General features: G+C 45.2%; 47 protein-coding genes and 2 pseudogenes. 11 read left to right on the top strand and 38 right to left on the bottom strand.

Annotation, left to right across the window (positions count from 1 at the left end):
- Positions 1-5 precede the first annotated feature (5 nt).
- On the top strand, positions 6-737 hold the full coding sequence (tatC, locus tag FHS16_RS16530; RefSeq protein WP_183564641.1) for a twin-arginine translocase subunit TatC: 732 nt from the start codon (positions 6-8) through the stop codon (positions 735-737).
- Positions 738-757: 20 nt separating this feature from the next.
- The gene (locus FHS16_RS16525; RefSeq protein ID WP_183564638.1) at positions 758-961 is read left to right on the top strand and encodes a twin-arginine translocase TatA/TatE family subunit; all 204 of its coding nucleotides are present in this window, start codon (positions 758-760) and stop codon (positions 959-961) included.
- 80 nt (positions 962-1,041) lie between these two features.
- On the opposite strand, the gene FHS16_RS16520 is transcribed toward FHS16_RS16525, so the two are convergent.
- Positions 1,042-2,757 carry a GMC family oxidoreductase gene (locus tag FHS16_RS16520; RefSeq protein ID WP_183564635.1) on the bottom strand — a complete coding sequence of 572 codons (1,716 nt, stop codon included), beginning with the start codon at positions 2,755-2,757 and terminating at the stop codon, positions 1,042-1,044.
- 17 nt (positions 2,758-2,774) lie between these two features.
- A complete protein-coding gene (locus FHS16_RS16515) occupies positions 2,775-3,554 on the bottom strand; it encodes a gluconate 2-dehydrogenase subunit 3 family protein (RefSeq protein ID WP_183564631.1) in 780 nt (259 codons plus the stop codon).
- A gap of 122 nt (positions 3,555-3,676) precedes the next feature.
- Between FHS16_RS16515 and FHS16_RS16510 the strand changes: the two genes are divergently transcribed.
- Entirely contained in the window at positions 3,677-4,369 is a 693-nt protein-coding gene (locus tag FHS16_RS16510) for a hypothetical protein (protein ID WP_183564628.1), read from the top strand.
- A 116-nt stretch (positions 4,370-4,485) separates the two neighbouring features.
- Here FHS16_RS16510 and FHS16_RS16505 read toward each other — a convergent pair whose 3' ends face one another.
- The 5 genes from FHS16_RS16505 to FHS16_RS16485 all read right to left on the bottom strand — a co-directional run bounded on the left by FHS16_RS16505 (position 4,486) and on the right by FHS16_RS16485 (position 11,689).
- Entirely contained in the window at positions 4,486-6,204 is a 1,719-nt protein-coding gene (locus FHS16_RS16505) for an ABC transporter ATP-binding protein (protein ID WP_183564864.1), read from the bottom strand.
- Between the two features lie 58 nt (positions 6,205-6,262).
- A complete protein-coding gene (gene fdhD / locus FHS16_RS16500) occupies positions 6,263-7,072 on the bottom strand; it encodes a formate dehydrogenase accessory sulfurtransferase FdhD (protein ID WP_183564625.1) in 810 nt (269 codons plus the stop codon).
- An 84-nt stretch (positions 7,073-7,156) separates the two neighbouring features.
- A complete protein-coding gene (locus FHS16_RS16495) occupies positions 7,157-9,511 on the bottom strand; it encodes an FdhF/YdeP family oxidoreductase (RefSeq protein ID WP_183564622.1) in 2,355 nt (784 codons plus the stop codon).
- A gap of 206 nt (positions 9,512-9,717) precedes the next feature.
- Positions 9,718-10,206, bottom strand: a complete 489-nt coding sequence (gene infC, locus FHS16_RS16490; protein WP_183564861.1) for a translation initiation factor IF-3 — start codon at positions 10,204-10,206, stop codon at positions 9,718-9,720.
- Positions 10,207-10,306: 100 nt separating this feature from the next.
- Positions 10,307-11,689, bottom strand: coding sequence for an MATE family efflux transporter (locus FHS16_RS16485; RefSeq protein ID WP_183564619.1), 1,383 nt, complete (start codon positions 11,687-11,689; stop codon positions 10,307-10,309).
- 160 nt (positions 11,690-11,849) lie between these two features.
- Here FHS16_RS16485 and FHS16_RS16480 point away from each other — a divergent pair, with 160 nt between their 5' ends.
- Positions 11,850-12,755, top strand: a complete 906-nt coding sequence (locus FHS16_RS16480) for an AraC family transcriptional regulator (protein WP_312890940.1) — start codon at positions 11,850-11,852, stop codon at positions 12,753-12,755.
- 231 nt (positions 12,756-12,986) lie between these two features.
- Here the strand turns inward: FHS16_RS16480 and FHS16_RS16475 are convergent, their stop codons facing one another.
- From FHS16_RS16475 to FHS16_RS16325, 31 genes are all read right to left on the bottom strand, one after another.
- Entirely contained in the window at positions 12,987-14,171 is a 1,185-nt protein-coding gene (locus tag FHS16_RS16475) for an acyltransferase family protein (RefSeq protein ID WP_183564616.1), read from the bottom strand.
- 278 nt (positions 14,172-14,449) lie between these two features.
- The gene (locus FHS16_RS16470) at positions 14,450-14,980 is read right to left on the bottom strand and encodes a VanZ family protein (RefSeq protein WP_183564613.1); all 531 of its coding nucleotides are present in this window, start codon (positions 14,978-14,980) and stop codon (positions 14,450-14,452) included.
- A 537-nt stretch (positions 14,981-15,517) separates the two neighbouring features.
- Complete coding sequence (locus FHS16_RS32635; protein WP_376769675.1) at positions 15,518-15,805, bottom strand: aspartyl-phosphate phosphatase Spo0E family protein; 288 nt, start codon at positions 15,803-15,805, stop codon at positions 15,518-15,520.
- A 313-nt stretch (positions 15,806-16,118) separates the two neighbouring features.
- Positions 16,119-17,057, bottom strand: coding sequence for a copper amine oxidase N-terminal domain-containing protein (locus FHS16_RS16460; RefSeq protein WP_183564607.1), 939 nt, complete (start codon positions 17,055-17,057; stop codon positions 16,119-16,121).
- Between the two features lie 27 nt (positions 17,058-17,084).
- Complete coding sequence (locus FHS16_RS16455) at positions 17,085-17,726, bottom strand: hypothetical protein (protein WP_183564604.1); 642 nt, start codon at positions 17,724-17,726, stop codon at positions 17,085-17,087.
- Between the two features lie 551 nt (positions 17,727-18,277).
- On the bottom strand, positions 18,278-19,285 hold the full coding sequence (locus tag FHS16_RS32455; RefSeq protein ID WP_183564601.1) for a nitroreductase family protein: 1,008 nt from the start codon (positions 19,283-19,285) through the stop codon (positions 18,278-18,280).
- Between the two features lie 28 nt (positions 19,286-19,313).
- Positions 19,314-20,825, bottom strand: a complete 1,512-nt coding sequence (locus FHS16_RS16445; protein WP_183564598.1) for a lipopolysaccharide biosynthesis protein — start codon at positions 20,823-20,825, stop codon at positions 19,314-19,316.
- A gap of 110 nt (positions 20,826-20,935) precedes the next feature.
- Positions 20,936-22,036, bottom strand: coding sequence for a polysaccharide pyruvyl transferase family protein (locus FHS16_RS16440; protein WP_183564595.1), 1,101 nt, complete (start codon positions 22,034-22,036; stop codon positions 20,936-20,938).
- A gap of 61 nt (positions 22,037-22,097) precedes the next feature.
- On the bottom strand, positions 22,098-23,018 hold the full coding sequence (locus tag FHS16_RS16435; RefSeq protein WP_183564592.1) for a hypothetical protein: 921 nt from the start codon (positions 23,016-23,018) through the stop codon (positions 22,098-22,100).
- A 6-nt stretch (positions 23,019-23,024) separates the two neighbouring features.
- Positions 23,025-24,209, bottom strand: a complete 1,185-nt coding sequence (locus FHS16_RS16430) for an O-antigen ligase family protein (RefSeq protein WP_183564589.1) — start codon at positions 24,207-24,209, stop codon at positions 23,025-23,027.
- A 63-nt stretch (positions 24,210-24,272) separates the two neighbouring features.
- Complete coding sequence (locus FHS16_RS16425; protein WP_183564586.1) at positions 24,273-25,385, bottom strand: glycosyltransferase family 4 protein; 1,113 nt, start codon at positions 25,383-25,385, stop codon at positions 24,273-24,275.
- A 48-nt stretch (positions 25,386-25,433) separates the two neighbouring features.
- Positions 25,434-26,753 (bottom strand): nucleotide sugar dehydrogenase, encoded by a 1,320-nt coding sequence (locus tag FHS16_RS16420; protein WP_183564584.1) that lies wholly within the window; start codon positions 26,751-26,753, stop codon positions 25,434-25,436.
- Positions 26,754-27,101: 348 nt separating this feature from the next.
- Positions 27,102-28,211: a glycosyltransferase family 4 protein gene (locus FHS16_RS16415; RefSeq protein WP_183564580.1), complete on the bottom strand. Its 1,110-nt coding sequence runs from the start codon at positions 28,209-28,211 to the stop codon at positions 27,102-27,104.
- Positions 28,208-29,110, bottom strand: coding sequence for an NAD(P)H-binding protein (locus FHS16_RS16410; protein WP_183564577.1), 903 nt, complete (start codon positions 29,108-29,110; stop codon positions 28,208-28,210). Before FHS16_RS16410 ends, FHS16_RS16415 begins: the two co-directional genes overlap by 4 nt.
- 50 nt (positions 29,111-29,160) lie before the next feature.
- Complete coding sequence (locus FHS16_RS16405; RefSeq protein ID WP_183564575.1) at positions 29,161-29,766, bottom strand: sugar transferase; 606 nt, start codon at positions 29,764-29,766, stop codon at positions 29,161-29,163.
- A 100-nt stretch (positions 29,767-29,866) separates the two neighbouring features.
- A complete protein-coding gene (gene galU, locus FHS16_RS16400; protein WP_183564571.1) occupies positions 29,867-30,751 on the bottom strand; it encodes a UTP--glucose-1-phosphate uridylyltransferase GalU in 885 nt (294 codons plus the stop codon).
- A gap of 38 nt (positions 30,752-30,789) precedes the next feature.
- Positions 30,790-31,401: a hypothetical protein gene (locus FHS16_RS16395; protein ID WP_183564568.1), complete on the bottom strand. Its 612-nt coding sequence runs from the start codon at positions 31,399-31,401 to the stop codon at positions 30,790-30,792.
- Positions 31,402-31,433: 32 nt separating this feature from the next.
- The gene (locus tag FHS16_RS16390) at positions 31,434-33,266 is read right to left on the bottom strand and encodes a polysaccharide biosynthesis protein (protein ID WP_246431784.1); all 1,833 of its coding nucleotides are present in this window, start codon (positions 33,264-33,266) and stop codon (positions 31,434-31,436) included.
- Positions 33,267-33,312: 46 nt separating this feature from the next.
- Positions 33,313-34,005: a CpsD/CapB family tyrosine-protein kinase gene (locus tag FHS16_RS16385; RefSeq protein ID WP_183564565.1), complete on the bottom strand. Its 693-nt coding sequence runs from the start codon at positions 34,003-34,005 to the stop codon at positions 33,313-33,315.
- A complete protein-coding gene (locus FHS16_RS16380) occupies positions 33,986-34,753 on the bottom strand; it encodes a YveK family protein (RefSeq protein ID WP_183564562.1) in 768 nt (255 codons plus the stop codon). Before FHS16_RS16380 ends, FHS16_RS16385 begins: the two co-directional genes overlap by 20 nt.
- 158 nt (positions 34,754-34,911) lie before the next feature.
- On the bottom strand, positions 34,912-37,002 hold the full coding sequence (locus FHS16_RS16375) for an S-layer homology domain-containing protein (RefSeq protein WP_183564559.1): 2,091 nt from the start codon (positions 37,000-37,002) through the stop codon (positions 34,912-34,914).
- A gap of 120 nt (positions 37,003-37,122) precedes the next feature.
- Positions 37,123-37,908 carry a tyrosine-protein phosphatase gene (locus FHS16_RS16370; protein ID WP_183564556.1) on the bottom strand — a complete coding sequence of 262 codons (786 nt, stop codon included), beginning with the start codon at positions 37,906-37,908 and terminating at the stop codon, positions 37,123-37,125.
- A 219-nt stretch (positions 37,909-38,127) separates the two neighbouring features.
- The gene (locus FHS16_RS16365; protein WP_183564553.1) at positions 38,128-39,105 is read right to left on the bottom strand and encodes a diaminopimelate dehydrogenase; all 978 of its coding nucleotides are present in this window, start codon (positions 39,103-39,105) and stop codon (positions 38,128-38,130) included.
- 32 nt (positions 39,106-39,137) lie between these two features.
- Positions 39,138-40,397 (bottom strand): Glu/Leu/Phe/Val family dehydrogenase, encoded by a 1,260-nt coding sequence (locus FHS16_RS16360; protein ID WP_183564550.1) that lies wholly within the window; start codon positions 40,395-40,397, stop codon positions 39,138-39,140.
- 286 nt (positions 40,398-40,683) lie between these two features.
- Positions 40,684-41,850 (bottom strand): mannitol-1-phosphate 5-dehydrogenase, encoded by a 1,167-nt coding sequence (locus FHS16_RS16355; protein WP_183564547.1) that lies wholly within the window; start codon positions 41,848-41,850, stop codon positions 40,684-40,686.
- A gap of 88 nt (positions 41,851-41,938) precedes the next feature.
- Complete coding sequence (locus FHS16_RS16350) at positions 41,939-42,601, bottom strand: HAD family hydrolase (protein WP_183564543.1); 663 nt, start codon at positions 42,599-42,601, stop codon at positions 41,939-41,941.
- A gap of 440 nt (positions 42,602-43,041) precedes the next feature.
- A complete protein-coding gene (locus FHS16_RS16345) occupies positions 43,042-43,980 on the bottom strand; it encodes a DMT family transporter (protein ID WP_183564540.1) in 939 nt (312 codons plus the stop codon).
- A 93-nt stretch (positions 43,981-44,073) separates the two neighbouring features.
- Entirely contained in the window at positions 44,074-45,147 is a 1,074-nt protein-coding gene (locus tag FHS16_RS16340; protein ID WP_183564537.1) for an ABC transporter substrate-binding protein, read from the bottom strand.
- A complete protein-coding gene (locus FHS16_RS16335) occupies positions 45,144-45,947 on the bottom strand; it encodes an ABC transporter permease (protein ID WP_183564534.1) in 804 nt (267 codons plus the stop codon). The genes FHS16_RS16340 and FHS16_RS16335 overlap by 4 nt, the downstream gene beginning before the upstream one ends.
- On the bottom strand, positions 45,931-46,749 hold the full coding sequence (locus FHS16_RS16330; RefSeq protein WP_183564531.1) for an ABC transporter permease: 819 nt from the start codon (positions 46,747-46,749) through the stop codon (positions 45,931-45,933). The genes FHS16_RS16335 and FHS16_RS16330 overlap by 17 nt, the downstream gene beginning before the upstream one ends.
- On the bottom strand, positions 46,739-47,848 hold the full coding sequence (locus FHS16_RS16325) for an ABC transporter ATP-binding protein (protein WP_183564528.1): 1,110 nt from the start codon (positions 47,846-47,848) through the stop codon (positions 46,739-46,741). The genes FHS16_RS16330 and FHS16_RS16325 overlap by 11 nt, the downstream gene beginning before the upstream one ends.
- A gap of 199 nt (positions 47,849-48,047) precedes the next feature.
- Here FHS16_RS16325 and FHS16_RS16320 point away from each other — a divergent pair, with 199 nt between their 5' ends.
- From FHS16_RS16320 to FHS16_RS16290, 7 genes and pseudogenes are all read left to right on the top strand, one after another.
- Entirely contained in the window at positions 48,048-49,487 is a 1,440-nt protein-coding gene (locus FHS16_RS16320; RefSeq protein WP_183564525.1) for a PTS mannitol transporter subunit IIBC, read from the top strand.
- A gap of 88 nt (positions 49,488-49,575) precedes the next feature.
- A pseudogene (locus tag FHS16_RS32630) lies at positions 49,576-49,707 on the top strand (HTH domain-containing protein); the annotation flags it as partial.
- Positions 49,708-49,872: 165 nt separating this feature from the next.
- Positions 49,873-51,630 (top strand): BglG family transcription antiterminator, encoded by a 1,758-nt coding sequence (locus FHS16_RS16310; RefSeq protein WP_183564522.1) that lies wholly within the window; start codon positions 49,873-49,875, stop codon positions 51,628-51,630.
- 2 nt (positions 51,631-51,632) lie between these two features.
- Positions 51,633-52,070 carry a PTS mannitol transporter subunit IIA gene (locus FHS16_RS16305; RefSeq protein ID WP_183564519.1) on the top strand — a complete coding sequence of 146 codons (438 nt, stop codon included), beginning with the start codon at positions 51,633-51,635 and terminating at the stop codon, positions 52,068-52,070.
- Positions 52,067-53,488: a mannitol-1-phosphate 5-dehydrogenase gene (locus FHS16_RS16300; protein WP_246431783.1), complete on the top strand. Its 1,422-nt coding sequence runs from the start codon at positions 52,067-52,069 to the stop codon at positions 53,486-53,488. Before FHS16_RS16305 ends, FHS16_RS16300 begins: the two co-directional genes overlap by 4 nt.
- Positions 53,488-55,215 (top strand): phosphoenolpyruvate--protein phosphotransferase, encoded by a 1,728-nt coding sequence (gene ptsP, locus FHS16_RS16295; protein ID WP_183564516.1) that lies wholly within the window; start codon positions 53,488-53,490, stop codon positions 55,213-55,215. Before FHS16_RS16300 ends, ptsP begins: the two co-directional genes overlap by 1 nt.
- Positions 55,208-55,467, top strand: a pseudogene (locus FHS16_RS16290) (HPr family phosphocarrier protein). Before ptsP ends, FHS16_RS16290 begins: the two are co-directional and overlap by 8 nt.
- Positions 55,468-57,671 lie beyond the last annotated feature (2,204 nt).

The following is a 57,671-nucleotide window of genomic DNA, read 5'->3' as shown; positions in this document are numbered from 1 at the left end:
ATTTTGTGGATTTGCAAGGGGATTTGGTCAACCATCTGACTGAGCTGAGAAAGAGGCTGATCATCGTTATCGCTTGTTTCTTCGTCTCAATGAGCGGTGGACTATACGTTGCCCCCATGATATTGAGGTACATTAAATCAGGCTTGACCGCCAAATCCGTCGAGTGGAATGTTTTTTCGTTCACGGACGGCCTGTTCATCTATTTGCGGTGTGCCTTCCTGTTTGCCATTTTGTTCACGCTGCCCGTGCTGCTGTACCAAACCTGGGCATTCGTGAAGCCAGGTCTAACGGAGACAGAAGCCAAAGGAACGCTTGCTTACGTACCTGTGTCGTTCCTGCTGTTTCTAATTGGCGTTTCCTTTAGCTACTTTCTCGTGTTCCCGATGATGCTCGGATTCATGATTGAGATGAATCACAACGTCGGTGCAGTCGAGACCTATGGGATCGATCGATACTTTTCCTTTCTGTTTAGCGTCGTGTTCCCGCTGGGCGTTGCCTTCGAGATGCCGCTCGTCATCCTATTTCTAACCAAAATCGGAGTGCTCACACCCGAGCGCCTGAACGGATCTCGCAAATACGCATATGTCAGCTTGGCTGTCGTCGGAGCCTGCATCTCTCCGCCCGACTTTGTCTCTCATCTATCCGTGACCGTGCCGCTGCTCCTGCTCTTCGAAATCAGCGTACTCGTAACGCGGAGATATGCGAAACGAGCCGCTGCGGTACCAACCCTTACTTGAATCAAAAAGGAGACATCAACATGTTAAACAATATCGGAGTCTCAGGATTAGTTATTATTCTGCTTATCGCGCTCATCGTTTTCGGGCCCGCTAAGCTCCCGCTGCTCGGACGGGCATTCGGCGATACGCTTCGCGAATTCCGCAGCTCGACGCGCGGCATCGTAGACGATGAACAGCCTGCTTCTGCCACAGACAAAAAGGAAGACGTGCAGAAGCTGCTGTAGCTGAACAAAAAGAAGGCCGTTCCCGAGTTGCTTCGGGAATGGCCTTTTTTGTTTCTTGCCATTCGTGCATTCGACTCGCCTCATACGAGCAAGCCGCCTTTTTCACGATACTTTACAATCCCTTCAGCCGCGCGGTACGCAAGCGCGCCTACCGTGTTGGTTGGATTGTATCCGGCATTCTGGGGGAAAGAGCTTGCCCCAACTACGAATACATTATCCGCATCCCACATTTGACTATACGTATTTACCGCTGAGTTTCCCGGATTGCTTCCCATAATGACGCCGCCTGTGTTATGGGTCGACTGATACGTCATAATGTCATAGGGACCAAGCTCCTTTAAATAGTCAACCTTATCCGCGCCCATCTCTGTAACTATCTTCGAGCAGCGCTCAGCAAGAAACTTCGCCAGCTCCCTGTCTTGATCCTCAAAGTCGAACGTAATGCGGAGAAGCGGATCCCCATAAACATCCTTGTAAGCCGAATCCAAATCGAGAAAATGATGCTTGAACGACATCGATGACCCCTGCGCGCCAACTCCAATCGTTCGGTTCGAATAATGAACTGACTTCGATTTGAATTCAGAGCCCCAAGACGCCGTTCCTGAAGGAACGGGATTGTTCTGAATCGGCCTCGATCCTGGCTGGCCAATCGCAATCACGCCTCCATGGATGAAATTCAGGTCGGAGTGGTCAAAGTTGTCGCCGTTATAATCATCGATCGAAACGCCCAGCGCGCCTGCTCCTGCAAAGTTATTGAACTGTTGATTCTCGAAAAAACCGATCGCGCTGCCTTTGGCAACCTGATACGCATAATTACGTCCAATCACTCCCGTTCCCGTAGAGGAATCATAGGGCTTGCCAAGCTCGGACATCAGCAGCAGCCGGACATTGTTAAACACATAGCTTGTCACGACGACGATGTCTGCAGGCTGAATAATCTCTTCACCTGTCGTTACGTCAGTGTACATGACACCTGTTGCTTTGCCGCCCTTATGTAGTATGCGACGTACATTCGAATGGGTACGGATCTCGAATTTGCCGGTTTTATTCGCGACGGGGATGACGGTTACTACAGGATCTGCCTTAGCCCCATACTCACAGCCGAAGCGCTCGCAATAACCGCAATACTGGCATGCCGCTCGGGCAATGCCATCTGGATTCGTATAATTCTCGGAAAGATTGGCAGATGGCATCATATACGGATTCAGCTTCAGGCGTCCTGCCGCTTCTACGAACATCTGCATCGCAGGAGTCTTCTTCATCGGCGGTGTTGGGAATGGACTGCTCCGTTTCCCGCCTAGCGGGTTCACTTCTCCAGAAATGCCGGTAAGCTTCTCGAATTTGTCATAATACGGTTCGATCTCGTCGTAAGTAATACCCCAATCCTGAATCGTCATGCCTGCCGGAATTTTGTTTTTTCCATACTTCTCGATAGTCTTGCTGCGAATCTCGAAGTCATATGGCAGGAAACGATAGGTTTGCCCATTCCAATGCACCCCTGCTCCGCCTAATCCGTCACCGATGAGAAACGAGCCGTATTGCCGCATAGGCAAAGCGCGAGTTTTCTCCGTACTGCGGAATGTAATCGTTTCTTTGGATAAATCCTGCATCATTTCGTAACGCAAGCCGTAACGAAGCTCGTCATGCACCATGAAATAATCCTCCGTTTTACGCTCCTTGCCTCGTTCAAGCCCAACGACGTTTAATCCGCTTTTGGTTAGCTCGGCCGCAATAATGCCGCCAGCCCAGCCTACACCTACAATGACAACATCGGTTTTCGGTAATGTTTTGGCCATAATATCCTCCCGATTCGCTAATGAGCAACCAAATGATCTTGTAGGCTGTTCGGCTCGATTTTTGTGAAATCCTTCTCGATAATGGTGAGGTAGCTCATTTGACTCCCCGGATAGTTGCGCATCTTCCAGCCGTTCATATCCATGTTTCCGCCATACAAGGGATCGCTATATGCGCCCTCCAGCGTGCTGCTCCGCAATATTTTGAAAAAACCGCTCGCCGAGATCGTCGTTAGCTTCACCTCGTCCGACTCGAACGCTTTAAGCACCTCATCCTGCTGCTCGCCCGTTAATTCCACGAAGCTTTTATCAAATTTCGTCACACTGTAATTTTCAAGCTCGCGCAGCCCGATCTCGAACATTTCCTTTCGCTTGAGCCGGCCTTGATAGCCTTGCACGCTCTCTCCCATATAGAAAGGCGGCATCATATAGTCCCGACCATTGAATCCCCATTCCCCCGCCAGCTGATGATCGATGAAAAAGGCTACGCCCAGCGACTTGGCTCCCGGTCCGGCATCATCCTCTGGAAATATGCGTTCCGTCGCGCTCTCCACGATTCGAAACTGGTCCTGTGTCAAAAACATGAGCGCCCGATTGTAGTTTTTCGGCTCAGCCGCCTTGCCTTCATCCGTCTTAACAGGCGCGTTCTCGGCGGCTGGCTTTCGCTTGATCAGGGAGCCAAGCGCTCCTCCCACGACGATGCCGCCCAATGCATAGCCGCTATTGATTAGAAACTTTCGCCGCGAGTTGCCGTCTACCGCATCTTTGCTTGGCTCTTTCCCTTTATTGCTTCGATTCAATTGCTGCACCTCCTGGAAATTTCAATTTTCTCTTTTATTATTTTCCAAGATGCTATGAATATTCATAAGATGGTAAGGGTCATCCTAACAGCAAATTGCTACCTATGGAGGATGATCGTTTAATGACCGCTCTCAGCAAGCTGCTTGCCTTGTCCCTAGCTGCCGCAGCCCTATCCGGCTGCGCCAGTGACGCGCCTAACACCTCACATTCCAAAGCTTTATCGCAGCAAGAAGCCAAGATGCTTCATGATCCTTCCGTTATTCCAAGTGAAAACGGTCCTAAGCTGCATACGACAAACAAGCATGGCCAAACCACAAACGGCATGGGCACATCCGTATACAGCATGATTGGCAGCTCCAGCCTGCATGCGAGCGGCTTCTCCGCCCATCTCGAATCAAGGCTCAGCGGAATCGGCATTTCCGACGTGCGCGTATTCGTCTTCGACGATACCGTCGTGCTGGCAACAGAGAAGCTGACAGCCTCCGGCTCGAAGTACGATGACGTTCAGCAAAAAGTGCTCGATCCGACCGAAGGCCTGTCGGGTAAAGGCTATTCACCGAATGACGGACTTGGCGGCATAAACGGGACTGACAAGGAAGGCCATGATAATCTATCGATGGCTGCGAGCCAGATCAAAACCTTCATGGGCGGTGATGTTAAGGTACTGACCGTAACCGGAGCGAAAGCGGTGAAAGCGATTGAGAGGATTCGGGCAGATGCTCTTGCCGAGAACTTGTCGCCGGATAGACTGGCCAGCGATATGCGAGAGCTGCTTAGGCTTGTGAAGGCGGATCGAAGCAACGCGAAGAAGTAAGCGCTCGTTCTGAATAAAAACGGCTCCCGAAATGATTTCGGGAGCCGTTTGGTATATTTGCAGCAGCCTAATAAAGGGTACAGGAATCCGCATTGTTTTGTGAATGCCAGTGTTCCTTATCTCGCTCCGAACTGCGCATGGTGCAAGCGGCTGTAGATGCCGCCCGCCGATATAAGCTCCTCGTGCCGACCTTGCTCGCTAATCCCTTGCTCCGTAACGACGACGATTCTGTCGGCGTTCTTAATCGTGGCAAGCCGATGTGCGATTACTAGCGTCGTGCGTCCTACGGACAATTCTGCCAATGATTGCTGAATCGCAGCTTCCGTCTCCGTGTCGAGCGCCGACGTCGCTTCATCGAGAATAAGGATTGGCGGGTTTTTAAGGAACATTCTCGCAATGGCAAGGCGCTGCTTTTGCCCACCGGACAGCTTAACGCCACGCTCCCCAACTACCGTATCGAGGCCTTGCGGCTGGGCATGGATGAATTCCTCCAGCTTCGCCCTGCGTGCTGCCTGCCAGATATCCTCGTCCGACGCACCGAGCTTGCCATAGGCGATATTCTCTCGAATTGTGCCTGCGAACAGGAACACATCCTGCTGAACGATTCCGATCTGCTTCCGCAGCGAGTCCAGCTTCAAATCGCGAATATCATAACCGTCGACAGAGATGCTTCCGCCCTCAATCTCGTAGAATCGCGGCAGCAAGCTGCAGAGCGTAGTCTTGCCTGCCCCGGACGGCCCTACGAAAGCGATCGTCTCGCCTGCGCGAATCGTCAGGTCAATATTTTGGAGCACCTTCGCTTCGCCTTCATAGCCGAACGTGACTTGGCGGTACTCAATGTTGCCGGATAAGCGGTCAACCTCGGTCGCATTCGGCTTATCCGCTACGTCAGGAGCCGTTTCCAGCAATTGAACGTAGCGTTTGAATCCAGCGATCCCTTTCGGATAACTCTCGATAACGGCATTGATCTTCTCGATCGGCTTGAAGAAAATATTCGTCAGAAGCACGAAGCTGATGAACTCTCCGTATTTCAATTCCCCTTTAATAACAAACCATGTGCCTGCAATAAGCACGAACACGGATACGAGTCTCATCAGCATGTACGTGATGGATGAGTTCAACCCAATGATTTTGTACGAAATAAGCTTGGCTTCGCGGAAGCGCAGATTGTTCACCTTGAACAGCTTTCTCTCATGTCCTTCATTGGAGAACGCCTGAACGACGCGGATACCGCCAACCGTATCCTCCACGCGCGCGTTGAAATCAGCCATATCCGAGAACAGGCGATTCGCGGCTTTCGTCATTTTGCCATTGAACATAAGTACGAGCCAAATAATAATCGGCACGATCACGAAGGTGAGAATCGCCAGCTCCAGATTAATATACGCCATGATTCCGAAAGCACCTATGAGCGTCATCGCCGCAATGAACATATCCTCCGGCCCGTGATGGGCGACCTCGCCGATCTCGAAGAGGTCATTCGTAAGACGCGAGATCAGATGACCGGTCTTGGTGTTGTCGAAGAAACGGAAGGATAGCTTCTGCACATGGTCGAACAGCTTTTTGCGCATATCCGTCTCAATGTTAATGCCGAGCATATGCCCCCAATAGGTAACAACGTAGGAAAGCAGCGTATTAATGATGTAGACAATAAGCAGAATCGCGCAGGCCGTTACAATCAGCCCCCAATTCTCATCCGGCAGCAGTGTATCTATTACATAGCTGACCGCAAGCGGGAAGCATAGCTCAAGCACAGCCAGCAGTACCGCACAGCAGAAATCCAGCAGGAATAGCTTCTTGTAAGGCTTATAATAGGCAAAAAATCGTAAAAGCATCATATACTCCTTCTTCTCTCGTAGTGATAATCATTTTCAAGAAAATGATATACAATCACTACCATAGTGTCAATGCATCGCCGAAATCAATTCGCTCCGCATGCGTATACACGTTCATCTCTCCGCCCCTGATAAAACCTACGCAGGTAATGCCGAGATCCTCGGCAAGGCGCAGGGCGAGATCAGTCGGTGCCGATTTGCTCAGCATGATGCCGCAGCCAATCTTAGCCGCCTTTAGCACCGCTTCCGAAGATAATCTTCCGCTAAAGGCAATCACCTTATCAGAGGTGCGCAGGCGGTGCATCAAGCAGTAGCCGAACAGCTTGTCAAGCGCGTTGTGCCTGCCAATATCCGTTCTGACGGCAAGCAGTCCGGATGGCGTACCGATCGCCGCGTTATGGACGCCGCCCGTACTGCGGAATTCCGCGGAGCTCGCCTGCAGCTCCTCCATGAAACGGATGCACTGCTCAGCCGAGATGCGGGTGCGGGTCATGATCGTTTTGGCCGTAAGCATGTCATTGTGGAAATAAAACTGCCTGCTCTTCCCGCAGCAGGAGCCAATAAAACGCTTGGCATAATGATCACGGCTAATCGTTAGCCCATGCGCAAGCTCTACGTAAGCAAAGCCTTTATCCTCATGAATGGTGAGCGCCTTTAGCTGGCCCGCTTCGCGAATAACGCCTTCGGAGGCGAGAAAACCGACAACCAGCTCCTCCAGATTGGTAGGCGAGCATACCAGCGTCGCGAACTCTTCGCCGCCGAGCTTCAAGGTGAGCGGAAATTCCGCGGCAATGTCGTCATCCCTCTCCACAATCGCAGTGCCATCGTATCTCCGTATGCGCCATTTCGTCGTATTCGAAAGCTCCATAAGCATCCCCTCCCCGCACCCTACACGTCTTTGCCAAAAGGCTGTACGGCAAGAGATTCCTTGCCGCTGCATGCCTGCATCTCCCTAACTAGGCGGCTCCGTCTCCAGCTCTGCGATCCGCTTCTCCATATATCTCGTATCCTTAAAAGCATGGTAAGTGTCCGCGCGCTCCACAATAACGGACGCATTGTATTCCGGGATGCCGGCAAGCGGCTCATACACGCCTTTGGCAAATAAGCTGTTTCCCTCCGGCCAATAAAGCTCAATGTTGCCTGCCGCTATATCCGCACGCTTCGCTCGTCCATGAAAGCTGCCGCTCCGATTGTATACGACAATCGCTTCGCCTTCCGATATCGCAAGCCTCGTTAGGTCTTCTCCATTCATCAATACATCGTAGCGGCCCGCCGCATTGAAGGCGTCCTTCTCTCCGTAAATCATGGAATTGAATTGCTTCCCACGCCTGGTTGTCGCATAGAAATGCCCTTCCGGTATGCGTAGCTCCGGGAGTGCAATCGGCAGCAGCTGGCCTCGTCCGTCTGCGGTTTTGCAATAACCGCCCTCGCACAGCCATGCGCCTCCCCATTGAAACACATCGCCTTGCTTGCCCAGCTTCTGGACGCCATCATAGGCTGGCGCTGCCATGGCGATCTCCCTCCTAACGGCATGCGCATCACGAAACACCATTGCTTCTGCCCGCTCCGGGCGAATCCGCGCTGCCAGCTCCGCGTATATTTGCCATTCCGCGCGCGCCTCCTCGATCCGTGGTCCCTCGATCTCCGGCGAATAATAGACCATTCGTTCCGTCGATGTTGAAGTACCGCCTCCCGGCTGCTCATACCTTGTCATCGCAGGGAGAACGATGACCTCCTCCTCCGCATCCAGCAGCGTCGAGGTATTAAGCACAATATCCTGATGTACACGCATATCGACTGCTTCCAAGCAGCGTCTTACGAACTGCGGATCGGGCATCGTCTCGACAAAATTACCCCCTGACGTATAGAACAGCTTCAGCTTTCGTTCATGGCGCTCCGGCAGCATTGCGTTCTCCAGCGATACGCCTACGATATCGCCCTGCCATTCTGGAAGCTTAAAGGCCCAGAGCTTCTCAACCCGCTTAATATCGTCGCCATTGAATTCGCCGCCCGGCAGACTGAAGGGATCCGCACCCATTTCTCCCGAACCCTGCACGCCGCTATGGCCGCGAATCGGCATCAGCCCGCAATGCTCTCTGCCAAGGAAGCCTCGCAGCAGCGCAAGATTCGCCACCTGCGATATATTGTCCGTTCCGAAACGATGCTGCGTCAGCCCCATGCTCCAGACGAAGACTCCTGATTTCGCTTCTGCCAGCAGCAAAGCGAACTCCCACATCCTTGAGCGCGTCAGCCCAGAAGATCGCTCCAGCAGCTCCCAATCCTGGTTCCGAATATGTGACTGAAGCTCTTCATACCCATTCGTATGCGCGTTCACGAAAGCATGATCGATTGCCGCCCCCGGCTGCTCCTCCTCCATTTCGAACCAGCTCTTCATAACGCCATGCATAAACGCGATGTCTCCGCCGATGTTCACCTGATAGAAATCGTCAGCCAGCTTCGTACCGAACAGCGCCGACTCCGGTATCGATGGAATCCAGTAGCCCTCCATTGCCGGCTCGCGGTAGGGGTTAATGACGATAATTCTCGTCCCCTTGCGCTTCGCTGCGTACATGTACTTCGTCGACACCGGCTGATTATTCGCGGCGACGCTGCCCCAGAACACCAGGATGTCAGTACCAATCCAATCCTTGTAATTGCAGGTAGATGCCCCAACGCCTAGGGAGCGCTTCATAGCCGTCTTCGAAGGGGAATGACAGATTCGGGAAGCATTATCGATATTATTCGTACCGATGAGTCTAGCCGCCTTCCCCGCCACATAATAGGATTCATTCGTAATGCCTCTGGCGGTTAAATAGAAGGCCATCTGCTTCGGATCGATCGCCCGCGCTTTCGCCGCGATGCGTCCCAATGCCTCGTCCCATGATATTCTGCGAAAGCTGCGTTCTCCCTTGCTGCGAATGAGCGGGTACGGCAGCCTCCCAAGCTTGCGCAGCTGTGCGCTGTCCAGCTTCCGCAGCTCGTCGATGTCCGCGTGCAGCATGGCCGGCTTGATCGCTGGCATCGTGTTCAGGCGCAGCACGTTTAGCCTTGTCGTGCATACATGCGGTCCTTCCAGCGTCTGGTCATACAACCCGGATACGCCAAGCGCGCAGCCGTCGCAGACGCCCTGCGTTAGTATGCGGTAGGCATACGGCAAGCTGTCCCGATTATCCCAGGCCACCTTCAACGTATCCTTTATATGATGCGGCTTAATGCGGCCAAGCCCGAAGGGAGCCTTGCTTACCCATAGCTTCGGATCCGGCAGTCTTGGCAGCTTGATGGGTCCTGTATGTATCGTCTTCTTCAATCGACAACCTCCCCGATCAGCATCATCAAATACCTTAATGTATGGATACGATTCATTCGGTTATGCCAGTCTTGTAAAGAAAGCGCATACAAATATATCTGTTGCTAAAATCATACATGATATTTTGGCGTTCATGAACTGCCAGAATGAGATTGAGAGAATAGAGCTATGGATTCGCTCTATTCCCCCCTAGAGCGGCTAATCGGCTACAATGGCAATACTTGAACGGCTGCCTGCTTGCCGCTCACTTGGATGCCTGACTGTTTCTTGCCGTTCTCCGCCAAATCCTTCACCATTCGCTCGAGCAGCTCCTTCGCCTTCGGACCTTCCTTGCCCTGGATGCGCACCACTAGCTGGATGCCATTGCCGGAGCCGAGCAGCTTCGCCGCCTGACGAAGCTTCGTATCATAATCATGCTCTTCGATATGCGGGGTCAAACGCAGCTCTTTCACCTTGGCAGGCTGCTCCTTGGCCTTCGCGCTGCGTTTCTCTTGCCCCGCCTGCTGCTTGGCTTGTCCCTTCGCGACCAGCTTGCACGGAGGGGGGCTGCTCATGAGCGAGGTGCATACGAGATCCACCTTAAGCTCACGCGCCTTCGCGAGCGCCTCATCGCGCGTTACAATACCGAGATCCTCGCCGCGCAAGCCCGTAAGATGGACCTCGGAGGCACGTATTTTTTCATTCATCATGACCATGGATGCCATACCCGCTTCTCTCTCCCTTACTGTAAATATGAAAAACAGCAGCCTTCACTATCGAAGCCGCCGTTTTCTTTTTTTCTATTATACGCTTTTCTTACGCTTCCAGCGCGGTTTGTTTCCGCAGCGCCATAGCAGCAATCTCCTGTGACTCCGCTTTGCGAAGAAATTTCTTGCCTCGCCAGCGAAGCAGCGACAAGGTGCCGCGGATGTATTCATCCAGTATCATGCATGCATAAATGCCGATCAAGCCCCAGCCAAGCGCAATGCCTACATAATAAGCAAGTGCCGTCGCAACCAGCCACATCGAGAAAACGGATGTCCACATCGTATATCGCGTATCCCCGACCGCGTTCAACGCATTGCCGAGCGCCATATTAATCATTTTGCCCGGCTGCAGCAGCAGGTTCATACCAAGCAGCGAGACGCCGAGCGCCACGATCTCCTTATTGTCAGTGAACAAGCCGAGCAGCTGCTTCCCGAACAGGAAGATAAGGAAAGCATTGACCGTCACGACACCGAGACCGATCCACATCGCCCGGAAAGCGAGACCGTAAGCCTCCTTTACCCTTCCCGCACCGTACAAATGGGCAATCTGGATTTGCACCGCAAGCGCAATCGAATAGCCGAGCATAAAGCAGAACGATTCGAGTGTGTTCATATACGTTCTCGCTGCCAGCTCATTCGAGCCCAGCATCGCCAGAAACGTGAAGATCAGCAGCTGCGTGAACACCCAGCAGGACATATTGACGCCAAGAGGCCAGCCAATACGGATAATGTCACCGAACAGCTTGCGATTGAACAGCGAAAAGTCGCGCAGGCTGATCGTCCTCTCGAAGGAGCTGAGGAACATGATGAACAGTACGATGGTAGCCAGCAATCGGCAGAGCACGGTGGAGACGGCTACGCCCATCAGTCCCCATTTCGGGAAACCGAAAGCGCCGAAGATGAACGCATAGTTGAAAAATACATGAACCACATTCATCCCGATTGCCGTGTACATCGGTCCTTTCGTATTGCCCGTATTCCGAATCGACGTGCTGAGCGCCGACATGACGGCAATGAGAACCATACCGCCGCCAACGATAGAAATATAAGTCTCCGCAAGCGGGATCAAATGCTCCGGAAGCTGGAGTATTGCGGCGATTTCCCCTGGAATCAAATACAGCAGAACGCTGAGCCCAATACCTATAATCGCACTTACCGTTACGGCCATGATAGCGATCGTACGCGCATCCTCGCCATTGCGGGAGCCTATCTTCTGAGCGATAAGGATGCCTGCACCGCTTGCTACGGTAATAAACAAAGTCGTAAGCGCTTGGAACAGCTGGTTGGAGAAGCCGACTACAGCAACCGCATCGTCGCTGATACGGCTTACCATAAGCGTATCCGCGGCCCCTAATAAAAATTGCAAAAACAGCTCGATAAATATCGGCCATGCCAGCATCCAAAGCGAGAATTTTTTATCCGTCAAAGCCATTATGCTTTCCTCCTGCACGAGCTCCCTGCTGGGAGCCGAATCCGTTGTCAATTGATCATTCGTCATTTCAAATTATAGATGCTATACTGAGCCTGATGTATCACTTTTACAACCGAAACTATAACGATTCCAACTTCGAAATAGGGGAGCCAGCAAACCAGTGCCTATTATTCATATGACCATCCCGCCGCTTCCGCATTACATCATCGGCGGGTATACCCTTGCACCCGCAGGGCGCAAGCATCCCAGCAGACGCAATATAGAAGTGTTCGACCTGCTGGTTGTCACGCGAGGCTGCCTCTATATCGGAGAAGAAGAGCAGCACTACGAAGTAAGCGGCGGCCATGCTCTGATCCTCCGGCCTGACGCCTATCATTACGCTACGCGTGCCTGCCAAGAGCAAACCTCTTATTACTGGATACATTTCCAGACGACCGGACAATGGGGCTTGTCGGAGGAAGCCATAGCGGAGGAACGGGTTGTAGGAACCAAAGAGTTGATTGAAAAAGCGAAGGAGCGCGTGCTTTCCTCTAGTTTTTATACGACGCAAACCTTCACGAAGCAGCTGCCGCAATTCACTAAGCTGCTCCAGCCCTCCAAGATGGAGAGCCTTCTCAACCAGCTGGTGCTGCTTAATATGAATGACCATATCCCAAGCGTCAAGTGGAAGCAGCAGCTTGCGTTCCAGGAGGTCATCGAGCATTTGTCCGCATCCATGGAAACGCAAGGCCCTACGCCCTCTGCCTTATGCGCAGAGCAAGCAGCCTCCTACTTGCGGGAGCATTACCGCGATAACATAACCGCTCAGGAGCTTGGCGAGAGTATCAACTTCCATCCTGTCTATATCGCGAGATGCATGCAAAAAGAATTTGGCTGCGCCCCATTCGATTATTTGATGCGCTTTCGCATTGAGCGGGCGAAGCTGCTGCTGCTCCAAACCGACCTGGCCGTCGCCCGTATCGGCGAAGAGGTTGGCTTCAACCATGCAGCTTACTTTGCCTCTTGCTTCGCCAAGTACGAAGGCATTTCTCCACGCAAATACCGGCAGCGCTTCTCGCACGGATAAGCGTAAACGGCTGTCGCCGTCCTCTGTGGCAAAAGCAGTCGTTTCGCGTAGATAGATAAGCACATTTATAGGTGAAAACATACATTCTTATTTATTAACAAAAGGGATGCATCCACATATCGCATGCAGGCGCATCCCTTTATTGCACAAGATCCAACTTCTTATTCGAGTTCATGCAAGCCCCCGACTACTGCTGCTCGTTGTCAAAAGCCTGGGCATTCAATTGCTGTCTTACATGCTTGCTGCAGTACCTTCAACATGGCTCACCGTTCCAGCTGCCGGCTTCTTGCCCCAATTGGTCAGCCGCTTTCCTAACCGAATCGAAGGCAGCTCGACCAAATAATAGCTCATCGCCCCAGCTCCGAACGAAACCACAAAAGCAATGACGACGATAATCGGCGTGTCCAGCTTGCCTTCTAGCAGATGTACGAGCGAGAGCAGCACAATCATATGATACAGATATAGGCTGTACGAAATTTTGCCCAAAAACAGCAGCGGCCTTCGCTGCAGCTGCCGCGACAAGCGAACAGAAGAAATCGCGGCTACGATAAAGATCGATGCCCCAATCGCTGTCATCCAATCGCCGCCATGCGGCATGAACATATCGTGGAAGTCCTCGCCGTAGCCGATCCATTTGAAGGAATAGCAGCAAAGCCCTATCACGAGCAGCAGCGACATCCAGCAGCCATTCAGCCGCAAGAACAGCATCTTCAGCTCTCCCTGGTACTTTGCGAGCAAAGCTCCCACAATAAAAAAGGAAGCATAGTGCAGTGTGACTACAAAGTTTGTCATATAACGCGTCTCAAAGTTGGCTAGCAAAATTTCGGCCCCGTAAGATAAGAGCAGCGCCAGCGGAAGTCCAAGCTTCCAGCCGCCTTTGACGATAGCAAACATAATGAACGGAAATAAGAGCGAGATTCGCATTTCATGAACAAGTGTCCATAGAATCGGATCGTACCGCGTCGTATTATAGTTGCCTACGAAGAGCAAGTGATGAATAAAAGAGGACCAGTTCGGCGGGATGACCCAAAGGTTGTTGTAGTAGCTTGTCAGATCGGTGAGCTTCGACACGTACACGGCTTCCCTCATCGCAATCGCAATAAGCAGTGCAATGACAAACGGGATATAGATGCGGCAAATCCGCTTAATCACATACTTCGTGTAGGTCTGCTGACGGTTGCTGAAGAATGGAAGCGAAAGCACAAACCCGCTTAACAGAAAAAACATAATGACGGCCTCGTGGCCGCCCCAAATCGCGTGCAAGGGGGTGTATTTCAACAGGTTCAACGGGTAGTCAAGCAGCCCTAGCCCTGAAGTGTTCTGCACAATAGGCGTGAACACCATTAAGAAATGTCCGATCATCACGGCAAGTGCCGCGAGCCCTCTAAGTGAATCCAATTGTTCATAGCGCTGCACGCTGCGATTCCTCCACATTTACCGAATCTTTATAATGATCAAAAACAATTATAAGGGATAGCAGGCCGCTTTGTCCGCAACTATTTCATTGTTTTGATCCTACTCATGAAAGGGTAATAGGACGGTCTTCTGACGAGCTCTATCCCACTCCGAAGCACAGCCTTTATCATCGCAAAAAATAGCCGCCGCCCAGCTGCATAAACAGCTTGAACGGCAGCTCTGCGTGCCTGCGCTTGGTCAATGACCGCCACATGCTTCAGCATGTACGGATAGGCTGGTCACCGCGTCTTGGACCTCCCTTTTCTTCTCCATAGCCTAACGATTCCGAGCAAGCCTAAGCAGACCAACAAGCCTGCGCAGCCGCCCATAAAGTCGAGCACGACGTCTGTCGCATTCCCCGTTCTCTCATCAGAGCCTAGTTGGTTCCACTCATCCAGTGCCGGAACGGCTACTGCCGCAAGAAGCGTGAGCAGGATGGATACCCATACGCGTCCGCGGGTTAAGGTACGTAAAAACATGAACAGCAATGCCGAGAGCGTTGCATATACGAACAAATGCGCACCCTTGCGGAACAGAAACTCAATAAATCGATATGGATTCACATGTGAATTAACGACACTCGTTCGGTAATGGATCGTCACGTCCGGCAGCCATCTCATAAGCTGGTGATAATTAAAATGACTCCTTAAAAAAGGCTGGATGCTCTGCTCCTCATAGGTTTGCGATGAAAAAACGAACAGCATGCCCAGCCATCCCGCCAGTACGATCCCCCAGAGTGCAACCGCTCCCCATCTACTTGTTTGATTCAAACAGCACGCACCTCCCGCATTGCAAATTCCTCTTTCTATCATACTTGAAAAAATTCATAGAAACAAAATACGAGGGTGAGTGAGGAATCAGCAGCATACAAAAAAAACGGACACTCGCCAAAGGCAGATGACCGTTTAGAATGAAGTCAAATCATTTGATAGCAAACCCTTTTCAAAATTACTTATTTTATAAAAAAACAGTATAAAAGACCTATTTTTGTATAGTCAATATGCCTAAAGTTTGGTATTATAATAAAAAGAAGTGAAGCGAGGCGATTCTCATATCCAGCTATTTAATGTTTACCGAGCTATCCACTCCACTAAAAGTTCTCGGCATACGGATATTTAAGGATGAGAACGGTCATTTTTGGTATAAATTCAAATCAAATAAACGAAAACGTTTTTTCAAATAATCAATATATTCCATGAATAGGTAATGTAAGCGAATTCTTAATTTTAGTTGTACATCTGTTGCTACAACTCTAGAAGAATAGCAGCCAGCCATCCAGACAAACAGTCCTCTTACGATGAGAAAAGTCAGGCATTCACCACATAGTCTGTATATGCACAATATATTTCACTCCCGCACTCCCGTCCATAACGAACACAATCATAACAATTAAGAATTCGATCCAGTGCTTGACTAGCCCCCAATACTTCGTCAGATTGGTAGGATTGGTTCATTAACAACTTATCGACCATCTCCTGCCGCAGCCGTTCAATTGCTTGTTCCAGCTTTGCTTTATCATGAAGTTGATTAATCGTACTGCACCCCTCCCATAGGAAGCGTATTATTCTCGATATCGATGAATATCTCCTCGGCAATCCTCATTTACATAGCCTGGCTCAGAACAGCAAAACCATTAAACATGTCCTTCGGCCCTCTTCTTTCCCACCTATGTATGTTTTTGGAATAGTTCTTAATGCTAGTGTAATGCATATTTTAGTACTATGGTAGTGGTTATTCATAAAACTAGCAAATTTTTTACAATTTCTTCACAATTGGATCCACAGCAGCCATTTATCTACTAGCGATACAGCCTAACAAATAATAGACCGTAATGAAGTTTTAGGCTCCAGTACGGTCTATTGATGCAGCACGGTATCTGATCCTGCACTCACTGATTTATAATACGTTCTAACCCATGTTCTCCGCTATCTGTCTTCCCGCCTCAAGCTCTTTATTGAAAGCGGTACGATAGGTTGCAATAATATCTGTGCTATACCCATTTCCTGCAAGCTTCGCAGACGTATCTGTCATAATCGATTCAAACCTCGAGGAGCAATTATTAACCTCTTGAAGTCCTTTTTCCTTAATCTTAGGTTGATCTGCTGCGCTCGCCGCCAAATATTGCATGCCGATGTCCATCAGCGTCGCTTGACAGCTGTTCTTAAGTGAAGCAAGCTGCGATTCTGCACCAGCTGTTATCTGCTCATAGGAAGGCTTCACTGGTTGACCAGTACCACCTGAATTTCCAGAACCGCCCGTGCTGCCGCCGCCGTTGCTAGGCAGTATGATTCCGCCGCCCCCTTGTTCAGCTCGATAAGCAGCTGACTCGCCGCTAACTGTCTTTGTAGCCGGATCATAACCGATCTGGGAGCCTGCTGATTCTGACAAGAATCGGATTGGTGCATAGATCGAGCCTTTGTACCCATAGAGCGATTGTCCGGCTGGCAGAACCGCCGCCTTGCCATCGAATACGAGCTTAGCCTGTACTGGCTGGATCGTTATTTCAATGCTTGTTTGGGGCTTTTGCGTGCCTGAAGCTGCCGTCTGAAGATGCTTTTTCAACGCTGCAAGCTCCTTCTCTGTTGGCTCCGAGACTGAAGCCGTCGCGCCATCCCAATTCACAGTCTTTTGAAGCGCATAGGAGATATAGCGGATAGGTACATAGGTACGCCCCTCATGAATAAATGCATATTGCCCTTCCGGGAGTGTTAACGATTTTCCATCAAACTTCAATTGAACCGATTGTGTTTTGGTCTTGATTGCTGTCGCTGCAGAAGCAGAAGCCGCCCATAAAGAAGAAACCATCATCATAGCTAGAAATACAGATAATACAGGTGACTTTTTCATAAATCCTCCTTGAAATCGTAGAGCTGATTACTTAATCGAGTCAGCAATAACAGCCAGTGCATCGGCTCTGGCCTGGGCCTTCGCGCTCTCGTATTGCGAGCTCCAATCAGGGAAGGCTTGATCCCCTAGGTCGGCGGCCTTATACTCGCTCTTCGCATTGCTCATTAATTCATTAAACTTGGCATCACAATCTGACTCAGCAGAAAAAACCTTACTCAGATATTTGCTCTGAATATCCGCAAGCGTAGCATCCTTATTACTGCTCAATTCACCTGCGATCTGCTTCACTAGACTATTGCTTGTTGCTTGGCAAGAAGATTTCAGACTACCCAGCTTGGCCGTGACCGAAGCATCAATCTTCTTCTTATTCCGGGACTTTTCTTCCGAATTGGTAGATTCACCCTTGGAATTATCGTCCTTCTCTACGTTATCAGACGTTGGTCCTGGTGTCAAAGTTGCAGATGGGGTTGGAGCAATATTCTCGGGTTGAGTAGATGGGCCTATCTCTGGAGTTTGCGTTGGCTCATTATTCATAGTCGCTTCTGGTTGGTCAGCGGGAGAGGATATGGGAGACGATAATGGAGATGGGGAAACGACTCCTGTATTTCCCTCAGCCGTTTCATCCAACTGCCCATTCAGCTCTTCTACCTGATTCAACTTGGAAAACAAGCTCATGCTTCCATATATAACGATTCCAATAATAATGAGTGCTCCTGCTAAAATAAAAAGGTACCTTTTTCGATTTTTCATAGTTTTGGTTTCATAAGGGCGATTGCACGAGCAAGAGCCACCTACGATTCTCCTTTATAGATTAGGATAAAAAACAAGCTGACGCCTAGACGAATATGGTATCAGCTTACATTTATGACGTTTTCGACTGAGCAAAGGTTACGCTAGTCCCCATAAACCAGCTATGATGGGAGAATAATAATGGATAGCTCAGTGGAAGTCCTAGTAAATAAATGTACTTTTACAAAAAAAGTGACCAGTTTCAGTAGTAGTATAGCCCATTTCGTATGGTATATGAGGTTATTTTGTTACTGGTTTGCTTACAAATCTACTAGTTGATATATAGAAATGAAAGTTTAAAATAAGAATAGTTATCTAAGTGTTGTTTCTTTGATAATAGTTGAAGATTGATACCATTCAATAAACTTACTAATTCCATCTTCGAAGTGCCACGATAGGTTATATCCGAGTACTTTGGTGATGTGTTACTTTTAAATTATGGTAATGACTTCGTTAAGATCTTTTCTTTTTGATATAGGAACACTAAAACTACTTGGCAAGTGACCAACACCAATCATCATTATGATATTTTCATTTTCTTTTATATTTAATGCATTTCTTAATTTGCTATCCTTTCCTTTTTCTACTGCCCAGTTCAAAGCACATGCACCTAATCCATGATAATGAAGAGCATAAAGTAAAGACATAGAATACATTCCACCATCAATAAACGACTGGTTTCTTTCTATCAATCCTTTAAAAGCATTTAAATCAGAAGTTACTATTAATACTTTATTGATTAGATGTCCAAAGCCTCTATTACCGTTTTGTAATGATAATGCCTCTTTTATTTTATCCTTATCTTTAATAAGATAAACTCTTGATGATTGCCTGTTGCAAACTGATGGTGTCTTTTGTGCAATCTTAATAGATTCTAATAATAAATCTATATCTACATTTACTTCAGTAAAGTTTCTAACACTACTTCTGCCATATGCAAACTCTTTAAAGTTAATTTGTGTTTTAGCTAAATATGCATCTTTATCCATTAATAACGTTCCACCAATGTGATTATTAAGTTTTATATCTTTGAATAGGTTATTTGCCCTTTGGACCATTCCTAAAGTGTAATTATCCGTAGCACTCCTATTAAATTCAAAGTACTTGTCTAGAACTTGAATCGCTGCCTGGATTTGTGTAGTCTCTACACAATATCCTTTACAAATATATCTATCTAACAAAAATATAAGTCGATTTACTCTGTCTTTTCCGAACCCAACTCTTGGTTCGGGCATACTCAGTCCCTTTTCTATTACATGATATTTTGCAGTTATTTGCGCTTCTAGCTTCAATCTCTTATTATCAGCAACTGATGATGAATATTTAATGTATCTTTTGATATCATATATATAATTATTAATAATTTTAGGCAAATCACGCATTGCTTTAATTACTATAAATAACCAATTAGGCATTTTTCCCTTGATTCTATTTAGCACTTTAATCATCCTATTCCTAATACTATTTTTACCTTTTTACCATCTTAAATATTCTTTCAACTGTACTTAACAAGTTTTCTCGTTCATACATATACCCCATTACAACAACTACAAATAAAGCATACGTCCCAATAGCAGAAGCATAAGCAAACCATGAAACATAATTTGTTGGATTAATATTTATAAACCAAAAAGGTGCCCAAATAACTACAACAGAAATAATGGCCCTAATCATCCTGTACAAAGTGTCTTTGACAGGTAATTTAGTAACCTTTTTAGGAATAAAAAATAGCAAATCAACGCTCCTATATATGTTAGAAATAATAGAAGCAATTAACACTCCTACAATACCTAATGTAGGTGTTAGAATGATTCCAACTATTATAACTACTGCACCTTGAATCGTCGTTTGTAATTTAGTTTCTTTAAAAAGACCTGCTGAAATAACAAGCATACCTTGAGGAGTTTTAATATTGTATAAAAGTCCGTTTAGAACAAATAAAACACCAATTAAGGGAAGATCATAGTTTATATCCGTGACATTCTTCGTAAATATTCTGATAAATGGTAGTATCATTACAAATGAAATGGAAAATACTATTGCTATTAAGCTGTAATAAAAATATTCAAACTCCTTATAAGCCTTTTGTAAAATCTCAACTTCACCTTTAGCAATAACATCACCAAACGATGCAAATAACCCTGTTTTAAATATGCTTAGTATCCCGTTTAAACCAATAATAATCATATAAAAAACTGAATAGATACTTACTAGTTTCATGTCTTTAGTTATAACTGTCAATATTACAATCGACGAACCAACATGAATTGCGCCTAAAATTTGTAAATATAGAGCGTCCCATCTTTGATTTAGAGCATTAAAGTTTGGTTTTTCCTTGTAATTAATCCATTTATATCTCTTCTTCACATAATACAATAATATCAATGTTCGTAAGATCACAGATATTAATGAAACTAACCACAAAGTTATTATATTTACCATTAGATTGGCTAAGAATACAATAATGAAAGTATTTGCTATTACATAGATTATTGAAGCTATCGATATTACATATGTCTTTTGATCGGCAGTAAGTAATGCTCTATATTTTGCAAGAGTGAAGAACTCCAAGGCTCCATTGACTCCTAGAATTAATACCAGTATCCCTACAGTTAACGGAGTTATAGAGTCCGAAGTTAAGAACATCGGATAAAATAAAGCTAATCCTATCGTTAATAATAAAAATACATATCCAGATTTTGTGTATATTTTTTTTGCTGCAACCACTACTTCATTTATTGCTTTATAATCATTAATCGCTAAAGGTTTGTACAAAGCATATATTGCAGCACTCGATAATCCTGCTTCTACTAGTTTAAAGTAAACAATAAACTGATTTATTGATGATACTAGACCGTTAACTTCTGAACCATAAGACTTAAGTACTACACTAACTGTAATAAAACCAGAAACCATTAATATTATCTGATAAAGCGCTGTTGTGGCTGAATTGTAAACAAACTTTTTTGTCCTACTCATTATTCCCCCACATTCCACATGAACATACCAACATTTACTGTAGTTGATTTCCGTTTGCTTTTCACTAAATCATAGAGTTCTTGAATACTAAAGTTTCACTTTAAAAACTTTTATAATATATCCTTTAATAAATTGATTGATTTCTCACGTTCAATCTCCAAAATTTGATTTACTTTACTATAATCAATTGGAAAATTAGCCACGCTAGAATCACTACTTAGTATCTGTCTATTCCTTAAATCAAACAAATCTAAAATATCTTCCATTCTAGAATTTGTACCCACAGAATTAGGTAAAAGTTCAGTGAAAAATTGTTTATTAAAATTAATAGAAAACGCTGTCCCATGAAAAGAGTTTGTCACTATGTATTCTGCATTTTTAAACAATCCCAAAAATTCTTCAGGTCCTGCCGTTTTTATATATCTTACATTTTTACTTTTTCTATAAGTACTTGAAATAGCGATAATTTTATATCCTGTCATCATGGATAAATTCTTAGCTAATTCCATAATATATTTCGAACCACCAAATGCGTATACTAGTATATATTTAAATTTCAAGTTATCCTTAGCAAGTTCAAACCATTTATCTTTAGTAATTAGAAGAGTTGGATCCAAAACAACATCAACATTTTTGTTAAATAACTGATTTATTATCTTAGCTCCTTGTTTTTCTCTAACTAAAATATTATTAAAGTCTTTTAATAGATTGTAATATTCCTTAGTTTCTTTTTCAGGTAAACTCTTTACACCGAAACTCGCAGCGTAAGAGTTCTTTTTGGAAATATTGCTAGTAAAACTTAAAAAGTATGCCGAATCAAGATTACTTATAGCATAATTCCATACTTGATCACTACCAGTTACATATTTATCATAAATGCTATCCGCTTTTTCTAATTCTTTGAGACTATAATAAGGCTCACTAGTGTTTATATATTTTCGAGAAAAATCTCTAAATGCATTAAATTTCTTATTGTAGTTTTTCTTCATTAACATATATACAATTAAACCTTTAATTCCTTTACTATCAAATAACTTCATTTCTTTATGGTGCTGCTCTAATTTTTTATTTCGGTAATCTAATATATAAGGATCCGTACCGAGTTCTTTTAACTTTTCTTGTAGTGCAAATACCTGCAATATTGCTCCATAATTAATTGCTCTATGAAATGTAATAACTCCAATTTTTAATTTATTCGTAGAATTATTCATTAAGGGCCTCCATTCAAATATAGTATTCAGAATCTACATTAATGTTGTTTCAAAAACGCTTTCAATTACGGAAAAGCTCTTTAAAATTAATATGATATTTCCTTAATATATTATTCAATTGAATATCGTTCATATTCTCTCCGACATTTGATTTTGTCAATTTTACGTGCTGTGTTTGAATTATATCAAAATAATCAATCATGTTAGAATCTGTTTTAATTGCCTTTGTTTTGTTAAGTAAGCCCATTACTTTTAACCATAAATCATCCGCATTAAGGCATAATTTCATAATGTCACTCTTGTCAAAAACATCTTCAATTAATGAACCTGGTGGATACAGAACACCACCACATCCAGTTGGGCATAATTCGTAGCTAGGAACGTTTTTTTCAGTTTTCCTCAGCCAATTAGAATAAGGGCTAATACTATCTTCAGTAGCTTGCATAACATGTCCACGATTACAACATACCGTATTAGGATTTTTCTTGGACGATACCAGTAATCTAGTTACTAAATTTTTGGGGTAAAACATATCATCATCAACAATCAGTATGTTAGAATTTGGGTACTCTTTCATTGTATAATAATATTTTTTATGAGACCGTAAATCCTCACAAAAACGAATTTCTAATCCTCTTTTTTGTAATTTAAGCAACTTAGAAGGCAAATCATCTATACCTGTAAACTGACTGTCTGCTAGCCATAATATAATTTTATTAGGCATTGTCTCCTGTCTTAACAATGTTTCAATACATATCCAAACATAATTAATTCTTGCAGGAAAAGAGGTCAAAGAAATAATAACATTATTTTTACTTGCAGGTTCTATTCCAATTCCCGTTTTCTTTATCCAGCTAAAATAAAACGGGTAGATAATGTTTACCAACAACTTAGAAGCTTTTCGAAAATATTTAAAGATATAGGTATCTTCTTTACCATGTTTCGAAAGAATAAACAATGACTTATATATAAAGTCCAGCAAAAGTTCTCACCTCTTTTTTCCAGTATCGTTTAAAATACTTGCAGATAGTACCACTATAGCATAAAATATCCATATAAACGGATTACTTGTCATAGTAGATGAAATTCCTCCCCATACTGGTATAAGTAATATATTTAGTTTTAAATAAAAAACTAATATATTTTCCGAATATATAACACTCTTAACTTTATTCAGTTTAGTATATATATAAACTAGCCATGAAAAATATAGAGCAAATACTAATAAACCAAATTCAAAAAATATTTCTAAAATATAATTATGTATATTTATAGATGTGATGTTATAAAGACCACCAATGCCAAAACCCAAAGTAAATGTTTTAGAAAATGAATCCAAAGCCATATTAAATAACGTAATTCTAGGATCATATTTAATAGCATCAAAAATATTATTAATGAAGGTTGATTCAAATATTAAAAAAATAGCAACCGAACTAGTACTTATTAAAAGAAAGAACAATTTCAAATTTCTATTTTTGACGTGATATAACATACTATAAAGAAGGAACAAAACCCCATATAATATAATCAAAAAAATTCCCAATCTACTCTCAGTATTATAAATTATAAATGTCGTTATAAGATACACAGTGAAAACTGTTGTTTTTTTGAATTTCTTTAAGTCTAATAAATTATACAGAGCAATTGGGAAAAACAAAAAAAGGAATACAGCTAGGTCATTAGTATTATTAAACATTACTAAAGGGAAATGATAACCGAAAGAATTTACATTATTTGTCTGAATAAAGTGTGTAGCGTGGTGGTAGTTACCACTAATAATTTCGAGTATACTAATCAACATTACTAAATAAAAATTCACAGAAAAAACATGTATACTCTGTCTTAATTTCGAATATCTATTAACAATTATTGTGAATTGAATTAAAAACAGTATTCCAATAAGATAATGTGCTGCCTTTTTCACACTTACAGATTGATCATCCACCCAATATAAAGATGTAAATCCATATATTAGAATAAATATAAATAACAATAATGTAATTGCGATAATTTTGTTGACTTTAATTTCTTTTTTTAAGATTATCATACAAAAATTTATTACTACAAATATTTGAAACGGATAAACCTCACCAATAAAGCTTGAGATAGAACCAAAGTAGGTAATCCATACAGAAGCTGATAGAGTTAAATACCAGAGTAGCTTATTCATTAATAATAACCTCGCAAAATTACCTATTTAAATTCAATATCTATGATCCATATCTAATAAATATTAATTGAAGTAAAGCTCCAGATAGTCCTTAGCTATATTTTCCCATTCAAAAGCTTTAACAGCTTCAAAACAGTACGCTGAAATATCTTCATAATTATCCATGATTTCATTTATAGCGTTTAGCATATTCTTAGGATTGTATGGATCTACTGCATAACCTACTTTTCCTTCTTCAAAAAAACCATCAAACCCTTGATTTTTTGTATATATTATAGGCATTCCACAACTCATTGCTTCAAGATAAACCAAACCAAAAGTTTCCGTAAACGAAGGAACTACAAGTATATCACTATTAAAATACATATCTCTTAGCACTTCTTTATCATAAATAGCTCCATGAAAGACTATATTATTGTCAATTTCACACTCCTTTTGAAGTTCATCACGCAGTGGACCATCCCCTACGACTTCAAGTGTGCTTTCTAAGCCTTTATTTCTTAGTAGCTGAACAACTTGCAATACTGATTTTAAGTTCTTATTCTTATCAATTCTACCCACAAAAATTAATCTAGGATTTTTTATATTTATATTTCTTCTAACAAGTGTTTCATTCAGCCAAAATTCATCAACACCATTAGGAATCACTTTAGTTTTGAATATAATTTCCTTTTTTGCGATATTGGGTACATATTTATCAAGAACATATTTCTGATAAGAAGGAGAAATAAATATTACTTTTTTTGCATTTCTCATAATTTTCAATGCATATTTCCGCAGATGAAATGCATATTTAAAATATTTATTTACATCAGTATTTCTCACCGCTACTATATAAGGAATATTATATTTTTTATATAATTCGTATGCTACTGCGCCATCACTGAATAGACTATGAGCATGTAGTAAAGAAACTTCAGATAAATTAAAGTTCAACTCAACGTCCTTTACCATTCTACATATTTTAGTGTAATAGACAACTTTGTCATAGGGTTTTATAACTCTACTCGAATAATATGGAAATGGAAATTCTTTGAAATCTATATCTTTTATATTCTTGTTTTGATGTAGTGGTACATATACCTTGAATTGAAGATTTTGCTTCTTAAACTCTGAAAACAGTTTATTATAAACTTTACTTCCACTAACACCAACTGCTATCTGAAGCACGTTCATATGTTTACACCTCTTAAGGCTTCATGTCTATATAATGTTAATAACATATTATAAACTCCAGTAGCTATAACCATAACTTCTTATTTCCTTACTTTCTAGTATACTTTTCACATCTATTATTATCTTTTGATTATTTTCAAATTCACCAAACATCTGATCAATCTTTTCCTTACTCATATACTTAAACTCTTTGTGGGCAACTGTGAATACGAGACAATCAGCGTTATTAATAGCTTCAAGATCAGCTAGTTCAATTCCATATTCTCGTTTTGCATCCGATTTATCTGCTTGAGGATCTACTACAATTGGATTTATACCGTACTCATTAAGCCTTTTAATTATATCTACAACTTTAGAATTTCTTATATCAGGACAGTTTTCCTTAAAGGTTACACCTAAAATAACGACTTTAGCTTGCTTTACTACTTTGTTTGCATGAATTAGTTTTTTAATAATTGCATCGGCTACAAATGATCCCATACCATCGTTGATCTTTCTTCCAGACAGTATTATCTGACTATGGTAACCCAATCTTTCAGCCTCATAAACGAAATAATATGGATCTACACCAATACAATGTCCACCTACAAGCCCTGGATAAAAACCCAATGCATTCCACTTAGTATTCATTGCTTCAATAACATCATTGGTATTAATATCCATGCGATCAAACACCATAGCAAGTTCATTCATAAACGCAATGTTTATGTCTCGTTGGCTATTTTCTACAACCTTTGCTGCTTCGGCCACCTTTATAGAACTAGCTCTATGAACACCAGCTTCTATTACTAATTCGTATACTTTAGATATCTCTTCTAAACTCGCTTCATCCATACCCGATACTAATTTGATTATGCTCTCAAGAGTATGAATCTTATCACCTGGATTAATGCGTTCCGGAGAATACCCTACTTTAAAATCAATACCACACTTTAATCCTGATTCTCTTTCAAGTATAGGAATACAAATATCCTCAGTTACACCTGGATATACAGTAGATTCAAATACTACAATAGAACCTTTGGTCAAATTTCTGCCTACAATAACACTAGCCCCTTCAACCGGTGCAAGATCTGGTGTTTTATCTGTATTTATCGGAGTAGGAACAGCCACTATATGAAATTTAGCTCCCCTTAGCTTAGTTTCGTCTGATGTAAACTCCACCGTAGTCCCTCTGATAGCATCATTACCTACTTCATTCGTTGGATCAATGCCAGATTTATATAATTCTATTTTCTTTTCGTTTAAATCAAATCCTATTACATCCAGTTTTTTAGCAAAAGCAACTGCTAGTGGCATTCCAACGTAACCCAACCCTATTACTGCTACTTTAGCATCTCTATTAATAATCATTTGATATAACTCCATAGTCTTATTCCCTACCTTTACATATTTTTTCAACTTGATTCATGCAAGCATTAACAACAATTTTTCTATCAAACTCTCTTTCAGAAACTTCTGTAGCACCTGGATAAACGATTCATATACAACAATTTAACCCCTTGTAAGGTTACGTCAAATGATCGAACTGGCACCTTCAACCGGAGCAAGGTCTGGGATTTTATCAGAATTGATTGGAGTAGGTACAGCTACAATATGAAACTGAGCTTCTTTAAGCCTCATCTCATCTGATGTAAAGTCTACCGTGGAATTTTTATTTCTTCATTTCCCACTACATTGGTAGGATCAATGCCCGACTCATATAAACTTATTTCCTCATTCCTTACCTTTTACTATTCTTATTATTTCCTTTGTATAAGCTCTTGTAACAAGCTTTCGATCAAACTCTGTTTCCGCCTTTTCACGGCTTCTTTTCCCCATCAATTCCTTTTCTTCTTTTGATAAACTAATAAATTTCATCATAGTATTCTTAAGGGATTCCGTATCAGCCACTTTACATAAAAAACCGTTATATCCTTCTTCCACATTTTCCTTACATCCGTAAGTGTTACAAGTTATTAATGGTCTCCCAACCGCAGCTCCTTCTTGAAGAACTGTACCTCGGCCTTCCCCATAAGATGGTAATACAATACAGCTCGACTTTTTCATAATACTAGGAATATCGTTTCTTTTTCCAAAGTACTTGATAATTCCTTCTTTTTCATATTTATCGAGAAGTTCGATATACTTCTCTTCATCAACAAATCCAACTACTTCGAAATCAACATAGTTATACTTTGAAACCAGTTCTTTAGCAGCTAATAAGTACTCTTCAATTCCTTTATCTTTAAGTATTCTACCGACAAAAGTAAAAGTAATCCTTTCACTACTTTGTTGTATCTCATATTTAAAATTATCTAAATTAACACCAGAACCTGGTACAATCATAGTATCGTGTTTAGTCGAGATAATTTTTATTTGTTTATAAAATTCTTTATTATCTTCATTTAGAAAAACTACTTTTGATGCTAATTTAAAAGCTATTCTATTAAGAAAGACCGCTATATTTTTTTGCCACATATCTTGAATGTAAACTGACCCTAAACCTGTTACAGTGTGTATTGTCTTTACTCCACATATTCTCGCTGCTATTCCCCCATACGTGTTGGGCTTTATAGTATAGGTGAGAACTATATCTGGTTTCATATCCCTAATTATCTTTACATATTGAAATAATAGCTTAATATCGGAGAATGGATTTGTGCCTCTTCTGTCAAGAGGTGTCTCAATTATTTCACATCCCATATCTGCAAAATATTTGTTATCCTCTGATGTTGGTAGTGCAAGAATTACTTTATTGTTTTGTTGTAGCAATTCTTTAACCAATTCTTTTCTAAAAGCATAGATAGTAATAAAATGATTGGCTAGTATTAGTATTTTTTTCATTTTATTTTACTTTCCCCCAAATATTCCTCAACCTCTCTTCGTATCCCTTCTTCAAAGGAAATCGGTTTATATCCGAAATCAATAGTTGCTTCATCATGCCGATAACTCCTGTTTTCTCCCATTCTTTGAATTTTTTCAATGTAATTAATTTTTCCTAGCGTAAATGTTTTAATGAATTTCGATATAAATACACCTATATTTAAAGGAACACTAATGTAAAAAGTCCTCTTGTTTAATTCCCTACTTATTTTGTTAAAAACATCAATCATCTTTATTGGTTGATCACCTGAAAGGTCATAAGCCTTCCCAGCCGTCTCTATCGGAGATATTAACACACTAAAAAAAGCCTTACCTAAATCTCTTGCATTAACAGGTTGCAGTAAGTTTTCGCCTTTATTGATAACTGGAATAACTCTAAACTTATCAACCATCTTAATAAACTTACTCATATTGCTATCACACATATCTCCATATATCATAGTTGGTCTGAGAATTGTAATACTTGTTTGGCAATCATTATTTTGAGTTAATTCAAGAACTCTCTTTTCGACTTTTTTATATCCCTGAGAAGCATCCTTGAAATTTGAATATATTCCAGTGGTATGGACCAGTATCGCTCTTTTTACTTGATTACTTATTGCTGCTTGTACAATCACTGGAGAGTGGTGAATATTATAGATATGCATTACCGTCTCAACACCACTCATAGCTTTTTCAATAAAAGCGTTGTCGCTTAAGTCCCCAACAACTTTTTCTATGTTCAAACCACTCTCATCCAATAAAGAAGTATTCGATGAATTTCTAACAATACATCGGATTGGGCCTTGATAGTTATTATTCATAAGTTCTTTTAAAAAATACTTTCCGGTATGGCCTGTAATTCCAGTAACTAATAACATATCTATACCTCTATTCTACTTACATTTCCTGAAGAACTCATTTCTTTAATCTAGGCAATTTCTTTTTTTGTTCCAGTCCCGCCTTCAACAACACCGTCACTTTTGACAACACTAATGATGGTACCCATAAAGCATCTTACATCCATCCAAAAACTTATTTTTTCAACATATTCTCCATCCAATTTTGCTTTTGCCTCAATAGAAAGTTCATCTCTTCCATTAATCTGCGCCCAACCAGTCAAACCAGGAGGTAAATCATTTGCATCAAACTTATCTCTCTCTTCAATAAGATCATACTGATTCCAAAGTGCTGGTCTTGGACCAACAATACTCATTTGTCCAATAAAAATATTCCAAATCTGTGGTAACTCGTCTAAAGAAGTCATTCTCAAGAATCTTCCCGTGTTCGTCAAATACTGTGAAGGATTTTCTAGTAAATGAGTTGGAGTGTCCTTAGGAGTATCAGTTCTCATTGTTCGGAACTTCAAAATATTAAAATGAGTCTTATTAATTCCTACACGCTTTTGTTTAAATAACACTGGTCCCTTTGAGTCAAATTTAATAGCTATAATAAGGATCACAAACAGCGGCGATAATATAATAAGTCCTATTAAAGAAAGAATAATATCTATTATTCGTTTTATCTTTATATACATGTCCAGTTACACTCCTTATAGCAAACAAGCTTAAAATGTTTATGAGAACATCAAATTTTTGTTTGAATTCAAAAATTCCCTACAAACATTAAAAATAAAATTACGTTTTAACCAATGCGTCCTTATTGAGCAGCTGCTTAAGATACTCCATAAGCTCGTCCCTCAAATCCTCACGCTGCAAAGCAAACTCCAGCTGCGTTTTAATAAACCCAATCTTCTCCCCAACATCATACCTTGTTCCTTCGAAATCATAAGCAAAAACAGCTTCTGTACGGTTTAACTCCGCAATCGCATCCGTCAACTGAATTTCGCCGCCCGCACCTGGTCTTTGTTTCTCAAGGATTTCAAAAATTCGAGGGCTCAATATGTACCGACCCATAATCGCTATATTAGATGGAGCATCCTCCTTTTTAGGCTTCTCCACCAAATTATTCACACTAAAGAGACGGTTATGAATTTCTCTACCGTCTACAATGCCATAACGTGACACTTCATTTCCAGGAACAGCCTGAACCCCAATGATGGAGGATGTGTATATGTCATACTGTTCAATCATTTGCTTTAAACAAGGCTTCTCCGCTTGAACAATATCATCGCCTAATAAAACAGCAAAAGGTTCACTACCAATAAATTTTCTTGCACACCATATCGCATGTCCAAGTCCTTTCGCTTCCTTTTGTCGAATATAATGAATATCGACCATTTTGGAAGATTTCTGAACCTCATTTAAGAGCTCAAGCTTGCCTTTTTCCAATAGGTTCTGTTCTAATTCAAAAGAGTTATCGAAATGATCTTCAATCGCTCTTTTCCCTTTACCCGTTACAATAATAATATCTTCAATTCCTGATGCAACTGCTTCTTCTACTATGTATTGAATAGTTGGTTTATCAACAATTGGAAGCATTTCTTTAGGCATCGCCTTAGTCGCTGGGAGGAACCTTGTTCCAAGTCCTGCTGCCGGAATAATAGCTTTGCGCACCTTCAATTGTAATTCCCCCTCTGTTGAAAAGATGTATGCTATTGCTATTTTTCTTTTACAACCTCGTCGTAAGATTTACCTTGGCTCATACCATACTTCTTAGCAATTTGAATCAGCTCATCATATTGTTCAGGAGAAAGCTTCTCAAGAATAAGACTACGCGCCTTTTTCTTATCCTCTTTACTTAAACCTCCACCTGCTAGTGCTTGTAATTCCTTAATATCAGACATGCTTAATTCCTTTAAAAAAACAGATGTTAGTTGAGCTTTTTCCCCAACTGTAATCTTTTCCTGGACCTCTTTAGCTTTATCAATGCTTACTTCCGCCTTATAATCGTCATCTGTATCCACAGTGTCTTCGCTTGTGGTTGAACCATTAGAGTTGTCAGTAGTCTTCTCCGGGTCACTTGTGGTTTCGCTATTTGCATTGGGTTTCTCAGTTGTAGGAGCATCTGTTGCTCCTGTTTTGGGCAAGTCATTATCCACAGTACTATCTACTGTATCGTTAAGAGTCCCATTAATAATCTCATTCTCCAAACTATCCGATAATGAAGCAATCAGCTTATTCACTGCGTAGTTTGCTGCAAATAATCCACCAATCCCCAAAACAACAATAACTGAAACAACCCAAATCAATACCTTTTTCCACTTTTTCATATTATCCGCCTCCGCTGAGATAGTCTGTTTGCTTATGATACATGTGAATAAAAAGGGACCAGATGCTCAATCACGTCTTTAATGCTTGCTTGGTCTTCACTGATGACTTTTTCTATTCGTTTGAACTGGAGCTCAAGCTCCGCTCTATTGATCTGCGAAGGTTTTCCGATATAGATGCGTTCATGCTGCGTAGAGCTTACCGCCTCTTCTGTAGTCAATAACTCCTCGAACAGCTTCTCTCCTTCACGCATACCGCTGAAGTTAATATCAATGTCTGCATAGGGCTCATAACCAGACAGCCTAATGAGATCTTGCGCCAAATCAAGGATTTTTACGGGTTTGCCCATATCCAGGACGAATATTTCCCCGCCTTTAGCGAATGAGCCTGCCTGAATCACCAGCTGAACCGCTTCTGGAATTGTCATAAAATATCTAACCATATCCGGATGCGTTACAGTGACTGGGCCTCCTGCTGCGATTTGCTCCTTAAACCTTGGAATAACGCTGCCTCGGCTGCCAAGCACATTGCCGAAACGGACCGCTACGTACTGGGTTTCACTCACTGTATTTATACTCTGTATGTACATCTCTGCAATTCTCTTGGTGGCTCCCATAATACTGGAAGGATTAACGGCTTTATCGGAGGAAATCATAACAAATCGTTCTACTTTATATTTGTCCGCACAGTCAGCGACGTTTTTGGTTCCGAATACGTTGTTTTTCAAAGCCTCTGTCGGGTTGCGTTCCATTAGTGGGACATGCTTATGGGCTGCTGCATGGAAAACAACCTGAGGCTTAAATCTACGGAATACTTCATCTAAGCGGCTGCGATCTTGAATATCTGCGATGATTGTCTCTAATTGCAAAGTCGGGAATTTCGTTCTGAGCTCCATTTCAATCGTATAAATGCTATTCTCCCCGTGCCCAAGCAGCAGAAGAGCTGAAGGGTTGAATGTAGCGATTTGACGGCAAAGCTCGGAACCAATCGAACCTCCCGCACCCGTAACTAATACCACTTTCTCAGAAACATAATTAGCAATTCCTTCGAGATCTGTCATAACGGGCTCACGTCCCAGCAGATCCTCAACCTCTACATTCCTTAAGGTCTTGACCGCTAATCGTCCTTTAATAAAGTCATTAATGGAGGGAATAATCTTGACCTTCGCACCTGTCAGCTTGCAAATATTAATAATATCGGATATATTCGCCCTTTTTGCGGACGGCATAGCGATAATAATGTCATGGACTTGATATTGCTGTACTAATCGTTCAATTTGGAGACGATTCCCTAGAACGGGAAGGCCATATACCTGCATATTTCTTTTATGTAGATCATCGTCTATAAAACCAATAATGCGATTGCCCGTGAAGCTGTTGCTTGTCATGATTTCTTTGGCAATCAACGCTCCGCAATCGCCTGCGCCAACAACTAAAACATGATTTGCAAGTTCTTTCTTCTTCGTTCTATTCACCCGAATTAACCGCCAGAGGAAGCGCGAGCCCCCCATTAGCAGCAGCATAAGCTCCAAGGTGCGGCTTGTAATCGATAACGGAACGCGTTCTCCACTCAGTATATAAGTGGTTGCATAAGATAATACCAGTCCAAGAATAATAGCTTTGGCCAGTTCTATGATTTCTCCGATGCTGGCATACTGCCACATCCGCTTGTACATACGGAAAAAAGCTAGGCTGCTGCCACAAATAACGGTAGTGGTTAATGCAAATACAAGCATTTGAGATTCATAGAAGGGAGGGATCTGACTATTAAAGCGAAACAGATAAGAAATCGAAATCGCTACCCATATAATACAAATATCTATTACTAGTATGATTAGCATTCTATTTCTATTGCTAAGCTTACCCATCTTACTCATCCCTCCAGAACAACGTTCACCTACGAATTTATACATGCTATTTGTCTTGAACACCATAATAATAGTAATAGGCTTCTTCATTTGCCTTGCGCTTCACATTGTTCAGTACGACTCCTAATATGCGCGCATTTACGCTCTCTAGATTTTTCACCGCTTTGCTCGCAATCTCGCGCTTCACTTTACCCTGATCCACAACTAGAATTACGCCGTCGCTCTTCGTAGCAACAATCTGTGCGTCAGTTACCGCAAGCAGCGGCGGTGTATCGATCAATATGATGTCATACATTCTTCTTAATTGCTCAATGATTGCCGTCATGCGCTTCGAGCCCATCATCTCTGCAGGATTCGGCGGGATCGCCCCTGAAGTAATGACATCCAAATTCGCAATATCCGTCATCTGTATCACTTCCTCCAATGAGCATTGCTGCGATACAACGGAAGACAGCCCCCAGCGGTTCGATATTGAGAAGGTATGATGTGCAGTTGGCTTACGAAGGTCAGCATCAATTAGAACAACCTTCTTCTCTGACTGTGCGAAAGTAACCGCCAAATTCGTAATCGTCGTTGACTTCCCCTCGCCTGGACCTGCAGAAGACACCATCAACACCTGAAGCTGCTCGTCTATCGATGAAAATTCAATATTGGTACGGAGCGCTCGATAGGACTCTGATATCGGAGAACGGGGATTCGTTTGCGTAATAATCTGACGCTTATTTTTCAATCGAGACACGCTCTAATTCACCTGCCTTGTAGGTTTGGTTGGCACTTCTTTTTTGATTGGAATCTGCATCCTCCGTATTCATTCTTGAGATCATCGCAAGCGTAGGCTGACCCAAATATTGCAGAACATCCGCTTCTGTCTTTATTGTGTCGTCCATGTATTCGAGTAAGAAGGTGATGCCTACCGCAATCATAAGGGAAACAACAAAAGCGATTGCAATGTTGAGCGGCACATTAGGAGCAACAGGACTTGGCTCCGCATTGACAACCGCTTCATTTAGAATAGAAACATTCTCAACCTTAAAGATGTGCTGTATTTCTTCCCGAAAAACGTTGGATACTGCATTCACGACCTGCGCCGCCTGCTTGTAGTCCACGTCTTGAACTATTAATGTCATAACCTGCGTATTATTCACGGAGCTTACTGTTATTTTGCGAGAAAGCTCTTCCGCTGTTAATCCAAGCTCTGCATATTGCGAGGCTACTTTATCTAGAATTGCCGGCGTTTTGATAATTTCTTTATACGTATCTATCATCTTGATATTTGAGTTAATCTGATTGAGGTCGAGCTGGCCAGTCGCCATCTGTGTAGTTGTCTGATTGACAATAATTTTTGTTGAGGCTTCATAGATGGGGTCTTTGAAGAACAAGCTGACAACAGCTGCTGCCGCTGTACAGATAAATACAAATATAATAATTAGTGCTAATCTCTTCTTAATGATAGCCATATACTGACGTAGATCTAGTTCGTTAGACACTATATATTCCTCCAAAGGATACAGTCTTCAAGTTTCTATCCGATTCTATTGGACTATATTCAATTAAAAATAATCTATAATTTGACAACATTCTACTGTTTGCGTAAAAAAATCTTCCCCCCACCTTCATGAGAGGAAGATCTCTTTATTTCGTTTGCTTACTTGTCGAATTTAAGAGCTCTGTAAATAATAACAGCCGCTTCAGCGCGAGTTGCGTTGTTCTTCGGCAAGAACTTTCCTGCATTGCCAACTACGATGTTGTGTGAAGCTGCAAAAGCAACGCCGTCTTTCAAGGTAGCATTGATATTGCTTGCATCTGCGAAGCCTTTCAAAGCTGCATTCACATCCGCAATGTCCGCTGCGCCTCTCGATACTTTCAAAGCACGAGCAATCATCGTTGCCATTTCTGCACGAGTAATGGTCGCGTTAGGATCGAATTTCGTTGCCGAACGACCGTTGATAATTTTCAGCTGGGCCGCAGCAGATACATACGGCGCAAACCAATCATCCGAATCGACATCCGCGAACGTTTCTGTTGCCGAACCATTCTCTAGGTCTAAAGCGCGAATGAGCATTTTTGCAAATTCAGCACGCGTCACTTTATCCTGAGGCACGAACTTACCTTCAGACTTGCCTTCGATAGCACCTTTGGCAGCTACGACTGTAATTTCACGGCCAGCCCAAGCTTCTACCTTAGCAAGATCTGAGAAGGATACTTTATTCTCTACAACGACATATGAGGAGAATGAATCACGTGATTCAATAATCGAATTGCCGGATACACGTCCGCCATGGAATACTAGCTTGCCGTCTACGATCTTAGCTACAGAAAGCAGCTCTTGATCCAGTCCTGTCGTATCTCCAAGCGGAAGAACGATTAGAATCGGCTTATCGAACGATGTTTTCGCTGCTCCGCCAATGGTTAGGCTGAAATCATAAACCTCAGAGACAGCTTTCAAATTACCTACTACTTCAGCAGCCGCATCTGTCTTCTTCACGGTCAAAGCAAGAGCCGAAGAGAATGAACCGCCAACCGGCAAGGTAACTTCGAATTTATTCACGGTAAAGACTGCACCGGAGATGTGTCCAGCAGCAGCAGCTTTAACAGCTGCATCGGATAGATTAAGCACAACTTCCTTCAATGTTACTGTACCTAAATCAATCTTCAAAGTTGTCTTAGGTAGTGCAGAGGCTGGTGCCAACTCATTTACTTTCGCTGCAACTGCATTAATTCCGGCAATCAAGGTCAATACGCTTGCTTCATTAAGCTGAAGAACCGCTTGCCCGTTCACCGAGCTTACATTCGAAGAAGCATTAATGGTTGCAAGCTTCGCAACCTCTGCACTCGCATCTGTTACAAATTTCGCAATAATAGCCGCTTTCTCTGCTTCAGTAGCTTTACCAAGAGCTGCTTTCAATTCATCAAGCAATTTAGTTGTCGACGCAGGAAGCGCTACGACAGATGTTCCCGTACCTGAATTCGAATCCGTCGGTGTTTGAAGTGAATTATATGCTTTGAACAACGCAGCTGCCGCAGCAGTGAACTTGTTATCTTCAACTTCCGTTCTTGCTTCACTAAGAACTGCGATTACATCATTCGTATTCACGCCGTAATGAAGGAATACCTTTTGAATTTTGTATTCGTTTTGCGGCAATGCAGCTAGCACATCTCTCATCAGCTGTTGAAGGCTTGCGGAATCAGTCATGATATCGAGCAAATCAGACAAATCCTTCGAACCTACTTGATCTACTAGTTCTTTTTGAATATCGAAGAAATACTGAGCGATATCATCTACTGTCATCTCTCCAGCATTCGCTTCCGTAGCGAAGGATTGTAGCAATGAACCGTAGTTCGTGCGCAGCGCATCAAGACCTTCTACTGAAGGGTTATACGACAAAGCAACTGCATCATAGAATAGATTCTCCAGCTGCGTTTCTTTCAGATGCAACGGATCAAGCTTATCGACGATTGGCGCAACAATGTCGCCCTTCTTATGAATGTCCAGAGCATTCAAAGCATTCTGAAGCGCCTTTACTGCATCAAGTCCATCGGTAGCTATCAAAGCGTTATACAGCTTTTTGATATCCATTACAACCTGAGAATTCTCAAGCGATGAGGAGGCATAAGCCACCCCATTTACGCCAAGCTTCTCCGCCAGACCTTTGCTGCTAAGCGGAATGCCAGCAAGAGCCGTTAGGGCTACACTTGCTGCAATCGTAGATACTGCTAATTTCTTTCTTAATGTCACTTTCTCTCACTCCTAATATATTGAAATAGCGGCATTCATCTAATAGATGAATGACTAATAAAGCCGAACGAAGATTATCCGATATGTACTTGCTGAATTTCCCAACCATTCAAGGTCAGCCTATCTTTTGTAAATTAAGGAAGTCAAACGACGCAGAAATCCCTTGGAAGGAGCACTTGCCTGTGGTTGGCTGTGAAATTTTTGGTCTTCTATTATGTATTCGGCATTTGCTTGCAAATAATGAACCCACTGTTCTCCCATCCGCCTCTCAATGGCATCATATGCTTCGCGCAAGCGAAAACCGCGGCGAACAACATGATGAGCATCAGATGAAACGATATGGATATGCCCAGCCTTTAATAAGGACCACGCAGATTGCTCGATGCGTTTGCCAAAACCGCCAAGAAGAGAATGGCTGGTTACTTGAGCATATGCTCCGGCTTCAATCAGTTCTGCTAATCTTTCTGGATGCTGTACAACCTCTGCGTTTCTCTCAGGATGCGCTATGATAGGTTTTAGGTTTAAAATGGTGAGCTCGTGGATGAGCTCCATCATCGACTTCGGTATTCGAGAAGAAGGCATCTCTATTAATACATAACTAGAGCCGGCTAAAGGGAGTAGTTCTTTCCTTGACCACGCATCCAGCAGGTCTTCGTGGACACGAATTTCCTGCCCAGACCGAATAGTAACAGGCACACCTGCAGCGATTAACTTTTCGTTAATCGCTCGGGTATGCTCGGTTACGTATTGCGCTGCGTTTGTATAGGTCCCATTGGCGTGATGCGGGGTTGCAATAATGGTTGTGATTCCCTCTGAAGCGGCTGCCCGGGCCATGTCCAAAGTATCATTCCAATCCGCTGCACCATCATCCAATCCGGGTAAAATATGCGTATGGATGTCTATCATGCTGATCTCACTTCCTAGTAGAATTTGATCAAAGCCACCTGATAGGCAGGTTTGTAACTATTCTACCATAGGAACTTAGATCTTTCAGCACTTCTCGCTATAATTCGACAGTATTGCTTATCACTTATCGAGTATATCTCACAATTCTCATATACGTAAGTAAAAAAATGTAAAAAAGAGGATTTGTTAAGGAATTGTTCAGAATTTGTTCAGCCGTTTCTAAAGAAGCTCTTTACGAAGATCTGCAGCGGACTTTGGCGAAAGGTAGGCAAAAGGGATGTCGAATACGGTCTTAGCTCCTACTTGGCCTTCTCGAGCAAGCTTGTAGGCAGCCCTAGCATATGCGACCAGGACACTAGCCGTAAATTCCGGATTGCTGTCCAGCTTCAGCCCGAATTCGATAATTTGCGTGCTGTTCTCACCCGTCTTGCCGCTGCGAAGAACGGTACCGCCATGAGGCATAGAGGAGTGGTCGGCTTTCATCGTTGCTTCATCAATGAAATGAACCGTCGTATTATAGTCGGAGAAGTAGTTCGGCATGCTGCGGATTTCCTGAGCAATGGCTTCTTGGTCAGCACCCTCCTCAGCAACAATGTAACAATCACGGATATGCTTCTCCCGCGTAGTCAACTCTGGATTCTCGCCGCCGCGAACGCGATTGACCGCTTCTTCGCTCGGAATGGTGTATTGCACACCGTGCTTAACACCGTTAACGCGGCGGATGGCATCGGAATGGCCTTGGCTCACGCCTTTTCCCCAAAATGTATATTCTTTGCCTTCTGGCAGAATTGATTCTGCAAGCAAGCGATTGAGGGAAAACAATCCTGGATCCCAGCCTGTTGAAATCACGCTTACTTTGCCGCTCACTCTAGCCATCGCATCCACTTGCTCGAAGTATTCAGGAATGCGCGCATGTGTATCGAAGCTGTCCACAGTATGGAACATCCGGGCAAACGCCGGCCCCTGCTCCGGCAGGTCTGTTGCTGATCCGCCGCAAAGGATCATCACATCGATAGCATCACCGAAACGCTCTGCTTCCTCAATGGAATAAGCTTGAACAGCTGACGGGATCGAAGAAGGATCTCTGCGCGTAAAAATAGCATCCAGCTTCATGTCTGGATTCTGCTTAATGGCAAGCTCTACCCCTCGTCCTAAATTCCCATAACCCACGATGCCAATACGAATCTGTTCTGTCATGCTGCCGCCACCTATCTTAATTAATATGATGCTTAGATCCAGCCTCTTGCTTCCATAGCCGCTGCAATCCGTTTAATTGATATCATATATGCTGCTGTACGAAGGTCTGTTTTATGCTCCTTGGCTAGATCGCGAACAGCTACATAAGAAAGGATCATGTTCGTTTCAAGCTTCTCAAGCACCTCTGCCTCGCTCCAGTAGTAGTTCATCAGGTTCTGTACCCATTCGAAGTAGGAAACCGTTACGCCGCCGGCATTCGCCAGAACATCCGGGATAACCGTAATGCCATGGCTCGCAAGAATACGGTCTGCCTCAGGCGTTGTTGGACCGTTTGCAGCTTCTGCTACGATTTTCGCTTTGATGCGATCTGCATTCGCAGCTGTAATGACATTCTCAAGCGCTGCCGGTACAAGAATATCTACGTCAAGCTCAAGCAGCGCTTCGTTGGAGATGAAGTACTCTTCGCCATACTCGCGGATAGAGGAGTTATCCTTCAGCTCCGAAATACGCTCGATATCGATGCCTTCCGGATTATAAATTCCGCCTTTGGAATCACTAACCGCTACGATCTTACAGCCTGCTTCGCTAAGCAAACGAGCTGCAATGCGGCCTGCGTTGCCAAAGCCTTGAATAGCTGCAGTAGCGTTCTGAACCGGGACATGCATATCCTTCAGCGCAGCTAGAATCGTATATACACAGCCCTGTGCAGTCGCTTCATTGCGACCTTTGGAGCCCCCAATGATAAGTGGTTTGCCCGTAATAACACCTGGCGAATTTACACCCTTCAATCTGCTGTACGTATCCATCATCCAGCCCATAACCTGTGGAGTAGTATATACATCCGGTGCCGGAATATCCTTGTCTGGCCCTACAAAATCAGCAATCGATTCCATGAATGCACGGCTGATCCGCTCAAGCTCGCCTTTGCTGAGAATGCGCGGGTCGCAAATAACGCCGCCTTTGCCGCCGCCATATGGCAAGCCGACTACGCCGCATTTGAAGCTCATCCACATCGAAAGCGCTTTTACCTCATCCAGCGTAACGTCAGGGTGGAAGCGAATGCCGCCCTTAGTCGGTCCGATCGCATCATTATGCTGAGCACGATAACCTTCAAACACGCGAATCGAGCCGTCGTCCATGCGAACGGGAAAGCTAACCGAGAGCACACGCTTCGGCTTCTTAAGAATTTGCGTTACATGCTCAGGCAGTTTAAGATGAGCAGCTGCCGTGTCAATTTGCTGTTGTGCGATCTGGTACGGGTTTAACGTTTCTTGCACAATACTCACTGTCATTTCAGGTTCATTCCTTCTTCGTAGAGTCCGACTCCCATTCCATGGGAAGGCCGCTTTTCTGATTTTACCTGTTTCCATTGTATTTTAAAAGAAAAATTTAGCTTAAAAGTGCAAAAAATCTACGGATTTATCCATTGTCATGTTAGGTTTCATTGAGTGGGAGTTACAGTGACATCTGACATGAAATCGTTTAAAAGCTTCTTTCGGTGCTTAGGCATATAAAAAAGGGAAGAATCTTCTGGAGCTTCTGCTCCTTCCGATCCTTCCCCGGTATGCTATAGACCGCTTACTTCACGGCAGCATAAGACTCTTTGAGCGTTCCATAGCTATCCACGATCTCTTGATGAAAAGCATGCTTTTGCGGTATGCCCATATGCGATGTGATTACGTCATGAATGCCAGAGCTCGCGATTGCGGCTTGCAGCGCAACGGCCTCCTCATCCTTCTCGTAATCGAACAAAAGCGCCGCCGCAATCGCTGACGTCAGGTGCGGTATCGATACTCCCAGCTCATGTGCCTGCAAAGCCGGCCTCACAAGCCGGTCATTCAAAGACAGCTTGCGCATCGGCGAGCGGCCTACACGTATAACGCTATCCGACAGCAGTGGGTTCGTGAATCTCACCATCATTTTCTGAACGTACCGATCATGCTTTTTCTTGTCCCAATGGTATTTGGAAGTAAGAATGCTGCCCGTCTCGCTTAGCACCAGCGACAATTCAGATCGTATGCGAAGGTCCGCCATAGCCTCTTGAATCGTTTCATATCCTTCTAGATAGCCGTGATATGCTGCGGTGCAATGTCCCGTATTTACGGTAAATAACTTACGTTCAATGTAAGGTTCCAACGCATCTACATATTTTACATTTGCGATCTCCTGAAAACCTTCCATCATGGCTGAGCGATCTACGATCCATTCGAAGTAAGGCTCCACTGTCACTTTAAGCGGATCATCATGCTCCTGTACGGGGACGATTCGATCGACTGCCGTATTCGGGAACGCGACGCAGCTATCTGCGACTTGATGCAGATCCGCAGGCAAGTGCTCATACACCCTCCGTTTAAGGAGCGTGCTTCCCGATATGGCATTCTCGCAAGCGATAATATGCAGCGGCTTCTTATTTGTCCCCCGCAGTCGCAGCGCAATCCCTGCGGCGATAGATTCTGCGATATGCTTCAGCGCAGTTACCCCGACTGCTGTCGTAACGATATCGGCCGTCGCGACAGCCGATGCCACCTCCGCCTTATTTTTGCCGCTGATCGCAGTCACATTATTCACAATTTCCGTGTCTCGCTCTTCGTTCGCCAGCATAACTGAATACTGCTTCTGCTGCTGCAGCAGTCGAATCTTCTTTTCATTCCTCGCTATAAAGGTAACCTCATAGCCTGCACGGGACAGCAGAAGGCCAATAAAACCCCTGCCAATATTTCCAGCTCCGAAATGTACAGCTTTCATTGTCCGAACCCCCTTTTGTTGGATGGTGTCGTCAGCTATAATTTTATCTGAATATTCTGATTTATTAGATCGTGATTATACGATGCACTTAAAGCCCTCCAGCGGCCATCCTATGAAAATCAATATGAGATAACGACTCTGCATGAACATACCGATCAGATTGATCAAATGGCAATGATTTCGTAATGGCATTCGGCACGATAATGCAAGACATGCCTGCCGCCAGAGCCGCTCGCGCTCCATTAGGCGAATCTTCAATCGCTACCGCTTCACTTGCTTCCACGCCTAGAGCCGTCAAAGTTTGTACGTAGAGCTCCGGGTCTGGCTTAACCTTCACCACGTCATCCGCCGTACGGATTGCCTCGAAATAATGACCGAGTTCAAGCTGCTCCAAATACTTGTCGATCCAAGCGCGAGGCGAGCTGGAAGCAAGCCCAATCTTTATGCCTGAGTCCTTCGCATCGTTCAAATAATCCAAGATTCCGGATCGCACCTGCTCGCTTTGCATGAGATTCGTATGCTGGACATGTACCGAGTCACGGAAGCTGTCTTTATCGATGGCCAGCTTCAGATCCGTCATCAAGTATTCATAAGGATTAAAGGTATGCAGACTAGTGCCGATGCAGCCCGAATATTGTTCTAACGTGAGCTCTACGCCATGCTCCAAATAAGCATCTCGAAACGCATTGTACCACGCCGTCTCCGTGTCGATAATCGTCCCGTCAAAGTCAAAAATAATCGCTTTTATCATTCATCATTCTCCTTCCGCAAGGCAAGTGTTATGTTATCTAACAAAACCGTAACATGTATTGAAAGTGATAGTCAAGGCGTAGAACCGCCCAAACGGTTGTTTGCAAGGCTATCCTTCATTGCCGCTGAATACGAAAATTGTGTTGCTATGACTGACTTTTCGCTATTTTGTGCAAACGCTTCGATGATTTCCAAAAATAATTTTCAGACTATTCTAATCAAACGCTTACATAACAAGCCTCTTACTTCTGAACGGCAATGCACACAAGCGTAAACGGATGAAGCCGTCCTCTGGCAGCTAAGCTTACGTTTCGCGTAGAAATATAGAGAAAGTTGGCGAAATGATATACTTTCCTATATTTTAAAAAAGAGGCATGCCATGGAAGAATACCTCCCTTTGACATCCCCTCTTGTTTCAAGGCCATGATGAAGCGGCTTCATTTATACGAGCTGACTACCCGTCTTCGCGGATAGAGCAGCTGGCTCAGCCCGCTTTTTACGCTCGATGCTGATCCAGATCAAGCCCGCAGCCATGCATCCCGCCCCGCACATTTGAAGCAATGCAATCTTCTCATCGAACATGAAGTAACCGGCGGCCACCGCAGCTGCTGGCACCGCATAACGGAAGAAGTTGGACCTTGTGGCGCCGACTTTGAACATGCAGGCATTCCACATCACGAAAGCTACCACCGTACAAATCAATACATTATAACCAATGGACAGATAATGGCCGGCATTCAGCGCGGACCAGTTCGTTTGCCCCCATGAGCCGAATGTCAACGGCAGCATGAATAAAGAGCCGAACGCAATGGTCCAAGTGCTGACGCGCAGCGCCGAATATGTTTTCATAAGCGACATGGAGGTGAGATTGAACAACGGGCCGATAATGCTTACGCCGAAAGCCATCGCATTGCCGAGCATATTTTCCGAGGATAGGCTGAAACCCTCGTCACCGCCGAGAATGACGAAGCACACGCCTACAATCGAAATTGCGCCTCCGACGATTAGTCGCGGCGTAATCGTTTCTTTCATGAACAACGGAGCGAACAAAGCTGCAAAAATCGGCCATGGCGCAACGTTAAGGAGTGATGCATTCGCCAGCGTCGTATACTTTATCGAGTACATGACTGTAATCTCAAGCAGTGTAATACCGATTAAACCGATAAGCGCCAGCCTCGGTACGATCCGCCACGGAATGCCTACACTGCCTTCAGTCAGCTTCAGGATCAGAAAGAAGAATGGGATAGCTAGACCAAATCTTAAAAAAGAGAATACGACCGGATTAAAAGACTCCATCGCGAGACGTGAAATGCCGAAGTTCGCTCCCCATACAACAGCGATTAGGATCAGACCGCCGTAGTTCAACCACTTATTGTTCATTCTTTTCCGCTCCATCTATTCGCAATTATTCACCTGTGCAATTCCTTATCCATCATAGCATGGGGAATCCGCGAAAAACGCCCCGATATTGGCTCATTTCTTATGCATTTTAAACTCTAGGAACAGCTCATTATAATGGGCCAGCATTTTTTTGCCGAGATTATCATATACCTCAAGCCTTCCAGTCAGCTCTTCATTCGGATAAAAACGCTCATCGCCCGAAATATCTTCCGGCAGCAGCGACATGGCCGATTGATTCGGCGTTGAGTAACCGACATATTCCGTATTCTGAGCAGCCACCTCGGGATCGAGCATAAAGTTGATGAACTGATGCGCTCCCTCGATATTCTTCGCCGTCTTCGGAATGACCATATTGTCGAACCACAGGTTCGAGCCTTCCTCGGGCACGATGTAATCGAGCTTATCGTTCTCGCCCATAATTTCGGAGGCATCCCCTGACCATACAAGCCCCACTGCCGCTTCTTCATTCGCAAGCAGCAGCTTGATTTCATCGCCAACGATCGCCTTGACGTTAGGCGTCAGCAGCTTCAGCTTCGCCTTAGCCTCCTGCAAATGCGCTTCATCCGTATCATTGAGCGAATAGGTTAGAGCGTTCAGCCCCATGCCCATAACCTCCCGCGCACCGTCAAGCAGCAATATCTGATTGCGCAGCTGATCATCCCACAGATCATTCCAGCTCGTGAAGGTGAGATCGCCTACAAGCTCAGGATTATAAACAATGCCGACCGTGCCCCAGAAATACGGAATTGAATAGGCATTATCCGGATCAAAGGACAAATTCATAAATTTCGGATCAATATGCTTTAGGTTAGGCAGCTTGTCATGGTCGAGCTTGAGCAGCAAGCCTTCCTCTTTCATTTTGCTAATTGCATATTCCGAAGGTACGCTGACGTCGAACGTCGTCCCGCCCTGCTCGATCTTCGTCATCATCGCCTCATTGGAGTCGAAGGTTTGATAAATGACCTTAATGCCTGTCTCTTGCTCGAACCGCTCCAGCAGCTCCGGATCGACATAATCGCCCCAATTATAAATCGTCAAGGTCTTGTCACCGCTATAGCCTTCGCTATCATTCAAATAGGCAGTCAAGTAGATGAGTCCGAGGGAGACGGCAAATACAATCGCAAACATGCGCACGAGCTGTTTCATCCGCGTCCCTCCTTCACCGGTGATTTGACATTTCGCTGATTGATAAAGTAATAGCCGACAACGAGAATAATGGTAAATAGGAAAATAAGCGTCGACAACGCATTGATGGATAAGGATACTCCTTGACGGGCTCTTGAATAGATTTCGACCGACAGCGTCGAGAAGCCGTTGCCCGTTACGAAAAAGGTGACCGCAAAGTCGTCAAGCGAATAAGTCAGCGCCATGAAAAAACCAGCGAATATGCCTGGTTTAATAAACGGCAGCACGACTCTAGCGAGCACCTGCCAGGAGCTTGCGCCAAGATCCCGCGCAGCGTCGATAAGCGTCGTGCTCATTTCCTGCAGCTTCGGCAGCACCATGATGACGACGATCGGAACGCTGAACGCAATATGCGAGAGCAGCACGGACACGAAGCCAAGCTTAATGCCGATCATCGTGAACAAGATGAGAAACGAAGCCCCGATAATCACGTCTGGACTAACGATCAGCACATTGTTCAATGTAAGCAGCGTTTGCTTCGGACGATTGCTTCGCACATGATGGATGGCGATCGCTCCGATGACGCCTAGAATCGTCGAGATCGCAGCAGATAGCAGCGCGATTACGAACGTATTGAGCACGATAATAAGCAGCCGCGTATCAGCGAATACTTCCTTGTAGTAGTCGAGCGTAAAGCTCTCGAAGTCACGCATCGACCCGCCGCTGTTGAAGGAGTAGAACATTAAATAGAAAATAGGCGCATAAAGTACAGCAAATACAAGCACCAAGTAAATATTCGACCATTTATTTTTTCCGCGCATTGACCGCACCTCGCTTCCGATTGCCAGTGAGGAGCATCATGGCCGCCATCGCAAGGATGAGAAAGACAGCGATTGTCGCCCCCATGCCCCAATCCTGCGTGACGAGAAAATGCTGCTCAATTGCGGTACCCAGTGTTATGACACGGTTCCCTGCGATGAGGCGGGTAATCATGAACAGCGACAGCGCCGGAATGAAGACAGCCATGCAGCCGGACTTCACCCCGCTGACGGTAAGCGGGAAGATGACTCTGCGGAACGTCGTCCATGCCGATGCGCCCAGGTCTCTCGCTGCGTACACGAGCGTTGGATTCATTTCCTCCAGCGCATTGAAGATCGGGAGGATCATGAATGGGATAAAAATGTACACGGAGACGAACACAAAGCTGAAATCCGTGAACAAAATCTGTTGTTTGCCAATACCGATCGCTTCCAGCAAGCTATTCGTCAAGCCATAAGTGCCGAACAAGCCGATAAATGCATAAGCCTTGAGCAGCAGATTAATCCAGCTCGGCAATATAATGAGCAGCAGCCACAGCTGCTTGTGCTTGGTCCGCGTTAAGAGATAGGCTGCCGGATAAGCAGCAAGCAGCGATATCGCGGTAATAAGAAACGCGTACCAGAATGAGCTCAGCGTCATGCGCATATACACCGGCGTGAAAAACTTCGCGTAATTGCCCAGTGTGAAATGGCCTTCTACGTCGAAGAAAGAGTAATACGCAACCAGCACGATCGGAGCCACAACGAACAGCACGATCCATGCCAGATAGGGAACCAGATAGAAACGGCGAGAACTATTCGACATTGTCAGCCTCACTGTACGCTTCGAGACGTTTGTCGAACTCTTCTTCCGTCTCGCCGATCCGCATGACATGTATCGCTTCCGAATCGAAATGCAGGCCGATCTGCTCACCGACAACAGCCTTGCGCGTGGAATGGACTAGCCATTCATTGCCCGCATCGTCATAACAGCAAATCTCATAATGAACCCCGCGGAACAGCTGTGAATCCACCCTTGCCTCCAGCTTGCCGGCGCCTGCCAAGGTAATCTCAAGATCCTCGGGCCTGATGACAATATCGACCGCTTCATTCGGCATGAGCCCTTGGTCGACACAAGCGAAGGAGCGGCCGGCAAATTCCACCTCGAAGTCGCGCACCATCCGGCCCGGCACAATGTTCGATTCACCGATGAAATCTGCGACAAAACGGTTGATCGGCTCATCGTAAATATCCGTTGGCGTGCCGCTCTGCTGAATCTTTCCTTCATTAAGGACAAAAATCTCATCGGACATAGCGAGCGCTTCCTCTTGGTCATGCGTGACAAATATGAACGTAATCCCAAGGCGGCGCTGCAGCTCGCGCAGCTCGTACTGCATCTCGGTCCGAAGCTTCAAGTCGAGCGCGGAGAGCGGCTCGTCCAACAATATAATCTCCGGCTCGTTCACGATGGCGCGCGCAATCGCCACACGCTGCCGCTGGCCGCCAGACATCTCGGCAATTTCCCGCGATTCGTAGCCAGGCAGATTGACGAACTTCAGCGCGTCCATCACCTTCGCGGTAATATCTGCATTTTTCATTTTTTTGATGCGCAGGCCGAATGCCACGTTCTCGAACACATTCAGATGCGGAAACAATGCATAATCCTGAAATACGGTGTTCACCTGCCGCTCATTCGCAGGCACGCGGTTAATGACTTTTCCATTGAAATATATTTGTCCCTCGGATGGCTCGGTGAATCCCGCAATCAACCGAAGTATCGTGGTTTTGCCGCAGCCCGATGGGCCAAGCAGCGTATAAAATTTGCCGCGTTCTATTGTAAAGCTAACGTCTCTCAGAACAGCGGCAGCGCTATTGTCATATTGCTTCGTGACGTGCTCAAAGCGAATTATCGTTTGATCCTGCATCTCGCATACCCCTTTGCCAAATTAGAAGAAACAATAGTGATTATACCGCATCCCCGCAAATCGGCAATAGAAAAAGAAAAATGATGTCAACAGCCTTCATGACGCAACCTGCTTTTCAATTGATTGAACATGTAAGCGCTATACATTACGATTAATTCATGTTCAGTTCGCACACATTATGTTAATTGGAGGTTGAAGGATGAATAAACTGGCATCTGAAAAACCGGTCTCCGGCGGTTTTAAAGTTTCCGTTCAACGGTTTGGCCGCTTTCTAAGCGGAATGGTCATGCCGAATATTGGTGCATTTATCGCTTGGGGCCTTATTACCGCTTTATTTATACCGACAGGCTGGATACCAAATGAGAGCTTAGCAACGCTTGTCGGCCCAATGATTACCTATCTGCTTCCTATTCTTATCGGCTATACCGGCGGCCAAATGATTCATGGCGTACGCGGCGGCGTCATTGGCGCCATCGTCACGCTAGGCGTGATCGCCGGCGCAGAGATCCCTATGTTCCTCGGTGCTATGATCGTCGGCCCGGCTGCGGCTTGGGTGCTGAAGAAATTCGATCAATCGATCGATGGCAAAATCCCGCCCGGCTTCGAAATGCTCATCAACAACTTCTCTTCCGGCATCATCGGCGGCGGGCTTGCACTCATCGCCTTCAAAGGGATCGGCCCGGTAGTCGAGGCGCTGAGCAATGCGCTCTCCTCCGGCGTGCAATGGCTGATCGATACCGGCTTGCTGCCGCTCGTGAACGTATTGATCGAGCCGGCCAAAGTATTGTTCCTTAACAACGCGATCAACCACGGCATTCTCGGACCGCTCGCCTTGGACCAAGCAACCGAAACCGGCAAATCGATCATCTACATGCTTGAATCGAACCCCGGTCCTGGACTCGGTATCCTGCTTGCTTATTGGCTGTTCGGCAAAGGCATGGTTAAGCATTCCGCGCCTGGCGCTGTCGTCATTCATTTCTTCGGCGGAATCCATGAAATTTATTTCCCTTACATTCTCATGAATCCGCGCTTAATACTAGCGGCAATCGCAGGCGGCGTAGCCGGAACCTTCACCTTCTCCCTATTCGGGGCAGGGCTGGTTGCCGCACCGTCTCCAGGAAGCATAATAGCTTACTTCTCGATGACGCCAAAAGGCGGCGTGCTGGCTATGCTGAGCGGTGTTGTCGTGGCGACAGTCGTATCCTTCCTCGTGTCCGCCGTGCTGCTCAAAACCAGCAAGCAAAGCGAAGGCGACGACAATGAGCTGGAGCTTGCGACACAGAAAGTGCAGCAAATGAAGGCGGAGTCAAAAGGATCAGCTGCCGCTTCTCCTTCTGCAGTGATAGCACAGCGATCGAGTGATCAGGTTAACAAAATCGTCTTTTCCTGCGATGCAGGAATGGGCTCCAGCGCGATGGGCGCTTCGATCCTTCGCAAAAAAGTAAATGCGGCCGAGCTTCCCGTCACGGTCGTCAACACCGCAATCAACGATATTCCAGGCGATGCCGATATTGTCATTACACACAAGACGCTCACAGACCGCGCTCGCCAGAAGGCGCCGAACGCCGAGCATATTTCGATTGACAATTTCCTTAAAAGCCCTGAATATGACTTGCTTGTTCGAAGACTAAGCGAATAACGATACCGTTTCTTTTATGTAGACCATACTTAACGCTGACAGTTTACTGTCGGCGTTAAGTCCATTCTTCTGTTAAGGAGGATAACCTATCAAAGCCTCGACTAGGCAACGCCGCATTATAGAGCTGCTGCTGGAGCAGCAGCATGAAATTACCGCCGCCGATATCGCAGCAATCGTCGGCACCAGCACGCGAACGATTCATCGCGAGCTGAACGATATCGAGCCACTACTTGCTGCAAGCGGGATTCAGCTGCACAAAACCGCGGGGCTCGGCATCCGCGCCGAAGCCAGTCACGCTGCGCTTGAGCGGTTCAAGCATTCGCTTGACCATGCCGATTCTGCGGAATATTCAGCGGACGAACGCAAAATCTTAATTTTCTGCAGCTTGCTGGAGCTTGAGGAGCCCATAAAGCTGTTCTCGCTTGCGCATGAGCTGCGGGTCACTATGCCGACGATTAGCCATGATCTCGATGAGCTCGAACCGTTCATTGCGCGGCAGAGTTTGACACTCGTAAGGCGCAGAGGCTACGGCGTAGAGATTATTGGCAAGGAAGCGGCCAAGCGCCATGCCATCAGCCTGCTTGCCGCCAATCATCTGGACGATGCCGACTTGTTCGGACAATTCAAGGACTTGACGGTAACCAATCCGATTACAGTGCGGCTACTCGACATGATCGGCAAAGAAAACTTCAAAAGGCTGGAGCTCGCTCTATGGGAGCTAAGCGACGAATGGTCCAACACTTTGTCGGAATCCGATTATACGAAGCTGCTGATCAAGCTGTCCGTTGCTTTTACCCGCATAGAGCGCGGTTGTATGATCCCACCTAGCCCTGCCGGCAAGACGGAGCCTATTCCCTTGCTGAGGAGCCTGCTTGACGTTCTACACATTCAGCCACCGGAACAAGAGCGAATGTATCTCTCCGAGCTCCTGGATAACGAGGCGCTTCCGGAAAGCAGTCTGCTGGTGCTGCAGGAGGACATCACGGCCATCGAGAACGTGAAGCAGCTGATCCGGCATGTGGAATCGAAGCTGCAAATGTCGCTTGCCCATGACCGCTCGTTGGAGGACGGATTAATTCAGCACATCAAGCCTGCATTTGGGCGCATTCAAGACGGAATAGCCATTCGCAATCCTATGCTGGCGCCAATCAAGAAGGAATATAGCCTGCTGTTTTCCATTGTGCGCAGCGGTGTACAAAAGATCTATACGGCTCTCCAGATTCCAGACGAGGAGATCGGCTATATCGTCATGCATTTCGGCGCATCGCTGGAGAGACTGAAGCCATTCCCGAGAAAAATTAGAGCTGTGCTCGTCTGCACGAGCGGAATCGGCTCTTCGAAGCTTCTTGCCGTCAAAATCGCCAAGGAGCTGCCGCAAATCGAGCTGATCGGCCATTTCTCATGGTTCGAGGCACGTCGGCTTCCTCCTAACCGTTACGATTTGATTATTTCAACTGTTGATTTGCCGCTGGAGCCCGATCGCTATATTAAACTCAGCCCCATGCTCTCGCAAGAGGAAACGACCAAGCTGCGCGCTTATATTGAGGGCACCACGCTCAAGAAGGAAAGTCCATCCATCGCTAGCGTGACCGATGATTTCAAGCAATCGCCGATGGACCGGATGCATCTGCTCCAGCTTTATTCCGGCATTGTCCTGAGGCTGCTGGACGGCATGCGCGTGCATGATTTGCATTTGGCCGATGAGCATGAGCAGCTTGAGCACCAGCTCCCCTGCATGCTCTCTTTGATCGATAAGCCTTATATCGGCGGCCATCTGGACAGAATCGTTTCGCAGCTGCTCGAAAGAGAGCGGCAAGGCTCGCTGATCATGCCGGATTCGGAGCTCGCTTTGCTTCATACGCGGAGCGAATGGATCGAAGCGCCTCTGCTTGCTTTGTACCGTTACGACAGACCGCTTCTATTAAACGAGGACGGCTCCTCGCACGCCACTCAACTGCTCTTGATGCTCGGGCCTGACAAGCTCGATACGTACAGCCTGGAGCTGCTAAGCGAGATTAGCGCCATGCTGCTGCTGCCTGAACTGATTGCTGTTTTTGCAGAGGGTGACGAGGCAAGCATCAAGCTATTCATCTCCAAACAGCTGGAGAATTATATAAAAACAAAATTGGATTGGAGAGACTAACCATGACTATTCTATCAACAGACAAAGTAAAGCTTAACGTGAGCGTAAAAGATAAATACGAGGCGATCCGCCTTGTCGGGCAGATGCTCGTAGATGCAGGCCATGTGCCAGCGCCTTATATTGAAAAAATGATCGAGCGTGAGGATTCGCTGTCTACCTACATCGGCGGCGGACTTGCCATGCCCCACGGCACGAATGATGCGAAGGCCATCATCCAATCTACCGGGCTTGCCATCATCACCGTGCCGGAAGGCGTAGATTTCGGCGGCGAGGAGCCTGCTCAGCTGATTATCGGCCTAGCTGCGGTCGGCGATGCCCATTTGGATATTTTGACAAGCATTGCTGTGCTCGTATCCGAGGAAGAAGACATGCAGCGCATTCTGAACGCCTCGACCGAGCAAGAGCTGATTGCTATTTTCGAATCGGGGATGGAAGCATGAAGGCCGTCCACTTTGGCGCAGGCAACATCGGCAGAGGGTTTATCGGCTTGCTGCTCCACAACGCCGGCTACGAAATAACCTTCGTCGACGTGAACGACAAGCTCGTTTCGGAGCTGCAAGATAAAGGACAATATGCAGTAAAGCTTGCTAATGAGCAAGGAGACACCTATCTGGTTGACCACATTACGGCGATTGACGGCAAAGATGTTGACCGAGTCGCCGAAGCCATTGCAGGCGCCGACATCGTAACGACTGCCGTTGGCGTTAACATCCTGAAACATATCGCAGGCGCGATTGCCAGAGGTATTGAGCAGCGCGCGATTGGCAAAGACGGGGTGCGGCTTGCGACTGGCGGAGGCAGCGAGCAGCTGTCGACTGACGGAGGCAGCGAACAGCTTGCGACTGACGGCAGCATCGAGCGGCTTGCGAATGGCGGAGGCAGCGAGCAGCGTGCGACTGACGGCAGCATCGAGCGGCTTGCGAATGGCGGAGGCAGCGAGCAGCTGTCGACTGACAACAGCATCGAGCGGCATGCGATTGTCAGAGGCAGCGAGCGGCGTGTGACAAACGACAATGCCGCCCTTCCCATCATTGCCTGCGAGAATGCGCTTGGCGGCAGCACGCTTTTGAAAAAACTGGTTTACGAGCAGCTGGATGCAGCAGGCCAGTCGTTTGCAGACCAATACATTGCGTTTCCGGACGCTGCCGTAGACCGTATCGTACCGCTGCAGCTGCATTCGGATTCACTCCAGGTTACAGTCGAGCCATTCTATGAATGGACCGTGGAACGTTCTCCTTTGCTCGCCTCCCAGACTGAAATTCAAGGCATTCACTATGTGGATCGGCTCGAGCCTTATATCGAACGCAAGCTTTTCACCGTTAACACGGGCCACTGCGTCGCAGCTTACCACGGAAACTTAAAGGGTTATGCAACGATCCAAGAAGCGATGCAGGATCCAGATGTCGTTGCCGAGGTAAAGGGTGCTTTGCTCGAATCAGGCGCCGCTCTCGTACGGACCTATCAATTCGACGAGAAGGCTCATGCCGATTACGTGAATCAAATTTTGGAGCGATTTATTAATCCCTATCTGGTGGATGAGATTGCCAGAATCGGCCGATCACCAATTCGCAAGCTCTCTCCGAATGATCGTCTGGTTCGACCGGCGATATCCGCTTATCAATACGGCATTCCCGTTGATCACTTGACCGCCGCTATGGCGGCTGCCTTATATTTCAATTATCCAGATGACCCTGAATCGGTAGAACTGCAAGGTTATTTGAATGAGCATGGGCTTCATGCGACGCTGGTCAAATATACCGGCCTTGCCGAGCAGCACCCCCTTCATATTAGAGCTGCCGAGCAATATCACGAGATCAGTCAGCGTTATAGTCCAGCACAGAAAGGAATGAACTCATAATGACACTGAAGGGTATAGCGGCTTCGCCCGGCATTGCGATCGCTCGCGTGTTTTTCCTATCCGCCGAACGCTTCGTCCCGGATCGTCAAATCGTTCCAGACAGCTCCGCCGAGATATTACGTTTTCGGTCATCGGTATCCGTAGCGCAGGCAGAGATTGAAGCCATTCGTATTTCTACCGAAGAAAAGCTCGGAGCGGACAAAGCAGAAATATTCGAAGGTCATCTGATGATTCTGGAGGACCCTGATTTCATTGATGCTATTGCGATGAAAATCGAAGAAGAAAACATAAACGCGGAATATGCGCTGCATGAAACATCCCAATCATTCGTCGAGCTGCTGCAAGGCATGGACGATGAACTGCTTCGCGGACGCGCAGTCGATATCGAAGACGTATCCGGGCGGATCATGAGCCATTTGCGCGGCACGCCGCATATGGATTTGGCGGGCATGTCCGAGGAATGCATTATCGTCGCACGCGATTTGACACCATCAGACACAGCCCAGCTCGATCTGGATTACGTGCGCGGATTTATTACGGAGGTGGGCAGCCGCACTTCCCATTCTGCCATCATGGCACGATCGCTTGAGATCCCCGCTATCGTAGGAGCAGGCAGCGCCGTTCTCGATATCGCTCCGCATGCGCTCGTTGTTCTGGATGCGAATCAAGGTATCGTTCTTGTTAATCCTTCGGACGATGAATTGGCGGATTATCAAGCCAAGAAACAGGCTGATGATCTAAGGAGAACGGAGCTAAGCAGGCTGAGAGAACTTCCTTCGCTCTCCAAGGACGGCAAACGGGTTGAACTCGCAGCCAACATCGGCAAGCTGGATGATATTCAGCGGGCCATCGATAATGGAGCGGAAGGCATCGGGCTTTTCCGCACCGAATTTCTTTATATGGGACGCAGCACGCTCCCTACCGAGGAAGAACAGTTCACCAGCTATAAGTACGCACTGGAAAAAATGAATCCAAAGCCCGTCGTCATCCGCACGCTCGATATCGGCGGCGACAAGGAGCTTCCTTACATGGAGCTTCCGAAGGAAAGCAATCCGTTCCTCGGACAGCGTGCCCTGCGCTTATGCTTAGATAGGCAGGATCTGTTCCGGACGCAGCTGCGGGCGCTGCTCCGCGCAAGCCGCTATGGAAACCTGAAAATCATGTTCCCGATGATCGCCGTACTCGAAGAGCTTCTCGAAGCAAAGCGCCTTCTTGAGGAAGAGAAACAGAAGCTTATCGCAGAAGGCGTTGAGCTCGCCGAGCATATTGAAATCGGCATGATGATCGAAATTCCCGCCGCAGCGATCGCAGCGGACCTCTTTGCGCCGGAGGTTGATTTCTTCAGCATTGGTACGAACGATCTCGTTCAATACACGATGGCGGCAGACCGCATGAATGAAACGGTGGCGTATTTGTACCAGCCATGGCATCCTTCCCTGCTGCGCCTCATTCGCTTTGTCATTCAGGCAGCGGAGAAGGAAGGCAAATGGGTTGGCATGTGCGGAGAGATGGCCGGAGATGCGACCGCAATCCCCTTGCTGCTAGGACTCGGTCTTCATGAATTCAGCATGAGCGCTGGCGGGATTCTTCCGGCCAGGGAGCTGATTAGCCAGCTTAACCAAGCCGAATGGTCCAGCCATGCCGTCCAAGCCTTGTCGATGCGGAGCACCAAGGAAATTACACAATTTGTTGAAGATACCCAAAAAGGAGTGACTCATCATGATTAGCAAAACATTCACGATCCTTAACCCAACAGGCTTTCACGTTCGACCGTCCAAAACCTTTGTTCAAACGGCAACGACTTTCCCCTGCAAGGTGAACGTTATTAATAAAGGAAAAAAGTCAACGGAAAGAGCTCGCTAAGCATGCTCACGCTTGGCATCGCCGCAAATGAGGAAGTTACGCTGGAGATCGATGGCGAACAGGAAGAGCAGGCGCTCGAGGCGCTCGGCAAGCTGCTTACTGAAATTCACGAGTAAGCGTGAATCGCCCTCACAGCACTTCATATTCCTGTTATATCGATTGAAGCATCATCTTAATAGCTGCCCCTGCAGGCACCACGCCGCTCGGGGGCAGCTTTTTATTACACATGCATCCTTAAGAGTTGCGAGCTGCGAATTGCGAATTGCGAGTTGCACACCAGCTTCTATCACAAAAAGAAACCAAAGTCCGCCTTCTCTCCGATTCAGGCTCATCCGATAATTCACCAATTCCCTTATGCAATTGTGCATTTACTCACATTCTAACTCTAATGTTACTCCTGCTCCTGCTCCTAACCTACTTCTACTTTTACTTTTACTTCTACTTTTACTTTTACATTTACATTTACTTCTACTTTTGCTCTGTTTCTACTTTTACTCCTTCTCTGCTTCTACTTTTGCTCTGTCTCTACTTCTACTCCTGTTCTATTTCTACTTCTGCTCTGCTTCCACTCCTTAACTGCCTCTACTCCTGCTCTGTTCTACTCCTTCTCAGCTTCTACTCCTATTCTGTTTCTACTCCTGCTCTGCTTCTACTCCTTATCTGCACTGTTCTACTTCTACTCCTGCTCTGTTTCTATACCTGCTCTGTTCTACTCCTTCTCTGTTTCTACTCCTGCTCTGCTTCTACTCCTGCTCTGTTTCTACTCCTGTGCTCTGCTTCCACTTCTGCTCAACTTCTACTCCTGCTCTGCTTCTACTCTGCTTCTTCTTCTTCTGCTCTGCTTCTTCTACTCCTGCTCTGCTTCTACTCTGCTTCTTCTTCTGCTCTGCTTCTTCTACTCCTATTCTGTTTCTACTCCTACTCTTATTTCTACTTTTACCCTACTACGGGTCATGCTCCTGCTTACATATTTGATCTCTGCTTTCTTCTGTACACTTTGCCCATATCCAGCACTTCCACAACCACAACCACAACCACAACCACAACATCAAGTTACACTGCACTTTCTACAATCTAAACCTTACATAACACACAGTTCTGATCCCTACATTGCAGAAGGTACAGCAGAAAAGCTCCTTTTCCACCAAAACGGCAGGAATCGTTCATTTCCATTGTAAATACTGCAACGTAGACAGCCAATGAACGGCATATAACGAATTACGTTGTACTTCTTGCACTGTAGCCATGCCGTTGAGGAGTGACTTCTACCGGCTCTCATAAATGACCGAATTGAATAAAACACATTAGAATTGAATAAAACTCATCTGCATACGGTCCGTCTCCTATACCTAATAAAATGAACAAAACCGCATAATCCAAGAAAACGCCACAACTACGAGTACTGTTTAAGGGAAATGACCATTACAAACCACGCTGCACTTTCTACAAACTGCCCACATCCAATACTTCCACAACCACAAAAACAAGTTACACTGTTACACTGCACTTTCTACAACCTAAACCTTACATAACACACACTTCTGATCCCTACATTGCAGAAAGTACAGCAGAAAAGCTCCTTTTCTACCAAAACGGCAAGAATCATTCATTTTCATTGTAAATACTGCAACGTAGACAGCCAATGAACGGCATATAACGAATTACGTTGTACTTTTTGCACTGTAGCCATGCCGTTGAGGAGCGACTTCTACCGACTCTCATGAATGACCGAATTGAATAAAACACATCAGCATACGGTCCGTCTCCTATACCTAATAAAATGAACAAAACCGCATGATCCAAGAAAAAGCCACAACTAAGAGTACCGTTTAAGGTTAATGACCATTACAAACCACACTGCACTTTCTACAACCTAAACCTTACATAACACACACTTCTGTACCTTACGTTGCAGAAAGTACAGCAGAACAGCTCCTTTTCCACCAACACGGCAAGAATCATTCATTTTCAGTGTAAATACTGCAACGTAGACAGCCAATGAACGCCATATAACGAATTACGTTGTACTTTTTGCACTGTAGCTAACCAATGAACGCCGTAATCAAGTTACACTGCACTTTCTACAACCTAAACCTTACATAACACACAGTTCTGATCCCTACATTGCAGAAAGTACAGCAGAAAAGCTTCTTTTCTACCAAAACGGCAAGAATCATTCATTTTCATTGTAAATACTGCAACGTAGACAGCCAATGAACGCCGTATAACGAATTACGTTGTACTTTTTGCACTGTAGCTAACCAATGAACGCCGTAATCAAGTTACACTGCACTTTCTACAACCTAAACCTTACATAACA

Origin of the sequence: Paenibacillus endophyticus, assembly GCF_014192395.1 — a bacterium.
Classification (GTDB): domain Bacteria; phylum Bacillota; class Bacilli; order Paenibacillales; family Paenibacillaceae; genus Pristimantibacillus; species Pristimantibacillus endophyticus.
This window is presented reverse-complemented; position numbering and strand designations above follow the sequence as displayed.

Bases quoted from the DNA above. Each gene is read 5' to 3' on its own strand.
- FHS16_RS16525 (WP_183564638.1), top strand. From the start codon at position 758: ATGTTAAACAATATCGGAGTCTCAGGATTAGTTATTATTCTGCTTATC.
- FHS16_RS16320 (WP_183564525.1), top strand. From the start codon at position 48,048: ATGAATAAACTGGCATCTGAAAAACCGGTCTCCGGCGGTTTTAAAGTT.
- FHS16_RS16325 (WP_183564528.1), bottom strand. From the start codon at position 47,848: ATGCAGGATCAAACGATAATTCGCTTTGAGCACGTCACGAAGCAATAT.
- FHS16_RS16460 (WP_183564607.1), bottom strand. From the start codon at position 17,057: ATGAAAAAGTCACCTGTATTATCTGTATTTCTAGCTATGATGATGGTT.
- FHS16_RS16305 (WP_183564519.1), top strand. From the start codon at position 51,633: ATGACTATTCTATCAACAGACAAAGTAAAGCTTAACGTGAGCGTAAAA.
- FHS16_RS16520 (WP_183564635.1), bottom strand. From the start codon at position 2,757: ATGGCCAAAACATTACCGAAAACCGATGTTGTCATTGTAGGTGTAGGC.
- FHS16_RS16505 (WP_183564864.1), bottom strand. From the start codon at position 6,204: ATGCTTTTACGATTTTTTGCCTATTATAAGCCTTACAAGAAGCTATTC.
- FHS16_RS16430 (WP_183564589.1), bottom strand. From the start codon at position 24,209: ATGAATAAGCTACTCTGGTATTTAACTCTATCAGCTTCTGTATGGATT.
- FHS16_RS16330 (WP_183564531.1), bottom strand. From the start codon at position 46,749: ATGTCGAATAGTTCTCGCCGTTTCTATCTGGTTCCCTATCTGGCATGG.
- FHS16_RS16425 (WP_183564586.1), bottom strand. From the start codon at position 25,385: ATGAACGTGCTTCAGATAGCAGTTGGTGTTAGTGGAAGTAAAGTTTAT.
- FHS16_RS16410 (WP_183564577.1), bottom strand. From the start codon at position 29,110: ATGTTATTAGTTACTGGAATTACAGGCCATACCGGAAAGTATTTTTTA.
- FHS16_RS16395 (WP_183564568.1), bottom strand. From the start codon at position 31,401: ATGAAAAAGTGGAAAAAGGTATTGATTTGGGTTGTTTCAGTTATTGTT.
- FHS16_RS16365 (WP_183564553.1), bottom strand. From the start codon at position 39,105: ATGACAGAACAGATTCGTATTGGCATCGTGGGTTATGGGAATTTAGGA.
- FHS16_RS16345 (WP_183564540.1), bottom strand. From the start codon at position 43,980: ATGAACAATAAGTGGTTGAACTACGGCGGTCTGATCCTAATCGCTGTT.
- FHS16_RS16420 (WP_183564584.1), bottom strand. From the start codon at position 26,753: ATGGAGTTATATCAAATGATTATTAATAGAGATGCTAAAGTAGCAGTA.
- infC (WP_183564861.1), bottom strand. From the start codon at position 10,206: ATGGTCATGATGAATGAAAAAATACGTGCCTCCGAGGTCCATCTTACG.
- FHS16_RS16390 (WP_246431784.1), bottom strand. From the start codon at position 33,266: ATGGGTAAGCTTAGCAATAGAAATAGAATGCTAATCATACTAGTAATA.
- FHS16_RS16405 (WP_183564575.1), bottom strand. From the start codon at position 29,766: ATGTATATAAAGATAAAACGAATAATAGATATTATTCTTTCTTTAATA.
- FHS16_RS16485 (WP_183564619.1), bottom strand. From the start codon at position 11,689: ATGGCTTTGACGGATAAAAAATTCTCGCTTTGGATGCTGGCATGGCCG.
- FHS16_RS16445 (WP_183564598.1), bottom strand. From the start codon at position 20,825: ATGAGTAGGACAAAAAAGTTTGTTTACAATTCAGCCACAACAGCGCTT.
- FHS16_RS16300 (WP_246431783.1), top strand. From the start codon at position 52,067: ATGAAGGCCGTCCACTTTGGCGCAGGCAACATCGGCAGAGGGTTTATC.
- FHS16_RS16335 (WP_183564534.1), bottom strand. From the start codon at position 45,947: ATGCGCGGAAAAAATAAATGGTCGAATATTTACTTGGTGCTTGTATTT.
- FHS16_RS16340 (WP_183564537.1), bottom strand. From the start codon at position 45,147: ATGAAACAGCTCGTGCGCATGTTTGCGATTGTATTTGCCGTCTCCCTC.
- FHS16_RS16355 (WP_183564547.1), bottom strand. From the start codon at position 41,850: ATGAAAGCTGTACATTTCGGAGCTGGAAATATTGGCAGGGGTTTTATT.
- fdhD (WP_183564625.1), bottom strand. From the start codon at position 7,072: ATGGAGCTTTCGAATACGACGAAATGGCGCATACGGAGATACGATGGC.
- FHS16_RS16350 (WP_183564543.1), bottom strand. From the start codon at position 42,601: ATGATAAAAGCGATTATTTTTGACTTTGACGGGACGATTATCGACACG.
- FHS16_RS16360 (WP_183564550.1), bottom strand. From the start codon at position 40,397: ATGACAGTGAGTATTGTGCAAGAAACGTTAAACCCGTACCAGATCGCA.
- FHS16_RS16415 (WP_183564580.1), bottom strand. From the start codon at position 28,211: ATGAAAAAAATACTAATACTAGCCAATCATTTTATTACTATCTATGCT.
- FHS16_RS16510 (WP_183564628.1), top strand. From the start codon at position 3,677: ATGACCGCTCTCAGCAAGCTGCTTGCCTTGTCCCTAGCTGCCGCAGCC.
- FHS16_RS16440 (WP_183564595.1), bottom strand. From the start codon at position 22,036: ATGAATAATTCTACGAATAAATTAAAAATTGGAGTTATTACATTTCAT.
- ptsP (WP_183564516.1), top strand. From the start codon at position 53,488: ATGACACTGAAGGGTATAGCGGCTTCGCCCGGCATTGCGATCGCTCGC.
- FHS16_RS16370 (WP_183564556.1), bottom strand. From the start codon at position 37,908: ATGATAGACATCCATACGCATATTTTACCCGGATTGGATGATGGTGCA.